The sequence below is a fragment of the Brevibacillus brevis genome (assembly GCF_900637055.1).
Lineage (GTDB): Bacteria > Bacillota > Bacilli > Brevibacillales > Brevibacillaceae > Brevibacillus > Brevibacillus brevis.
The window spans coordinates 1,063,490-1,118,521 of the sequence record NZ_LR134338.1 but is presented as its reverse complement, the minus strand read 5'-3'; the positions used below and the strand labels follow the sequence as shown (position 1 = coordinate 1,118,521).

The window sequence follows — 55,032 nt, the reverse complement described above, 5'->3', positions numbered from 1 at the left end:
GGTGATTCGCTGTGAAAAGTTTTGGGTTTACCATTTTTGAACCAGTTGGAATAAGAACTGATTATCCTTTGGTTGATTTGGAGAAAAAACAGGTGACAGCAAGAATCTTCTATAAAGATAAACTTCTGATGACGGTGCTCGTTGATTTACGATCAAATCATATTCAAAAGGAAGGAAATCTATCAGAAGTTGCTCACCTCACTACTCCAGATGGAATGAAGATCGTAGATGAAGAGAGAGAAATTAGCATCATAAAGAGCCAAGCTGAATTCTTTATTGAAAACAGAATTTCAAATCCTACAGAACACGAAGAGCAGCTCATAAAAAATCAATTAAGGAAATAAAAGAAATGGCTAAAGATCCAGACATGATCTGTGATCTCTAGCCATTTCTTTTTAATAGATCGTCAAATCCCACGCGGAGGGACGGCAGCCATAATGCCTCCTGACACGCCGCTTTTCGCTGGCACACCCACAAAAGCGGCAAAATTGCCGGAAGCTCCAAACAAATTGGAAGGGATGGCGCCTGTGAAAGGCGAATAATTCCGAATTCCATACCGAAAGGAGTCGTACCATGAATTTTAATCTGGATGAAGCGATTGAGGTTCTTGAGCGTACGCCACAAGCATTGGAATATTTGTTAACGGGCTTATCGGATGGGTGGTTGCTGCACAACGAAGACGACGGCACCTGGCATGCCACCGAAGTGATTGAACACCTGATCGAGGCTGAGAAAACGAATTGGCTCCCACGTCTGGTGATCATTCTTCAAGAGGGAGAGAGTAAACCGTTTCCTCCATTTGATCGGTACGCTCACTTACAGGAAACCTCGGTTAGATCGTTCGAGCAAAAGCTGCAGGAATTCAAAACGCTCCGTGTACAAAACATAGCCAAGCTGCGAACGCTCGTGGAACCGGAAAAGCATCTGGAATTAACCGGACTCCATCCCGCTTTTGGGGTCGTAAAAGTACGGGAGTTGCTCTCTACGTGGGTCGTTCATGATTTAACGCATACGGCGCAGATCGTACGGGTCTTGGCCAAGCGGTACACGGCGGATGTTGGACCTTGGCGGGAATATTTAGGTATCCTGAACAAATAATCGAACAGGCAGGGGTAGCTCTGGACGCAAATGTACGTCATCGCTGCCACTGCCTGTATTTTTTATGGCAAAAACAGCTGCGGAACGGTATACAGCGCTGGGGCACCACCCGTATGCAGGAACAATACGTGATCACTCTTCTTAAAATACCCTTCGCGAATTAAGCCGATCAACCCCGCCATCGCCTTTCCGGTATAGACTGGATCTAGCAAAATTCCCTCGGTTCGAGCGACCAGCTGAACAGCTTCGATCATGCCATCCGTCGGAATCGCATAGCCTGGCCCGACAAATCTGTCGTCGCAAAGCACGGCTTCTGCTTGTATGTCCCCTTGCAAACCAATCAGTGAAGCTGTACTGCGAAGCAATCCCATCACCTTGGCTTCTTGTGCAGCCCGATCTCGACTGACATTGATCCCGATTACTTTTGTGTTAGACTGACGCGCCATAAATCCCGCAAGTAAGCCTGCTTGGGTACCGCCGCTTCCCGTTGCCGTTACGACATAATCGTAAGGAGTCGTTGTTTCCCATGCCTGCTGCTCGATTTCCTCCGCGCAAGCCATGTATCCCAATGACCCGACTTCGTTAGAGCCTCCTACAGGGATCAGATATGGTTTTCTGCCTTGTTTTCGCAGACTTTCAGCGAGTTCTTCCATCGCTGCAAGCAAATCTGCCTCTGCGGGAATGACCTCGATTTTTTCTGCTCCGAGCAAGTGAAACAACAGATGATTGCCGCTCGCTTGCGGTTGGTAGCCGCCCGTCTCAGGCGCGGACAGCACGAGCTGGCAGTGCAGACCTTCGCGGACTGCCGCCGCCAGAGTCAACCGGCAGTGATTGGATTGGACAGCTCCACATGTAATCAACGTGTCTGCCCCTTGCTGGATTGCCTCCGCTACCAAATACTCCAGCTTTCGTGTCTTGTTTCCCCCTGCTGTCAAGCCAAGCATGTCGTCTCGCTTGATAGAAATGCTCGGTCCTCCCAACTCCTTGGACAGTCGCTCCAGCCTTTCGATTGGTGTAGGTCCGTGTGTATAAATTTTTCGCTGGTAACGGATATGGTTCATGCCCTTCGTTCCCTTCGGTTTGGAGTGTGATTTGGTATTCATACGCTTTGTGTTGTACGAATTCCTTCGCATTATGTGACTTTGTTACAGGCAAAAATAAGATTGCCCGGTACAATGGGTCTCGTAAACCACAAAAGTTAAATAGCTTGAGCTCAGAGCGCCTCTTTTTTGGGCGTTCTTTCCTGAAAAATTTGTCGAAAATTTAAATATTTTGCAATTGTAAATATAAGGAATAACAGGGATAATATACTCGATAGACTGTAACCCAATTTCAATCGTGGAGGGAAATCTATGAAAACACTCCTGCGAATTGCCATCGCCTTAGCCATGGTATTAACCATGTCAAGCGGTGCTTTTGCTGGTCCAAATCCTGCCGCTTACGAGGCAAAGTTTGTAGGATTAAAGGAAACTTACAATGCTGGTGAATCGATTAAGCTATCCGTAGAAACAAAAACAGCCGGGCAGATTACCGATGCCAAGTTTTTGCTGAAAACAATTGGTGGCAATGACAAGGATAAGATCACCAGTGTCCGAACTACCCATAGCAAAACCAAAGCTACCTATACGACCACAGGTTACCTGAAGCCTACCTCCCAAGGTATCTACTTGCTCGCTTACCAAGCCACTCACAAGAGCTTTGAAGGAGAAAAGAAAATAGAACTCACTGCAACTCTTTCGATCAAGGATCCAAATAAAATCACCTTGAATGTCACACCGAACACCATCCATGTCAAAAAAGGCAAAGAAGTGCCTATCCTCATCACATACAGTTCAAAAGCCACTCCTCAATTCACTTACAGTACACAGGTTACTGAGCTTTACACCAAGCGAGTCGGCAATGAAAACAAGAAAGTCGTACTCTTCAAAGCTGAAAAAGCCGGAAAATTTACAATCAATATCACTGCAAAGAACAAATACGATGAGGTCTCTGAAGCAGTCGAAATCGTTGTTTCGGATTAAAAGACAATATCGAGCACTATCATTTCTCACCATACCAAAAATCCCGTCCCCTTTTTATAGGGCAACGGGATTTTTGCTGATTGGCTCTATTTCCATCCGTGATAGTATCTACACTTTCGCCAATGCTTCTCTCAATCGTTCCCGATGCACCCATAACGGCTTACGCAGTCCAGCCTTCTTCACGATGCCTTCTACAGTTAGCTCATGGAGCGCCTCTGTTACGGTTTCACGAATACACCCCATCATTGTCGCCAGCTCCTGATGCGTAAGGTTCACTGCCAGCTCGACCCATTCTGGTGCGTCAGCCTTGCGCTCTTCTCCATATTTCTCGCACAGCCTGCCGAGCAAATATACGAGACGCTGTCGCACACTTCCATACGCCATGAGCTCCATCATTTCTTCTACCTCTTGCAAACGATTCGAGACAATCTCGATAAAATGCAAGGCAAGCCTCGGCTTCTCTAGCATCAGCTCTTCAAATTGTCCTTTATCAATCGAACAAATCAGCGAATCTTCCCACGCTTCGGCGTACATATTGGTTGAACTAATCGTAAACGAGCCGATCTCGCCAAACACATGGCCTGTGCCGAGCAAATCAATCGTTAGCTCTTTGCCGTCAGCCGAAAGCTTGTATAAGCGAACCTTCCCAGCCTTGATCAAAAACAACCTTTTCTGCTCCAGGTGAGGGGAGGAAATCATCGTTCCTTTTTTGACTACTTCCATAGGGGTCGCCGGTTCCAATTGGGCTAGCTCCGCTTCACTTAACGTCTGAAACAAATTGATGCGAGATAAAAACTTCTCCTTTTCGATCACTGTGTACTTCCTCCTGCTCACTGTAGGCTGAACTACATATTATATAGATCACTCCCATTATACTCCTCGTTAGGAATGGATTTCGAATGAACAAAGGAGTGTAAATCGTTGAACACATTCATGATAATTCTTTCACTGATTTTGGCTTTGATGTTTTCTATCTCGGTGTTAATGAAGTTTTTACGTGCAAAATCTATGCTCCAGCACTGGAAGGAATATGGGTACCCACTTTGGTTTATGGACGTGATTGCTTCACTTGAGCTGGTCGGAGTCATCGGCGTAATTAGCTCCTTTTGGATTCCTGGAGTATTAACACTCGCTTGCATCCTTTTCGCCATCCTCATGCTTGGTGCTATCCATGCCCATCTTTTTCGGGCAAAACATAAGCCCGTCATGGCGATAAATGCGGTATTTATGCTTATTTGTTCGTTGCTTCTTCTTTGGATTTAATCGTTTCCGTGTGCTTTTGAGGGAAAGCAAACAAAAAAGGCTATCTCCTGAGCTTCGGGACTGACCCCCGTTTGTAGGACAGGGATCAAAACACCTTACAAGTTTAAGCAGCCAGTCGTCGGAATTCAACCGGCGACTGGTTGTTTAGTTTCGTTTGAATACGAATTGAGTTATAGTAGGTAATATAATCTCGAATGGTTTGTACAACGATTGCCGTCGTTGTACTCGTAAGGCCTTCGAGATAGAACGTTTCAGACTTTAGTGTGGAATGAAACGATTCGATGGGGGCGTTATCAGCGGGCATTCCCTTGCGGGACATGCTCATGATAATGCCTTTTCCTTTTACTGCCTCTTGGTAAGCTTGAGACGTGTACACACTGCCTTGATCACTATGCAACATCATTCCTGGTCGATTAGGAAGTTGATTTAACGTATCTAAGACAAACGAAGTGTCTTGTTTATCTGCTATGGTGTAAGCCACAATCTCCCCATTGTACAAATCTAAAATACTTGATAAGTACAACATTTTCCCACCAAACGGCAAATACGTAATATCTGTCACTAGCTTTTGCATCGGAGCTTCAGCATGAAATTGACGTTGTAGCAGATGTTCAGCGGATTGTGAAGGTTGCCCCGTTGGTTTACGTTTCTTGATGCGGACTCGACATTGCAGTTGTTCTACTTGCATAATCCGTTGCACACGCTTGTGATTAATTTGTTGTTCAATCCGAAGGAGTGCGGTGATCTTTCGATAGCCATAACGAAATTTATGTAGGGAACATAGCTGTCGAATCTTCTCGACTATAGGGTCCTTCTGTTTCGTTTTAAACACTGACCTCCACCGATAATAGGTGGATCGCGCAATACCCAACCAAGCGCAAGCTTGGGTAATATTCACTTCTCCTTTGATGGATTCCATCCATGTGACCATGATTCTAGGTGTCACCTCCTTTCCAATTCCGTGTACTTTTTTAGCACATCCAGTTGTTGTTTCAAAAAACGATTTTCTGCTTTCACTTTCTCAAGCTCTGAAGTGAACTCAGGACCTTTGCCAAAGCTGTATTGTTTGCCAACAGGTTGTTCTAGTCGATGAAGCTCACCCTCTCGATACCACTTCATCCAGACTTTTAGCTGAGTCACATTGCGGATTCCGAGTTTCTCCATAACCTCCTTCACTGGAACACCTGCCAATCTCATTTGAATCGCCTGCATCTTGATTTCCACGGGGTAACTCACTCTAGTTAACAATGCAAAAACACCTCCAAGATTGTCCCCATATCTTACGACATGGTTTAGTTCTCTTGAAGGTGTTTTGATTTGTCTCACATTACGGGGTCAGTCCCCTTCCTTGGAGACTAGCCTTTTTCTCATGGTCATTTATGCTTGCTTAAGCAAAAACTGCTTGCCATATTCCCCATGATCCAGAATCGTCGGATGCTCGATCTGAATCGTCGAATGGTCAATTCCGTACTTCGTTTGCAGAATGTGGTTAATCGCCAGAATGACACAATACGGCTGGATGCCTTCCCGAACGAACACATGCGCTGTCAGGGAGTAATGCTCCGTGGATACCGCCCACAGGTGCAGCTCATGAACATCCTCCACGCCCTCTACTTCACTGAGGTCCTGACGGATTTGCTCGAGATCAAACTGCTCTGGAACAGATTCCATCAATACGAGCAGCGACTCACGAATGATTTTGGCGCCACCTGTAAAAATAATTCCCCCAATCACCATGCTGATCAACGGGTCGAACAAATAGTAGCCTGTCATGTAAATGAGAATCGCCGACGTAATTACACCGACTGAACTGAGCAAATCTCCAATAAAATGCCATAACGCGCTTTTTACATTGAGGTTGTCTTCTTCCTTCATGCTGCGGGAAAGTACAATAGTCAGCACGACGTTTACAACCAAACCGATGGATGCAATGGTCAGCATCAACTGCAAATCAACGTCTTGCGGATTGATCATCCGTTTGATCCCTTCAATGACAATCCCGATCGAAATCACGGCAAGAGCCAAGCCATTCAAGAACGAAGCAATAATTTCAAAACGGAGAAATCCGAATGTGTACTTCTTATTCGGCTTGCGTGTCGCCATATAAATAGCGGTCATACTCAACCCTAAAGCAAAGACGTCAGAAATCATATGGGCGGAATCGGACAGGAGCGCAAGTGAATTGGACATCAAGCCTCCCACAACCTCCACGATCGTAAAAAACAATGTCAATAGGAGCGTAATCCACAGTGTTTTCTTCGATGTTTGCTGTTCTTTCACATGATCAAGATGATGATAATCACCCTTTTTCATACGTATCACCTCTGTCTATTTAATTATAAAAATTATAATGTAAGAATTAATGTAATCATATCCTCTTTTCCAACGATATTCAAATGAACATTTTATGGATCATACAAGTGATTTTCATTACCAGTTGTGTCTTACAAGACAAAAAAAGCCTCATCCAAAAGGATTAGGCTGATCATTCCTTATGATGATTCCCTTCCAAAATCCGTCGGATTTTGCCCTTGTACTGGGTGAGCAAACGGCTGGCATCTTCTGCTGGCAACCCAGTCTTTTGCATCACGATCGCCAGTTTTGCGTCACCGTCTGCCTTGTGCAACAGTACGTCTGCCTCATCAGTAGAGACATTGGTCGCTTCTGCCACGATTTGTTTTGCACGTTCCTTCAGTTTCTCATTGGTTACCTGCACATTGACCATCAAATTTTTGTATACTTTCCCCAACCGTACCATGCATCCGGTCGTAATCATATTGAGAACCATCTTCTGCGCCGTAGCTGCTTTTAAGCGAGTCGATCCGGTCACCACCTCTGGCCCTACTACCACATTAATCGCGACATCCACACCTTGGCTGATCTGCGCCATCTGGTTGCAGGACAATGAAATGATTTTTGCCTGCTGCCTTCTTGCTTCCGCCAATGCTCCGATTACATAGGGTGTCCGACCACTCGCCGCAATGCCCACCACGGCATCCCCTGCCTTTACGCCATAGGCGATCACATCTTCCCTGCCGTTCTGCTCAACGTCTTCGGCTCCTTCGACTGCCCTGACGATTGCTTTTTCCCCGCCTGCTATGACTCCCTGCACCAATGAGGGGTCCGTCCCAAAGGTTGGGGGGCATTCAGCAGCATCGAGCAAGCCCAATCTCCCACTCGTTCCTGCTCCAAAATAAAAGAGTCTTCCGCCGTTTTCCAGACATGCTGCGATCAAATCAACGGCCGCTGCAATCGAAGCCAGCTCCTTTTCAACGGCAAACGCAACTGTTTTATCCTCTTCATTCATGATCTGGATAATTTCCATCGTAGAGAATTTATCCAGCTCTTCCGTATTCCGATTTCTTGTTTCTGTCGTTAAATCACGCAGGTGAAACTCCATCCAGTTACCTCCCACCCATCTACACTCATCTTCTCTTTCTACCCTACACCATGCTGCTTTTTCTCCGATGGAAACAGGCTGACCGGAAGATGTCCAGCTGCCTTTCGTTCCCCGAACAAAATGTCTGCCACAAGCTCTATGGCCTGGTACGTATGGTCATAAACGGCGAGATACGCATCGACCTCTGGCATTACCAAGAGATCATACGGGTTTCGCAGGGCGACAGCCACGACCTTTTTCCCCTGTTGAACGAGCCGGTTCACCAGCAATGATTGGCCTTTAAAGATATGGGCATTGTACGTAAAAACGACGATTTGCTCTGTGGCTGACATCACATGCGCCACAAGCTCCACTTCTTCCTCTGTCGGGTTGAGCGTCGACATCATCTGGTATTCAACTTCGCGATATTTTCTTATTGGTGCAACCAAATCGCCAGAAGCTGCTTGCCCATCCTCTGCCAAAGTCAGGTTGGCAATCCCCGGAAAAATCACGCCTAGCGGTTGCTTGCTTCTCTGCAAAGGAAGCAGCTGATGTTCATTTTTCACCAAGGTTATGGCTTGGGCGAGCGCACTTCTCGCCATGTCTGCATGTTGGACACGGTCAAAGGAAGGGCCTTTTGCTCGCAAGCAATGCTCCCACGAAAGAAATCGTTTCTTTAATTGAAGCACGCGATTTACTGCTTCGTTGACCCGCTCGTCTGACAGTTCCCCCGAATGAATAGCCGCAACGAGTCGTTCGTACGTTTTTTGCTGAACTTCATGCGTGTGGGAAACCAGAACAAGATCGATCCCAGCCTGCACACAACGCACCGCCGCTTCCGCAACCCCAATGGTACCCGCAATGGCAGCCATTTCCATACAATCCGTAATCGCGACCCCATCAAATCCGAGCGACTCACGCAATATTCCCGTCACGATCTCCTTGGAATACGTAGCAGGAGAACCCGACTCATCCATACTCGGCAAACTGATGTGTCCAACCATAACCATGGGGACTCCTGCCGCGATACTGCGCTTGAATGGAACCAACTCAACCTGATCCAGTCGCGTCCGATCATGCCCAAGCACAGGAACGGCCTCATGAGAATCGGTGCTCGTATCGCCATGACCGGGGAAGTGTTTAATAGAGGGAATGACACCACTCGCAAGCAAGCCTTGAATGGCGGCCTCACCAAACCGCGCCACCTGCTCTGGCGCTTCTCCAAAAGACCGCACCCCAATAACCGGATTGTCCGGATTGTTGTTCACATCGACCGTCGGCGCGAAATTGACTGAAATCCCTGCTGCACGCAGCTCCTCACCTGTTGCCTGATAAATGCGCTTGGCTTGATCGAGATTGCCTGTGGCACCCAAAGCCATCGCTCCGGGAAAGCGCGTCGCCGCTTTTTGCAGACGGGAGACCACGCCATTTTCCTGATCGGTCCCGATCAACAGCGGATAGGGATGCCAAGACTCATACGCCCAGCTCTGGAGCTTTCGCACGCGCTGATAGGTCTCCTCCGGTGTCCCGATATTGCGGCTAAAAAGAATCACGTTTCCGATCTGCTTTTGTTTGATCCACGTTTCCATTTCTTCGGGAATATCCAGCGTAGGGTAACCGATCATCAGCAGTTGCCCAACCTTCTGTTCCACTGTCATATGTTCGGCTTGCATGGAATCCTCCTTCCTACCGACTTGCTCTTGTTAAGGGAATGCTTTGCCGTACTTCGCATACTGCTTCCAGCTGCGATACCCGAGCCTCGCATAGAAGTCGACCAGCGTCGTCCAGTCGATGACAATGTTTGAAATACCGCGATTCCGCAAAGCCACAATGCCTGCCTCCACAATCGCCAGTCCCAAGCCTCGTCCTCTATACTCCGCATCCACACCCAACGGACCGATGCCGCCCAGCCCATCTGCAAACAATGGTGCCCAGTAGACGTTTTGGGCAACAAACGGAGAATCGGCATCATTGATCCGGCAAAAACCGACGATCTCATCGTGCACCTCCACAACGACGAATTCGCGTCCGGTTCCTCCCCGCTGGAAATAGTGAGTGGCTTCATACTCCCAGCGTCCGGGAAAGCATCGATGCAAAAAGGTCAAAAAGGCATCTTCGTCCTCCCTCGTCAACAGTCGAAAGCGGCCATCTGGTACCTCTGGCAATTCCAGCTCCGCTGGCTCGAGATACTGGCATAACAGATCGTTCTCCAATCGATCCTCCGAGTGATACCCTTGTCGCTCAAACCACGCTTTTACGCCCGCAGATTCATCGGGTATACCCGGGAAATAATGATACGGATCGCGTCCCAGCAAGACCTTTTCCACCCCTTGCTCTCGCAACGCATTTTCTGCCCTTGCCAGTAATTCACGCCCGACCCCTTGCCCGCGATGTGCTGTAGACACGAGCAAAACCTGAATCCAGCCAATGCCTTTTCCCAACTGAATGTCGAGCTTTTCCTGCCAGCATTTGGCCACGACAAAACCGACAGGACACTGCGTCACAGCATCTATCGCAATCCACGACCCGGCTTTGACTACATTCTGATCCTCGAAGCTGTTTTGCCGCATGAGCCCAGGCCGCATCGGAAAGCGATCACCCAACTCCTGATTCCACAGCTCGCACAGAGTGTCCGCATATAGATCGTCCCAAGGTACGTATTGCATCGGATGCTTGCCTCCCTTACGCCCTATTTCAATCCAGAAGTTTTGGAGCCTTCCACAAAATATTTCTCGGCAAACAAAAACACGATCAAAATCGGGATCAAGCTGATTAATGCCCCTGCCACCAGCAGTTGATCCTCTGTCTTGTACTGACCGCTCAAAGACAAAATCCCGATCGGCAGTGTAAAGTTCTCGTCCGAAATGAGATAAATGACTGGCGCCAAAATCTCATTCCACTTCCCCATAAACGTAAAAACCGCCAGTGTTGCCAAGGAAGGCTTGCACATCGGCAAAAACACCCGCCAGTAAATCTGGAACGGATTGCAGCCATCCAGCTTTGCCGCTTCCTCGTAATCCTTCGGGATGTTCAAGAATGCTTGCCTCATTAAAAAAATGGCAAACGGCTGTCCGAGCCACTCCAAAATCCAAAGCGGGGCCAACGTGTCGAGCAGTCCCAAATTTTTAAAGATAATAAACTGCGGGACTATCGTGACGATCCCCGGGATCATCATCGTTCCCAGCACGATCATGAACAGCGTGTCGCGGAAAGGAAAGCGCAGCCTGGCAAAGGCAAAGGCAATCATCGAGCTGGACAATAAGGCCCCGATAACCGAAAGAATCGCGACAATCAGACTGTTGATTGTATAGCTGCTAAAATTCGCCTGTTCCCACACGGTTGTATAGTTGCTCCACTGTGCTGGATTGGGCAGCCATTCTGGCGGAAATTGCATGTACTGCTTGTAAGTTTTCAGCGAGTTAAACACCGTCGTCAAAAACGGAACCAGCATAATCAACGCACTCGCTATGACAAACAGGTATCCAATGATTTTATTTAGAGGGAAACGCTTTTGCATGGCTACCTCCTTGCCTCTTAATCATAATGAACCCATTTCTTTTGCAGCTTGAATTGGATGAGCGTAATGGCAAGCAGGATGAGGAACAACACCCACGCGATGGCAGAGGCGTAGCCCATTTTGAAAAAGCTGAATGCTTGACGGAACATGAACAGCATCAGGACGAGGCTGGCGTTATTCGCACCACCTGTCGAGCCTGCCTCCGTAGAGCCCCCGGTCATGACAAAAATCTGCTCGAAGTTTTGGAAGGAGTAAATCGTATTCAAGATGACGACCAGAAACGTCGTGCCGGAAATCATCGGGACTGTCACCCGCCAAAACCTTTGCCAAGCGTTTGCTCCATCAATCGAGGCTGCCTCGTACATGTCAGAAGAAATTCCTTGCAGCCCAGCGAGAAAAATAATCATCATATAGCCGACCGATTTCCAGATAGCGATGAGAACCAAGACCGGGATGACCCAGAATTCATCAATCAGCCAGTTTTGCGGGGCTAGCCCAAGTTTAGACAAAAAAGCATTGGCAAAACCGATCCGCTGGTTAAACACCGCATCCGCTACATACGCGATTACCGTCCATGAGGAGATAACCGGCAAAAAGTGAACCATCCTGAAAAATTTCAGGCCCTTCAGCTTTTGATTCAGGGCCACTGCTAACAGCAACGCCAAAAACGTTTTGGCCGGAACGTACAGGATCGTAAAATAGACCGTATTCCATAACGCGCGATAAAACAGCGGGTCTTCAAACAGCTTTTCATAATTGTCCAAGCCAGTCCATTTGGGCGGATTTAAAATATCGTAGTCTGAAAAGCTGAAGTACAATGACGCGACCGATGTTCCCACGACGAACACGAGAAAGTGGATGAGATAAGGGGAGACCAGGAGCAGTCCCCATCTCCCCTCGCTATCCAACCATTTTCTCTTTTTCACAGCAGGCTTCGACTGTTGCTTGGTTTGCAGCTCTAGCATGGTTGGCACACATCCTCACTGATTGATGACTACTGCTTCTTGAAGAAGTCATCCAGAACTTTTTGAATGCCTTCGTCTGTTTTCGTGATGAATTCATCCGTTCCGTATTTATCCATGAACAGTTCCGCCAGATTATCCGTGAACACCTTCACCCACTCGGTAAAGACAGCGTTGGTATCAATCGTGCCCGCGAACTCCAAGGTGTCGAGGAAGACTTTTTTGTTTTCCGGCTTCGTGGCTGGGTTTAGGAACATTTCGGAATTCGCCACTGATTTTTTCACCGGAATGGCTTCCCCTACTGCTGTCCACTCTTTTTGTGCTTCATCTGATGTCGTCCAGTATGTGATCCATTCTTTTGCGGCTTTGACCTTCTCTTCCTCTGCTTTTTTGTTGATGACCCATGAGTTGGCGATTACGGGTGCGAAGCGTTTGCCGTCCGGTCCTTTTGGCATAGGAGCGACATCGTAATTCAACCCTGCACCATTCATCGAGGTTGTTGCTGCGTAAATATCGATTTGCATCGCCACAGCCCCGCTCAAAAACGCTTTGAAGTTGCTTTGGAACGCCTTTAGGTCAGCCGGGTTCGGGAAAAGCTTGCGCTGCATGCCGTCGACCATCCACTCGACCGCTTTTTTGTTCTCTGGGCTGTTGATAATCGATTTTGTCAAAGTCGGGTCCAATACTCCGCCACCATACGCTTTCAAGATGTTAAACGCACCGCGTGAGCTACCAAAAAACGCGAAGCCGTACTGCTTTACTGATTTTTTGTCAAAAGCAGGATCATCTGCATTTTTCCCGTTGGCATCGAGGGTCAGCTTGACGGAAGCTGCCTTCAAATCATCCCAGGTCCAATCTGCAGTAGGATAGGATACACCCGCTTTGTCGAACAAATCCTTGTTATAGAAAAGGGCTCCGACCTGGATGCCCTGCGGCACGCCCCAATACTTCCCATCTGAGTCCTTGTTGAACTCCAGACCGTTGAGCTCCTCTTTGCTGATTTCTTTCGTGACGTAGTCGGTGATGTCGAGAATTGCGCCGCGTTGGGCGTACCCAAATACTTTTGTCCCGTCGCTCTGCCAAAGATCAGGGGCATTCCCGGCTGCGATCTGAGTCGTCAGCTTTTGATAGAAGTCATCATATGGAGCCGTCATCGTTTTGATTTTGATGTGAGGATGTGATTGTTCGAATTTTGCAATAATTCCTTCCATCTTTTTCTTCGTGGGTGGATCAGAACTGTAGCCCATATATAATTCGACTTTGTCCCCCTGCTGTGTGGAGGACTGGCTGCTACATCCAGAAATAAGCAATGCCGCGGCTAAGCCAATCAAACCGAGTGCTGAGAGAAACCTTCTCTTTTTCATGGAAAACCTCCCCAATTGCAATAAGTAGAAAGCTTGCATAGCTAACGATATATCCAAACATCTAACGTTCTTGACTGATAAGGATAAAAGGATAAAGGCAGGAGTTTGTGTATTCTAAGGAGGATTTGCTTATTTGTATTGCTCCCGAACAGCTTTACGCGTCTGGCGCAAGTACGCAGCAGAGACATCGTAATTTTTGGCAGCAACACCTCTAAACAAGATGTCGATCACATTGAGTTGTGCGATTCGTGAGGAAGTGGCGGCACTGCGTTCATCCGCTTCTGTTGAAAACGTGGTTAAGTGAATATCCACGCATTCCGCCAAGGAGTTTGTACCGTATTTGGTAATGCCGATGGTCACAGCTCCCGATTTGCGGGCTTGTTTCATCGTCGTAATGATCTGCGAGGTTTCCCCCGAATTCGAGATGCCGACTGCCACATCACCAGCCGTCAAGGTGACTGCCGAAGTAAGCTGCAAGTGGGAATCCGAATGGGCCGTGCACATTTTATTGATGCGCAAAAATTTATGTTGGGCATCCTGGGCAACCAATTGAGAAGCACCCACTCCGTAAAAATCAATCCGGGTGGCACGATACAACTCACCAATCGCCTGCTCTGCGTATGATGGCAGCCTGGCTGGATTCGCTTCTTTCCGCGAGTTCCTTGATGGAAAGACGAATCACCTCATCCGGATTGGCTAAAATGTAATGTGCTGCGTTTTGTTCAGAACGCTTGATATTGTGCAATGATTCGCGGATGCGCAGCAACCCGCCATTTAACACGATACCACCCCTTTAGTCTCGAGAAATTGTTAAAGCGCTTACATTCAAGTGTTACTTTGGCAATTCATTACATATTTTGTATTATAGACACTTGAAATAAAATATCAATATGAATTGTCAAATTTGAAATAAAATTTCAAAACTATTTTTCGACACTTTCTTCCGTTGTTTGTCTTGTTATCATTTTTTACAATTTTTACAGTTACTTATACGGATCTCTTTCCGTATTAATCTATGTACGCCCAATTGACAATTAATGGGGATGATTGAAAATGTCCAAACGCAAAGCACTACCCTTCACCCTGATAGCGGTACTCCTTTTGTCAAGCACACCTGTTCTGTCAAACGAAGCCGCGGCAGCCTCTTCCCACAAAGCGAAAGCAACTGTAACTGCGAGCAAGTTGGAGGAATTATCTATAAAAGATCTGAATCAGAAAACAAAAGCGACGCTGAATCACGTCAAGGAAGTCATGCCTGACCTGAAAAACTATCACATCGCCTCCATCCTAAAAGAGAGTGTCGTCACCACTTCTGGTCCTATCGATCGTCTGGAAATACTCTTGTCGAGCACACGAGAGGGTACTAGCACACATTTCGGCGTTATCCATGTGAACGCAAGTACGGGAGAGCTGATCGGCGTCGACATTCAAAACAAACTCCCCTCTTCGAAAGAAGTTTTCAGTGAACAGGATGCGATCAAAAAAGGCAAGGAGCATCTCAAACGCTTATTTGGAAAGCAAGCCGAAAAATACAAGTTCTCAGAGATCCACTCCTCTACTTCCCAGGATAACAAGAAACAGATTCTTGTGATTTACACATCCACGGACCATTCGATCAACGTGACCATGGATAGTGTCGGAGAATTAAAGGCTTTCAAAAAAAACATCTACCCCGAAGCAGCATTAGAAGGCAACAACAAATAATATGGACCTTTTGTCCAATAAAAAAGAGACGGTTCTGCCGTCTCTTTTTTGATGCTACGAAACCAACCTTACAACCCTGTAATATTCTGTAAGGTAAATCAATTTCCCATTTCTCTCCTTTCGATTACGATTCTCCTGTTACATGTAAAGGAGGATCACCAAAAATGAATGGCATGGAAATCAACATTCACTATTTTCGCTTGATTAATGACTTGGGGAAAGAGTATCCGGCTCTCAATCCCGTCTCTTTTTACGTAGCGGAATACGCGGTGTTTATTCTGGCGTTGAGTGCTTTGGTCTATTGGTTTACGAGAAAACATGAGAATCGCATCATGGTCGTTTGTGCGGCGTTTACGTTTGTTCTCGCTGAGCTATTCGGGAAAGTAGCCGGAAGCTTTCATGCGAACAATCAGCCATTCGCAGAGCTTGCGAACGTCAATCAATTGGTACAAAAAGCGGTCGACAATTCGTTTCCCAGCGACCATACGATCCTGTTTTTTTCCTTTTGCATGACCTACTGGCTTTTTAGAAAGACGACAGGGCCACTCTGGATTCTGCTTGCTGCTTGTGTCGGTCTTTCTCGTATTTTGGTAGGCGTTCATTATCCGGCAGATGTCATTGTGGGTGCCCTGATCAGCATTGGGTCTGCCTTGGCGGTCTATATGATCGTGCCGAGATTGAGTTTTGTTCATACTCTACTTGCTTTCTATGAAAAAGGAGAGCAAGTAATCTTCCCTGCCAAATCGAAGACGAGAGACGTTTGATTCCCCGCTACGTCTCTGTCATCGTTCCACCATAGACATGCAATACCTGTATCGAAGGAAAATGACATGTATGTATGACATGACCTTTTCCCATTAGGAACCAACCATTTAGGAGACAATCATCTTGATGAACTGAAGAATAAGAGGAACACCTTGTACAGGAATGTCACTCAGAATCAAAACTCCCGGCTGGACAACATATAAATTGGGAGGCTGAAGCATTCCATTTATGAAAAGATTCACAACAGAAACTTCATTCGGGTCCAGAATACCGGAAGTACTGAATGTCATGACAGCATCACTGTTGGTATACATGTTTTTGACTCCATCTGAAATTGCCGTATACTGATAAGTTTCTGTTCGTATTAAACCGGGAGTACATGGACATGGGGGGCATGGCGGACACGTTGGGGAGGGTTTTACTGGGAAAATTCCGGGACAACCTAATGGCTGGACGATTTGCAGACTCTGTCTCCTCACTGGGTATGACTGTGTGACATAGCGTCTCATGAAATCACTCGTCCTTTCTCGAAGTGCTTCGACCGCTCACTCCGATTTACACATAGGAGTGAACCCCAGGCACATTCCATCCACCTGGGGCCACCATCCTATTCACCTTAGTTAACGACAAATTCTACAACTATGGGTGTACCACCGTTTTCGGCATCTCCATCTGGAATTGTAATCGCCGTCGTTGTGATTGTGGAAGTATTACCTGCCTGAATCACCCCATTGATGTAGAGATTGTAAAAAGCAAACGTCCCAGGAAATGCTGTCGCAGCAGTACCCGCGTCATTGGTAAAGGCTGTTGCCGCAATGGCAAACGTAGCACCAGTACCAGTTCCAGCGCCCATGGTGGACGTAAATCTCAATGAGGCTAGATACGGTTTAACAATCGGCATTTTGAACACCTCCTCCTCTATTTATTCCCTACTAGTTAATGACTTGTTTCGTCCGATTGAAACCGACAAATGCCAGTAGAAACCTGCACATTTTTCCTTGAAAGAATATAATTGGAAAACGAAATCACCCCCCCACTTTTACCAGTAGGAGGGCTACATGATTTTTAATCTTGAAACAGTACTCGCAACTGCTCTTTCTCTGCGTCACTCAGTACGTATTCTGCCATCGGGAACAGCACACTCTCTTCTTTAAAGAAATGTTCCATGAGTATTTCTACTGACTTCAGCAAATGAGTGTGGACAGCTGCTATTTCAACAGGTTCAGACTTTTCCATTTCCACAATTCGAATAAACGACATCAGGCTTTCCTTAATAAGATCATGCTCTTCCTCCATGGCAGCAATCGGTCCCATTTCCCGTTCGATATAGTTAGCCATCAGGGGATACAGGCCTTCCTCCTCGCGTCTGGAGTGATGCTCCAGTTCCGAAAAAAACGTGGACCCCAGCTCATGAAGCTCCGTTAAGCCTTTCTTTCTTCTAATGGGTTCTGCAGTAGATTTCAGGTTAGTTGCTAGATGTATGAGCTCATTCATCTGCTCAGCCAATGATAGGTGCTCGTCTTTCAATTTTTCCAGAGCTGGACACAGCTTCCTCTTCCCTTCAAACTCCTGCATCATCCCCATACATCCTATAGGCGGTGGTCTCATCACAATCCCTCCATCTACTAGTGGAAGTTAGTTACGAAAAGAAATGCGATACGCTAGCTGTCCCCGATTATCCCTAGCAACCATTCGAATACAGTCTTCCTCTTGCGAAAAAACAACCGGTCCATTCTGGATGGGAATCGCAACAAACTGGCAAGGATTAAAGTAGAGTCGCAGATGCTCCTCATCCTCCGTGATCTCCCATTTTGCCAGCCGCCTTTCCAAGAGAGCCGGACTATGTGGTTCGGCATCATCTGCCAAATCTTGAATGAGTATCCCCATTTTTTTATCCACCAAGGAAGGCAGCTCTTGGTGAAGCTCGGCAATCGTTCGCTTACTAGGATTCATGGCAACTGATCACACTTCCTTCCCCGGATTATTTCACTTGTTCTCTTCGATCTCGCTGGTCTTTTCTAAATACCATCCATGCCAGTGGGAACAACACCACCGCAGCACCGCTGAGCAATAGCACCTCCATATATCGCTGTGCAAAATACATATTGACTGTGTACTGGGTGCACACAATGCTGGCGAATAGGATCAAGGCCAATAGGATGACACCTCTATAGCTGCTCTTCATAACTTTTCACCCCTACAGCGTATACGGCTCCATCTTTCTCTTGAATAACTATTTCCGGCAGTGGTCTTCTCGGCGGACCAGCGAGCGGATTACCTGTAGCAATATCAAATTTTCCATGATGGCAAGGACATAGCAGCTCTTTCTCATCTCGGTCCCAAAATACCGGACAACGCAGGTGGGTACATGCATTTTGATACGCCTTGTATTCTTTTTCCTTCACATATACGAACAACGCGCTGTCATGCTCTCCTGGATAGTTAAACTCAATCGCATCTCCAGGTTTTATATCGCTGAGATTCGCGATTTTTTGTGTGGGATACGACTTGCTGGATGAACTCATCAGCTCCTTGGCAGCTAATGCCCCCCATGGCAGAGTTGATGCCGCGAAAAGACCGGCTGCTCCTACCATTGTTTTCATAAAACTCCGTCGATCCAGACTACGCTCATTGGAACGATTGATGTTATGCGTGTAATTGTCATCCTTCAACGGAATTGGGCGGGTTTTCTCGTTCTCCATAAGGTATTTCTCCCCTTTAGAATAGCTTCTGTTTGCCCTGCAGAATGCCAGGCAGGCTAATTTTCACATTGGTTTCGCCTTCCAGCACATCCGGGTCGTGGCTGGCAGTCCATTTGCCATTGGCCAAAGGAATCTGTGCCCGTTTTTCTTCCAGCTCTGCTTCCTCAATCCACTGCAAGGTGTTTGTCGGGCAAACCGAAGCGCACATCGGCGGGATTCCCTCTTTTGTACGGTCATAGCATAGATCGCACTTGTACATGAGATTCTGCTCTTCATCAAATTTGGGAATCCCATAGGGGCATGCAATCGTACAGTTTTGACAACCGATGCATTTCTCTACCAATGCTGACAAAACGGCTCCATTATCTGCGATTTGAATCGCCTGAGCAGGACAGCTGCGGGCACAAGCAGGATTGACACAGTGGAAGCACATGAGAGGAATCGTTTGTCTGTTGATAAACGGGTCCACATCCAGTACGTAGTTTCGATTTCGGTTGTCGTGACCTCCACACTGTGTACACGCCGCCAAGCAGCTTCGACACCCGATGCAATTGTCCATTTCGATGTATAAGACTTGTTTACCCATGGCGAACTCCTCCATGTTTGTGCTTGATGATTTTCGCGGCGCACGCTTTAAACTCAGGCATTTTGCTGTAAGGGTCCAATGCAGGGTTGGTCAGCAGATTGATAGACTCCGCTTTTCCCCAGTGGTACGGGACAAACACCGTATCCTCTCGAATAGCCTCGATAACTTTCACGCGGTACTGTGCCTCGCCTCTTCTTGTTTTCAGAGTGACCAGCTCATCGTGTTCAATGCCATACCGAGTCGCTGTTTTTGGGTGAACCTCTAGCAGAGGATCAGGATACATGTCCTTCAAAAACGGGATTCGTCTTGTCTGGTTCCCGGACAAATAGTGGAACACAACTCGTCCCGTCGTTAACCGCAAAGGATATTCTTCATCTGGCTCCTCCGCTGGCGGGCGGTAAGGCAGTGCACATATTTTGGCTTTGCCATCCGGGTGATAAAATTTTTTATCCAGGAATAAATGGGGCTGTCCCTCGTCACCCTCTTCGCGGCACGGCCAGAAAACACCATTGTTTTGATCAATTTTCTCGTAGGTGACCCCGTAGTAGTCAGCTACCCCGCCTTTGGAGACCTGACGTATTTCATTGAAAATATCCTGAGGAGACTTCAAGTGAGTAAAGAATTGTCCGCGCCCCATTCTTTTGGCGATTTCTATTTGAATCCACCAGTCAGGCTTGGACTCGGCAAACCATTCCTGTGCCTGACGATGACGAATGATGCGACCTTCGAGATTGGTTGTCGTTCCATCGTCCTCTGCCCAAGTCGTAACGGGAAGCACGACATCGGCGTATTCAGCTGATTCGGACAAGTAAAAGTCGCAGCAAACCATAAAATCTAGACTTTTCAAGGACTCCCTAACATGGTTTAGATTTGGCGCACTTACAACCGGATTGGAGCAGAGTAAGTATAAGCTGCGGATCGTTTTATCCTTCATCAGCTGGAACATCTCATAGGCAGAAACACCTTTCTGCGGCATCTCTTCCGCGGGAATGCCCCAGGCACATGCTATTTCACGCACATGTTCAGGATTGTCGAGCTTGCGGTAGCCAGGCAATTGATCGGCTTTTTGCCCGTGTTCCCGTCCCCCCTGACCGTTTCCTTGACCAGTAAGGGTTGCAACACCTGATTTTGGACGACCAATCTTGCCTGTGACGAGCGACATGTTCGTATAGGCCGATACGTTGTCCGTCCCTTTCGACTGCTGTTCCACCCCACGGCAAAACATCACAATCGCATCGGGTGCCCTCCCGAAAATGTCGGCAGCCCGCACAATCTTCTCCACCGAAACCCCTGTTATTTCGCTGACATACTCTGGTGTGAAGGTAGCAACCACTTCTTTTGTTTCTTCAAAACCATTCGTATGATTTCGAATAAAGTCTTCATCTATATGCCCATTCTTGATCAGGAGGTGAACGATTCCGTTTGCCAGCGCCAAATCTGTACCGGGCCGCAGATCCAGGTGGATGTCAGCTCGTCGTGCCAAAGGTGTTTCCCTTGGATCGGCTACGATTAGATAACCGCCTCGATTTTGCACTTCCCAAATACGAAACATGCTGGTTGGATGACATTCAGCCGCGTTTGAACCGGCCAAAAACAAGCAGTCTGTTTGATGAATATCCGTCCAGGGAACGGTAGAACCGCGGTCAATCCCCAAGCTTCGATTCAATCCTGCCGCAGCGGAGGACATGCAGAAGCGACCATTGTAGTCGATATAGCGGGTTTGCAAGGCGACCCGCGCAAACTTACCCGTGAGATAACATTTTTCGTTCGTCATGGAAACGCCAGAGTAAACAGATAAGGTATCCTTGCCATAGTTTTGTTGCAATTCCTTGAACTTGGAAACGATCAAGTCAAGTGCTTCCTCCCATGACGCTTCCCGAAATCCTTCTGCCGTACCTTTTAGCGATGCATCTGTTCGAATCAACGGCCGCTGTATCCGATCCGGATGATTCACCTGCTGATAAGCCGTCACCCCTTTTGGGCACATCTTCCCCAGATTGACAGGGAAATCGTACCGTGGCTCCACTCCGATAATCTTGTTCGTCGTTGTATCTACACGCAGGTTCATCCCGCATTGCATGCCGCAGTAGCAGCAGTGCGTGCTGACCAATTTCTCGTCAGGATGAATCTTGTTTTCCACTACTTTTAAAAATTTATCCTTTGGCATGTTGATTTGCCTCCCTGGCATTGATCTCGTGCGTAGGAACTCCTGTGAAGCGGAACATCCGGTATTTTCTGCGGCACGGCAAGCAAAGTTCAGCCAAGTGGAATCCTTCTTCCATTTGAAAAGCCATTTCGTTTTTACCCAGCACGTTGATTACATCTGCCGACTGTTCCGCAGAAACAAACTCATTGCTGCACACTTTGCACTTTTTCATTTCCTGCTCGCCATAGTGCTCGCGATAATTGCGTGCAAACACACTCATGGGACGGAACGGGATGTGAGCCAGTTTTCCGAATGGCAGATAAATCAATGTCACAATCACTGCAAATTGATGAGTGACTGATATGACCGGGTGCCCAAAGCCCCCTAAGAACATGTTGCTTGCGGTTAACATCAAGCCTGTCACGCTGATAAACAGTAGCAGGTATAAAGGCAAGAAGTCGTAGACAAAGGATTGTTCAGCCCGTGCCTGCATGTTCTTGTGTCTGCGATACAAAGCCATGACTGCTCCGCCGATGACCATAAAAGCCGTAATGTTCAACGCATTGTAAAAGAGAAAGGCAACCCAGCCATCCGCTTGTACTGTCAAAACATCCACACCCATGAACACGACCTGATAGTAGCCGTTGTCCGTCATCGTGAAATACATCCAGCCAAACACTAACGGAAAGGTGACAAACGCGGCCAAGATGCATCCCCAGCCCAGCAAAATGTGCTGTGTCCAGCGGTACCATCCCCGATTCCAAATAAAGCGATAGATGGCCAGATGATCCACCGTTGTATTCGCCGTGCTTTTATGAAAGAGCAGTCGTAGCCCCTTTTTCAAAATCACATTCGTTGGCGGGCGGTCTGCCCACGCAGAAAATCGGTAAAGGAAACCTCCAATAAAGACAAGGGTTCCCACCATATATCCGTAAAGCGCCAGGTCAATATGCGTGAAAAAACGTGTTCCCACGTAAGTTAGGACGAACAAGCAAGCAATGATGATAAAAGCACGCTTCGCCACCTTGGAAGCAAAAATATAGTTCATACAACACCCTCCCTGCTGCTGCTCATTTTTTCCTTTCATTCGAGACCATTGTAGCAATGGCTCGTAACCCAGGTTGTGATTTACCTCACACCACTGCCACAATCATGATGATTTTCTCCCCCCAACCATCGATTTCGGATGATATAATGAGTTACCTATTTATCCTTGTTGTAAGGGGGGACCCACATGACCGGAAATGGCACAACGTTTGTGGAGCAGATTTCTTCCGATTTTGTGAAGAGCCTTGAAACGTTTTCTGTTAGGAAAAGCTTTGTTCCCGGAGCCGTTCTGTTTTTGGATGGTGAAAGAGCCGACCAGCTATTCTTAATTTCGTCGGGCCAAATCAAGCTCACAAAAAACACGAACGATGGAAAAGAACTGACCCTGCAAGTATTTGGTGCAGGAGAGCTTGTCGGAGTCTCTGGGCTCTTCGAACAGGAATTGACGTACACCTCCACAGGCACCATGTTGATGGAGGGTGAGGTATGGATCATCCCGCGACAAGGGTTGGAAAAAATGCTCATCAAAAACGGTCAATTTTGCGTAGACTTTCTGCGTTGGATGGGATTGATGAACAGGCGGATGCAGTCCAAATTTCGTGATTTGCTACTCAATGGCAAAATCGGCGCCTTGTATTCAACGCTAATCCGCATGAGTAACACGTACGGCAAGCCACACCCCGACGGAATCCTCATCGACCTTTCCCTTACCAATCGTGATTTGGCGCAATTCATTGGCCTGACACGAGAAAGTGTCAACCGGATGCTTTCCGATCTGAAAAAACAGGACTCCATCGATCTGCTTCCCCACGGGCATATCTTGATTAAGGACCTTGCCTATTTAAAAGAAGCGATTTATTGTGATGACTGTCCTCCTGATATTTGCCAAATGTGAGCAAACTCTGCATACTTTTCTACACGAAAAAAGTCCTGGACTTGTCCGTCCAAGACTTTTTTTATAAGTGATTCAGCCTGATTTATCCATGTCTTTGCTCCACGAGCTCGCTGAACATGCCCGCATAGTACTCGACGTCTCCTGCATCGTCCAGAATCGCGCTGATCGTTAACCATTGGAGATACTGATCCCCATTCTTCCGGCGATTCCAGATCTCACCTTGCCAATAGCCGTTCTTTTTGATCGAGTCCCACATCTTTTGATAGAAGTCGGCATCCTGCCTGCCTGATTTTAAAATATTGGGGGACTTGCCAATCACCTCATTCATCTCATAACCGGTCACTTTCGTAAAAGCATGGTTCGCGCTTTTAATAACTCCTCGTGTATCGGTAATCAGTATCGCCTCTCCCGTCTTTTCCATAATGGTGGCGGCGAGCTGCAGCTTCTCTTGATAAAACATCCACATCACCAAGACCAAGCTTGCCAGCGCAAACTGAGATAACGCCATGAAACCGATCGCGTAATGTCCGGTTAGATTAAACAGCATCGTTAAGATCAACGGCGGGAAAAATCCTCCTAATCCCCCCATGGCAGATACGATCCCATTTACAATCCCCGCTTGTCGCGAGAAATACATCGGCACTAATTTGAACACGGCACCGTTACCGATTCCGGCACATATCGCTACCAACAAGCACCCTACTGTATACATCAAAATCGATGGCGAAAACGATAAGACAATACCAGACAAGGCGAGCCCGGCAAACACAATCATCAATGCCTTGAAGGGGTTCCACCTATCTCCTAACCAGCCTCCCAATGGTCTCGCAAGTGTCGCCAAAAGAATGAACCCTGCTGTTCTCATACCTGCATCTACTTTATCCAGTTGGAAATGGCTTACTAAAAAATTCGGGAGATAAACGGTGAAAGCGACGAAGCAGCCAAACGTAATAAAGTAGAACAAACTGATTAACCATAGTTTTTCGTTTTTGTAGACACTCTTTATCTGCTGACCAAGAGGAGTCACTACCTTAGGTTCATTTCTATCCCCCATCAAGAAGGTAAGCGCAGCGAATCCCGCGAGTAATAACATGAACATCTGTACAGTAGAGGCCCATCCAAACGATTTAGCCAGAACGGGCGCTGCAAAAGTGGTTACCGCTGTACCAATATTCCCCATACCGTAGATTCCGTTTACAGAACCATGCTTCTCTTTCGGATAGTATTTCGGTAGAGAAGTGACACCAACGGAAAACACCGCTCCGCCTATCCCCAAAAATAGCCCGCCGATTAACAAATCTGTATAAGTGGTCGCCTGGCTAATATAAAAAACAGGAGCCAGCAGCAAGAGAAAGCTTATGCTAAATAAAATTCTCGCGCCAAATCGGTTACTCCAATATCCAACAGGGATTCTCAGCAACGATCCAAGAAGAACAGGAATCGCTGTCACCCACGCCACTTCGCTTGCACTCATGGGCACGGTTTCTTTGATAAAAGGCATGAGCGATGACAGAATGACCCATACCATGAAACCGACCGTAAGACTCAACGTCTGTAACGGCAACTGCCATTTTCGTACCATAAACAACACCCCTCATTTGGGAAATCTTCTTCATCCACTATGATAAGAGGCAAAGTTTGGTTTCGTTGTGATTTTAATCACAGCTCCTTCTGGGCAACCCGCTTATAATCAAAGCGAAATCTTGAATCGAAGGAGTGGATTATACATGTTTTGTTATCAATGTGAACAGACTCCATCAGGTGGTTGTAAGGTCATCGGCGTTTGCGGAAAGAATGAAGATCTTGCGAGTATTCAGGATACAATAATTTTTGCTTTAAAAGGGATTGCAGCTTATGCCACACATGCTCGTCAACTGGGATATATCGATCCTGAAGTGGATGGGATTACTCAGGAAGCTCTCTATTTTACATTGACGAATGTGAATTTCAACTTGGACGAACATTTGCAAATGGCCATGAAAGTAGGCAAAGCCGCGATAAAAGTCATGGAGCTTTTGGATCGGGCCCATACGGATCATTTCGGAGTCCCGCAGCCAATCACAGTCTCGCAAAATAAAATAGAAGGAAAATGCATCATTGTTACGGGGCACAATCTGTTTGCTCTCGAAGAACTGTTAAAACAGACAGAAGGCAAAGGAATCAATGTGTATACGCATTCCGAAATGCTGCCTGCCCATGGCTATCCCGCACTGAAGAAATATCCTCATTTGAAAGGAAACATCGGGAAAGCATGGTACGATCAACGCCAGTTGTTTGAGAAATTTCCTGGCGCCATTCTGGCTACAACAAACTGTGTGATGCCTATTCGAGGCAGCTACGCCGATCGTTTCTTTTCGTATGATATAACTGGTTTGGAAAATGTAACGAAAATTGTAGATAACGATTTTGCGCCGCTCATTGAAAAAGCATTGTCACTTCCTGAGGTTTCTATCGAATCAGATCTGACATTGACGACCGGCTATCATCACAAAACGGTTCTCGGCATCGCCCCTGATATCATTCAGGCAGTCAAGGAAGGAAAGATCAAACGCTTCTTCGTCATCGCTGGTTGTGACGCTCCTGGAAAGGGAGGCGAGTATTACCGTGAATTGGCTACGTCCTTACCGCCAGAAACCGTCATTCTTACTACCTCCTGCGGAAAATTCCGTTTTAACGATGTAGATTTCGGCACCGTGCCAGGTACCAACATCCCAAGATATATCGATTTGGGACAGTGCAATAACTCCGTTTCTACCATTACGATTGCGGCAGCATTAGCCGATGCCTTCGAGTGTGAAGTGAACGAGCTGCCGGTAAGTATCGTTCTTTCCTGGTTTGAACAAAAAGCGGTTGCCATCCTGCTCGGTCTGTTTAGCCTGGGGATACAAGATATACGGATTGGCCCAAAATTGCCTGAGTTCATTCAGCCCGGGGTTCTGCAAGTACTGCAAGACTTGTTCCATATTCAGTTGATTGGTGATGCTCAAGAAGATATGAAGCAAATGCTCGGAATCACTCAATAGGCAAAATAGAAAAAACGGCTGTCAGAGAGTTAGTGGTAAGACTAACCAATGACGGCCGTTTTTTCATTCTTTACCTATTAAAGAACTGATCCATTTTCCTGTGTGTGCGTCGACAACTCCTTTGTCTCCGCTGAGGCGGTAAACAAGCCGCGGTTTTGGTTCCTCTACCTCGTTAAAGTCTATATCCGGTAGCAAGTAGTAGAGTTCGAGCGATTTTTTTACGGCTTGCTCCGTTTTTTTCGCAAAGGCCAGGTCTACTCTCTGCATGTTATTGTCGAGAATAACGGGCGAGGTAAGCTGCTTATCCCCTATAATACTGCTGCCTGAGGACGAGTTGACAGCTATTTCAAATCTTGCGTTCTTAATCAGAATACCATTTTTCAACCATCCAAAATGCACTTTATAGTCCCGCCAATTCGTCTCCTTCCCCCTCGGACCTCCATCATACGGCTGTGGATCAAGCATATAAATATCTGCCAACTGATGACGGAGCTTCGTTTGCAGGAAATGGATTGCGCTTGCCTCCGCCTGCTCACGGGTAATTGCTACGTCTTTATGACTCGCCGCCTTTGGAGCTGAAGCAGCGGGCATTTCCTTCAAAATCTTGATCGGTTTCTTTGGTTTCGCCACCGCCCCATCGCCATCGATCATCACCCCTGAGATCGCATCTACCATTTGCGGATCGGTTGGTAGGTAATCGTAGACCAACATGTATTTCTCCCCATGATCTCCACTGGAAAAACTCTTATAATACAAGGTTGGCTCCGTTTTTTGTTCCAACAGCTCGCGCGCTTCCTTTTCCGATATGATTTGGCTTGCGTCAGGCAACTCCCCTTCATACCATAATCGAAAGAATCGCAGAACCTTTCCGTCTCCTCGCGTGGTTACAGCGATATAATTGTCCTTAAAAGGAATACCATTTTCTACTCTCTGAAATTTAAAATAGTAGGTACCGTCGCTCTTGTAATCGACTTCATCTGGCTCTATTAAATTCGCTCGTTCCTCAGAAGGAATGACTTTTGTGAGAAACTGCAATACTCCCTCAAGAGCAATTTGCTTGCTATTCGTTGTAGCAGGGCTAGGGGCTTCACTGTCTTTGTCACTATATTGATAGCTTAACAGGTTCCCTGAGACAGGATGAATTTTATACATGATACTTGATTGATCTGAATGATACCAACTAAGGTTCCATCCCGCATAGGGTGTAAAGTCATCAAACGGTTCGATGTATTCTCCATAACGATACTCATAACCTTCGGGAATAGTCACCCATTTCTTGGCGTATTCAATAGCCTCTTGTTCTGAAAGAATCTTTTCTGATTTTTGCTCAGCTGCCTGTACCAGTGTACTCTCATCTGCAATATTGCCTAGTACAAGTAAAGATGAAAGAACGAGAATCGACAATCGTTTCCAAAATCCTTTTGTACTACTTTGCTTCATACACATGTTCCTCCTCTATCTATTCCCATTGATTTCATCGGATCATTACGGATTTCATCACTTTGATATTTTTCCATTCTTTGTTAACTTTATATCAATATACATATTTTGTAAAACGAAAAGAAATAGATATACATTGGCTATTGCAAATCATCTAGTATTCCTTTCATTTGAAGGGAATAACTCTTAAGTATATTGTTATAAAAGATCGAACATAAGACTACATTTCCCACAACCAACCTTGTAAGATTTATACATTAATTAAAACAGTTAGCTGTACTAATTCTTAAGGAGTTGAATCAATTGGGAAATACTAAAAAGTATCTTACGCTATTATCATTGTTTTTCATTATGATTTCTTTATTTTCAACAAGTGCTTTTGCTGCGACTCTGGGAGAACGATTAACAGCACCAGAAGCAGGATGGCAAAGAATTGATAGTAGTAATGTTCCAAATATCATATTTGAAGGTACCTTTCATGACGGGCCAACTAACGTTGGATACAAAGGTTCTGAGAAATTCACAAATACAATTGGAGATAAGATTAAATTCGAATTTTCTGGTACCAAATTACGTTTGATTTGTGGTCAATTTACTAATAGAAGTGATGAGATTGAGGTTTACGTTGATGGGGTTATGGCTACTAAAATGTCCCAACACGGTCCACATATTGGACAAGTGCTTAAGTTTGAAATATTGGATTTACCTAACACGAGACATACTGTGGAAATTATCAATAAAACTAGTACTTCCAATACCTCAATGGGTCTTGATGCTATTGATATTGATGAATCAGGTGAAATTTTGTTTCCATATGAACCCTTAAACCTCACCGCTTCACCTAATGATCCTGCTATCAGACTCACTTGGGGTTCTGTTAACGATGCAACAGGATACGTGATTAAGCGTTCTACAACACCTGGCGGACCATACGAAACTATCGAAACAAATCATATGAATACTACATACGACGATTTGAACGTTGAAAAAGGAGTAACTTATTACTATGTTGTTACTGCTATTGTTAATGGCGTAGAGAGCACAACTTCAAATGAAGATGACGCCACATTGAATGGTGATAAGCCAACTGATCCTGATCCTAAACCAACTGGTGATAATGCACTTCTTGTTATTAAAATGATCAGTGGCCTTGAAAAAGAATTTGAACTAACTGCATCTGAAGTACAAGACTTCATCGACTGGTATAATGGACGTGCAGATGGTCATGGCAAAGAAACATATATGTTCGATAAGGACTTTAACAAGGGGCCATTTACTGCTCGAAAAGATTATGTAGCATTCAGCAAAATTCAATCCTTTGAAGTAATGGAATTTACAAAATAACACGACGAAGGCACCTCCTATAGCACAGGAAGGTGCCTCGTACTTTTTATGACTCCGCTATTAGGGTATGCCTAAGCAGCATGCCCATTCCCCTTTTATCAAACCGTGTTGCTCAGCAAAATTACATAATAGGATATTTCTACCATTTCGTTTCCGTTTTGTGTTCAATTACTTGTACGACTTTTGGTTCAACTGCTTTCATCATTTGTTTCAGTAAATCATCGCTGATCGTTACTTTATTTTTTCCATCTTGAAGCTGTCCTTCAGCCTGTGTTTTTGCAATCACATCAATGACTTGTTGTTTCGAGATATTTTTCGATGCTGCAACCTCCACAACAGATTTTCCTTTGGCTAGTTCTTCTTTTAACTCTGTCGGGGTCATTTTTAGTAGAGCAAACAGTTTTTCATCGTTTATAAAATTATCAGCAGTATAATCAGGCTTACCGTCTCTGGAGAAATAACCTTCTACTTCACTGTTTGAAGGTGTAGGAGCTACCGGAGAAAGACTAATTGTATTCCCCTGAACAAACACTTGGTAACCCTCTCCCTCTGATCCCTTCTTGGTGTAATTCAAGATAAAAGTTTTCTCATTTGGATTGTCCATTTGCTCCATGGCAACCTCGTAATCTTTGATGTTGCCGTACAATTGATCAATGAGCTGATCTACCTTCCCCTTGATTTCCTGATCAGGTAAAGTAATGAGTGGTTTCTCCTTAGGCTCCCAATTCTCTTGCGTCAGGTCTTGAATCTCATCCGTAATACCGTTTGTATGGAGGGTAATCTTTTTGCCAGTTCCCCCTTTTTCCTGCAAGACGATGCTTAGTTGGACCTTTTTGGTTGAATCATTGGGGTCTCCAAGGTAGCTTGCATTAATAATCTCAAACGATTTTGTTTCGGGAATGGCACGATACAGCTTCTCAAGTGTTGCTTTCCCAGCCTCATCCAGCTTGACTTGTTCAGAAGTCATTGGTGCTCGAGTAAGCATGTCAATCACAACAGGGGCCGCAAATGCTGCGGTTGGAATCAAAATCGCAGCAGCAACAATTCCACCAATTAATCGTTTTTTCATGGTTATTCCGCTCCTTTTTCGTTGCAAATAGTTAGAATAAGATTGTTCGATTCTTTTGGAAATGGCCGGCGGGCATTCCATCGTTTCTGCCTCTTCATGCAGATGTTCACGGATTTTGCGTTCAATAGTCATTGATCTTTTCCATCCTTTCCAGGGGGAGATTCCCTAAGTATTTTCGAAGCGCCTGGAGGCCAGCATGATATCTGGACTTGACTGTACCCAGCGGAATATCAAGCAACGTCGCAATTTCCTCAAGAGTATAGTCGTGATAAAAGCGGAAGATAATCACTGTCCGCTGTTTGTCGGTCAGTTTTCGTATGGACTGGGATATCATTTGGTTTGTTCCATCCATCAACGCAGTATGTTCATCCAAATAAGACTCTTCGTGGGAGAAGGAACGAATGCGTTCAACAATGCGGAATCTCCTCCAGCTCTTGACCCGAAATCTCTGCACTTGACGGATTACCAGGCCATGCAGCCAGAACTGGAAAGGACGGTTCGTATCGTAATTAGCCAGTGAGGTCCACATTTGCATATAGATTTCATTCATGACATCTTCCCGATCCTGCTTATGATCCACCAGAAAGGAGACGGTCCGGTATACGTCCTGAAAGGTGGCATCATACATCGTATGAAATGCCTGTTCATCACCCTCTTTCATTTTTATAAGTAATTGATACATCTCTTCATTTTCCATTCAGAGGGCCCTCCTGAGTAAGCAGCTTACACCCTATATTGTCTCTCGATCGGAAAAAGGTTCGGTTTTCTTCAATTTTTTTTTGCAAACGAAAAAGAGACGGTCGATTCCCGCCCCTTCTTTCAATTAATCATGTAATCCCTTACCATCAAGAATTTGCTGCATGCATTTTTCAACCCTTGACTCTCGCGTTTTGGCTTGCTTGGGTGCTGAAAAATGAAGAAGGTAGGCTCTTTGCCGTCCTGGCGTCAATGCTTCAAAAGCAGTTTTCAAGGCAGGGATTTCATCTAATTTATTTTGAAATTCTTCAGGAATGCTGTATTCTTCATGCTTTTTAAAGTTCACTTCCAAACCCGCTTTTTCCACTTCAATCGCTTCATGAATGTAGGCCTTCAAAATGGGTTCCATTTCCATGATTTCTTCCACATTAGTGAACCGGATCTGGCGCGCAGCCTGTACATTCTCCGTTTGTTGAATGAGAATCCCATTTGGATCTTTTAACAAGGCACCTTTTTGAAACAGAAGCGCACAATATTCTTTAAATCCATGTATTAAAACGATGTTTTTTTTCTCAAACGTGTAACAAGGATGCATCCACTTAAAATCTTCGGTCAGCTCACAGTCAAGAACAATGCTTCTGAGCTTCTCAAATTCAGCCTTCCACTTTTTTGCCTTGTTTAAAAATTCATCAACCTTAGGATTCGTTTTGCTTGTTGTCACCAAGGAACACCTCTCATCTAGTTGGTGTCATGTCAATTTTTAGTTTTGACATTATCGTATTTGTATTATTCTATCATCATGTATTCAGGTTCCTTCTTTTAAAGAATACGCTCTATCAGATTGAGAAGGTGATTGATTTGGATATCAATTTCTATAAAAAATGGGCTTGCTAAAAATCGAATCCTGGTTTTGTTACTGTGAATGGAGAAAATATCGTCATTGATCCTGCCGGCGTACCAAATACAGGTGTAAGATTACCGCTCACTCCGGAGACTTTGCTTGACTTGCTCCATAACTTTCAGAGACCGGTGCAAATGGAGAAAGGCGATATGCAGTTGGGGCATATCCTTACGCATGGTCATGCTATTGTAGAAATGAAACAAGCTTATGGCCATGATGTACACGACAATCTCGATCCGGCCTTTTACGCAAGAATCAACCTCTTGGCTTATGCAAATACACTCGAGGAAAATCCGGTTGCATCGGAGTTGACGGTTACGGAAGGCGAGTTGAATCCATTAGAAGCTTCCTACTGGGAACAGGCATTAGTTGAAAGCAGGCATGGCCATTATTATAAATACGCGTACAGTTATCTGAGACTTTGCCGAATGACGGGCCGTAGTCCATCTGATTATCGATTGTTTCAGTGTATTTTGTGAACGGATTATGTTTAACCGAAATTAAGTCTCAAATAAAACGAATGAAGAGGCGGAAATGATCCGCCTCTTCATTTTTAATCAATCCCAAGCAAACCTCAGCTCTTTCCAAAGATCACCGTACATTTATTATAGTTGTTGTGGTACAGGGAGAACGAGGGTCTAAGAATGGTTTATCGACTTGTTCCAATAGCAACGGAGAAATAAACATGTTGTCACCTCGAAACAAAAAAGTCCCCAACTGCTTTTAGCAAATTGGGGTACACAGGAAGTAATACGTGAATAAAAAAGTGCTTATCAATATAGTAGGTTATCAGCTCAGTATTTACTACAAGTATATATAGGTATGCATACCTTCTCTTGCCACAAAAAAATAGCGTAGACCCATCTGCACAGATTAAGTCGTACGCCTTATCCCCAAGAGAATCTACACTAGATTTCATATTACATTACCTTTATCGGCTTGATTTGGCAGCTATTTCATGTATAAATATTGGTAAAACTTCCTTACTCGTAACTCACCTTCATAATGTCCAGAAAAGGAATCTTCCTAATTGCTCCGTTTTCTTTTACATGAACTAGCCTTGTACGCGAATCAAGAACTGTGATTCGCCCGCGTACTTTTTCAGACATTCCCCAAACAGTCAGTGACCTTTCATCCCCGTCATCCTTTGCTTCAACGAGCTGATTTCCCAATTCTTCTAATTCAAACTCTTCTCGAGTAGGTCTTTTTAGTGTAGATGCTTTTGCCATGTCATTCCCCCTAGATCCTCTTCTTTCTAAACTTATGCATCAAAATTAATACCTTGTCACCCAATCTTGTCCCCCTAACGCACGGGCGGACAACTTTTCACATAGCATTATTTTAGCGATAGAACAAGTTCTGTTTGTACACTTGTTAATCGCCAGTTATTTGTAAAGGAGGGATAGAGTATGGGAAACCAAAACAATAATGAAGCGAAACAAATTAGACAAGTGGAACGTATCCTCGAAGATGCAATTGAAGCCCTACGGGAAGCTCTACAAAGGCTTAGAGAGATTCGAAACGATCTTGACGATTAAGACTTACTAAAACGATAAAGCGGGTCCATCTGAGCATGTTGTGATGGACCCCCTACATAACGCGTTACTGGCTCTCTCCCGATTGCATGATGCCATGTTTTCGCTTGATACGTCGCGCCTGTTGGTTAATCAAAAGATAATGCCCGAATAACTAAATAACAAACGAATGTTAAAACATCTCGATTCACCTTAGACAGTGAAACGAGGTGTTTTTTGTGATAAATTCCCTGAAAGTGGAACTGAAAAATTCTAAGATTGACTTTAGAGACAGACTCGGTTCAGAAGGAAATAACAAATGTGGCACGCCCACCAAGCAGGGAGCGAGTATCTGGGGCCTAAACTCGCAAATGTGGTGATTAAACGCCGCAGAGTCCCTGTTTGCTAGGCGCTGCTACTTTCTCTTTGTCTTTTTCTCTTCGTCTTTCACAAAGGGACGCAAGCAATGTAGTTTGTTCCCTTGCACATTAGCCCATACACAACGATGGCAGTGATTTTCTCGTGCTGCTCGTTTCCTATTTGCGTATCTATTCATGCCATCACTTGCACATACAAATTTGTTGCAATGACGAACGCCCAAGCAGATTGGTCATGGCCGTTATTGCAACGAACAATACAAAAACAATGTAAAAAGCGTTCACTACGCTCTCACACGTTCCCCGTACCCTTCGCCGCAACTTCAAGGCATGCGTTGTGTTATTTCACATCATGTGCGCTAGGACTCCTGCTGCTCTGCTTGGTAAACCAACAGCTTTCATCGCCCATTCGACATGTACCGGTACGCCATTGATAAGGGATAGACGGTATCTCCCAAGAGCCGATGCTGCTTGCTCTTGACTCAAGATTACCGAATCAAACATTTCCAATCGTCCTTCCTTTTATCCCTGATTTTGTCGGGGTTTTATCCATCTTTTTGTCGGGATTTTGCTCTGTAATAAAGAAAAAACCACTAAAAAGTGGTTTTCGAATTCAGCTATCGATCCCGTTAGTTGAATGGATACTTAACCCACTCTGTAACACTAAGTTCCAGTATGCCCCCCAACCTTACTCGAAATTTTCACTATATCATTATGATCACGTCCAGAAACTGCCCAAATTTCTTCTTGCTTTAAAAAATAGAGGGTCAACAAACCATTGCACTTAACACATATTGCAGGACGGTTCTGGTACTCGGTTATTTCGAAAGAGGGAGATTCTTCACCAGTTATGATATGGGCTATCTTAGGGACATAAGGCAAAGAAAGCCAGCAAGTGATAAAATCGCCCATATTATCTATAACCCAGCGCCAGCCGTATGAATTTTCCAAGATAGTACGATTTTCTTCATCAAAACCGCAGTGAACACCTTCTAAATTCGGGCTATGGACAAGATGACGGTTAAGTCTAACCACGTTAATCTGAAATCCTTCAACAGCTGCTGAAACAATATTTTCTTTTTCTATTGAAGCAAAGCCACGAAGACCATGAAACGCAAGTAAATCAGCGAGAGTAGCTATACCCCACTTTTTCCTCTCTTCATCTGTTGTAACTGGATCAACACATGGTAAACGATAGGTTCCACCAAAAGGAATCAACTGATTACCATATTTTGCTGGCCTACCTTGCCAGACAAGCCATCTATCCAGAGCTACAGCAGCGAGCCATCTTGCTTCGAAATAACCGAGCTCACTTGCTTTCTTAGCTAATTCATGCGCTTGAAACCAATCATTTAATGAGTCACCGTGCTGGAAGATTAACGCAGCGTGAAAAAAATCAATTCCTTCGGTCACCCCTCCTTCGGAAAGAATTCCTCTTACCCGATTCCTCCTTAACACATCTCTTTCTACACGATTAACTGGGGTATTCTTTAAATCTCTTTGATCTTCTTCGAGCAAACGTTTCAACTCGATATTCATCAGAAAACTTCTCCTTATTTATTTAAACTAATGACCCCATTAGCGTAATCTTACCTTACTGCTTTAACCCGAGTTATTAACTAACAAACACTTGTGTCTTTCTTCCAATTTCGATTCGCTCAGTAAATTTGCCTCCAGTGTATTCCTCAATTGTTTTTTTCCAAAAATGTTGTGCGGGCTCGTTACTATCAATTTGGTATACTTCCCATGGTCCCTTATGCATATTAAATATATCTTTAGCAACTTGTTTACCTAACCCTGTTCTCCGGAATCTTTTCATAATAAAAAACTCAGCAATCGAAAAGTATGAGTCATCTTCATCTCTATTTATCAATTTGACCAAGACGAAACCAGCAATTTTCTGATTTAGCGATATTAAATAGGGAACCTAGAGCAATCTGTCCAGTATTCGTTTAACGGATATTCACCAAATTTCCCGTTATCTTCAATCTGCAAATCCATAAACTCAGAGAAATCGTAAATATAGAATTGCAAAAGGTTGCTGAGTGTTTCCTTTTCATCCAAGGTCGCTCTCTTAATTTCATAGTTCTTCAATAAAATACCCCTTTTAAATAGTTTCCCCAAAATGTTCGATATTCGGTAAAATATTCAATTCCCCTTTTTTTGGTTCATTGTTCTAAACTGCCTGTAAGCGGAACGAACGTTATTAAAATAGAAAGCACTCAGATCATCCCGAGTGCCGTAGCAATTTGCATAATTGCCTCTTTCTTTTTTGTGTAGAATTGGTCCTTTGTCAGACCTAAGTCTCTTCAATGATCTGACGCTCTACTTCATCCAACGAGTACTGCAATGCCCTTTCAATCTGTCTTGCTTTCAACTCATTCGTGGACTCAGACTTTTTAAGCTGTGGAAACAGTTGATCAATGCCCTTTTCCTGTCGCTCCTGTTTATTTTGGACAGCAACACGGAGGGCTTTATATTCTTTTAATGCTTTAACAACAGCCTTTCTGACTTCTTTTTCATCTACTGGTTCCAGAAATGACAGTTGTACCTGTGCGCTCATCTTTCCAATTCCCCCTCGCGGTAAGCCCATGATATAATTAGTTTAGACGAACATATATACGGGCTCCCATTTGGGAGGTTCTTTTTTTGTTCTTTTGTTTGACTCCCGAAATAATGATGTTTAATCAATTTTTTTCTTGTTTCCGGTGAGCGCTAAAAACTTCACGAATCCATTTTTCAAACGTTTTTTTACCTTCCTCTACATCATGGATATTAAAGAGAAAAGCACCAAAATGGTCATCATCATACGTGGGATTATCTTTAAATATTGATTGGAACTCCGATTCACTTAACTCATCGAAAAAAACATCCCACGATAGATCCCTTCTCTGTAAGAGAGTTGCCTCTACCCATTTTTTGCTATCATTTCATACGCTTGAATATGAACGTGCTTTTCGGTGTACTGATTGTGATAGAAATATGAATGTCCTTGCATATTTCTTATCCCCTTTCCACAATTCTAAAATGTTTTGCACTCGCATTCTTTCTACACTTTGATCTGCAATATTTTTCGATCATCGCTTTCGTCTGGATATCCGAGTGCAGCATTTACAAACCTACATCCATACGCTTCGTAATCATAGCGTTGATGAGTGTGCCCAAAGCACCAAATCTTGCCTTCAAGCTTCGAAAAATAAGGGCTTCCGTCAAAGAAATAGAATGAATTAACCAAGTCACGGTCTACCTTACTCCAATCGCCACCAACATGTGTGATGATTACATTTGAGGACTCAATGATAGCATCAAGTTTCTTCTTCTCTTCATCTGCAAATGTAAATGACTTGTCCAACAAACCCTTGATCAGTCTGGAGTCATTCATAATATCCCACCATTTGGAATACAGGGCCTCTTCTAAATATCCAAGCACTTTCATCCCATAAGAGAAGTCATACCACATGCCAACTCCACCATAGGTAATGCCATCGATCTCTACCATGTCGCCATCAAGATAGTGCACGTTGGTAAGCAAGCTGCAAGTTTCTTTCATCTCGATAACTCGATTAAGAGATTTTCCTCGGTATTGCTTTTCTTGATTTGCACTAACCAAATAATAATCATGGTTTCCTGGAACTATCAGAATGTGCTCATATATCTGTTTCAACTCTTCAATCAGTATTTTGTTTTGCCAATTATAATGGCCCAGATCACCAGCAATGACAAGCGTTTTATGGTGAACATCAGGTAAGATTCCTTTAATAAAATTCTTAATTTGAGGCACCATTTTGTGTAGAGGATTTTCAACTTTCACCCAAAAATCAAGATGTACGTCTGATATAAGATCAAATCCTGTGTTCAAGCCGCTCACCTGCTTTTCACTCGAAATATTAAGTTGAATCATTTGTTTCTTGTAAAAAATATGACTAATCACATTTTTTTGTTTATCATCTAAATCAAAAACTCGGAGTGATTTTTTGAATGTTTGATGCTTTCATGACATTTATGGGTGATAGTGTTATAAAATGGGTTATATTTCTCGTTGTATTTGTTGGAGGAGGAATTTCAACCATAGTCTTAACCACTTTAGTGATCAGGTATTTTATCACTTATAATAGAACCCCTCTCGAGACTGTTCCTGCTAAACTAATTGGAAAACGTACATACATCTCAGGTGGCGGGAATAATACAAGTATATCAACAAACTATTACATGACTTTTCAACTAAGTGACGGAACAAGAACGGAATTCGAAGTAGGCTCTCGTGACTATGCCTTGTATGTCGAAGGAGATGCAGGTATGTTGACATATCACCCCTTAGGTGGATATAGGAGTTTTACCTGACGACCTTTGTAAAACAGGGTCGTCTTTTTACATTTTCTCTTGTGTTAAAATAGCCGGCAGTAGCTCTGGGTTCAAATTATTCAGTCTGAGCTTTAATTATTGAATTCCCCCATTTTTTTAACTCATGTAAATTAGTCCAAGCATTATCTCTTTTTCTTCATATGTTGATCCTACGAAACTTAAATAAGCGTAGAAGGTGAAAACATGAAAAAGAAAAAAAGATCATCATCCAAGATTGTGAAAAAAAGAGGTGTAAAACGGATAAAAATCATCACTCTAAGTCGCAAAAATGTACGTATAACAGAAAGTCTCGGAAATGGCTTTTGGCGCCACAGGTTTCAGCCCATCGAAATTAGACCATATTCATATGAATATATTAACTTGATACCAGCACCAGAAGGTACTAGGAGGGTTATCAGCGCTGGATGGATCATTGAACAACTTGAACCTGTATATGTGCTTGCAAATTACCCACTTGGACTAGATAGATGGTTTATGCAGATCTATAACCCCACTGGCGCTTTTAGAAGAGTATTAACTTGGGTAATAACTAAATCGCCATAAAAGGAAAGATGATGGACCCGCAGTTGTACAATTGCTTCGGTCGCGTCAGAAGTCTCGATATATCGAGCAAACATTTCGACTCCTGTCTCCTTGCAGGAGTTTTATCTTTTCGCTTGCAAATTGACTGGGAAAATATGTCTGCTACGCTTCATTCCAACTTTCCTCTTCTCACAAGTAATGTTTTGTTAAGCTAATGATTTTTCACTGACGTTTTTGTAAAATAATCCCAACACCATCAGCGAAGAGGAATGATTATGTGATTACATCCGCCGAAGAATTTGTAAGACTTAGAACAAGTGAGAATCCTGATGAATATCTTCGTGCAGCTTGGGAGGAAGCCCCATTGGATGTTTGGCATGAGGTAATTCAACATTATCCAGACATGTCTTTTTGGGTTGCTCAAAACAAAACAGTTCCTATTGAGATCCTCAAGCTCCTTGCAAAACATCCAGAGTGGAGAGTTCGAAGCATGGTCGCTTCAAAAAATAAGCTCCCTGAAGAATTGCAAGTAAAACTTGCTCATGATCCTGACTTTTCCGTTAGAAGGAGCATTGCCGCTAATAAAAAGGCAACTCTCAAGGCCCTTCAAATTCTTGTTGATGAACAAGATGATGACCTTAGAAAACTTGTTCTTGCAAGAATTGCTGAAGGTCGACACAAATAACTTAATTTGAAATGTAGCTACCTAGAAGGAACACCTAGTCTTTTATCCGTAACGACGCTTAAATATCCAAAAAACCATTGCCGGTTTATTCCCATCCGCAGAAACATTATCTTACATACTACTTGTATCCCGTTCCCCTCCCCAATTCCAGAGTCCTTGCTGCCCTTTTGCTGGCACCGGATCGATTCGTTTTACGTTCGTCTTTCCCAGGCGTACCGACCTGGTTCAAACCATCCGAAGAGCCTTTCATGTCCGTCGATCCTTATCGACTTGTGTCCGGTTTCACCGCCATACGCAATGATTCCGTCATCCGATAAAGAAATTGGGAGACAATCATTAAGACTACATGTTGCCACAATCGCCCCGGTTGGCAAATTGTCTGCTGTATACCCGTGCAAATCCAAAACACTTCGGAAAGGCTCTTGTAGGCAAATCTCCTTGTCCACTTTCTTAGCGGCATGAATCCCAATGGGTCCGCGGTACCTAGTTGGCCAGCCTCTAGTTTCGAATCGTTTTTCCCCGAGGGCGATCAGTGTCGCCCATGGCTGGTGAATGGTTATGGCTTTCACTTGGTTCCCTCCATTCAAGCTGCTTCTATAAGCCTGCTTCGCAGTTTCTTTATGTCATCAATAAGCGCTGCCTTGTCTTCGGGAAAAAACAGCATCATATCCAGCTTGATATCTATCAAATCTTTGATTTCCTTCACCGACATATCCTGTTCCAAGAATTGCTCGGTTGGAGAACCTAAGCCACTAAATTGGAATCTTGATGAACAATTGAAGAGAGTTCTGGATGTTAAAAATATTGGCAACCAATAATTATTTCCCTACACAATTTGTAAAGCAACTTCCTAATGTCCTCCATATGGGATACAATTGGTATTTGTTGGATTTCCTAAGGAGGATTTGTAATGTATGAACCATTGATTTTTAAAATGCTGTTACTTCTTGTCTTATCTCTTGGAATACTACTGATTGCAATATTTCCATTGATCGGAAAAGTACATAAAGGGTTTGCTACGGTAAGTTTAGTTGGTGGATTATCAGTAATTTTGCTCCTGCTATTCATCATTTTCGGACACCCTGTCCTTAGAGAGGCGATTTTTACATACGGTTTATCTTTCTGAGCAGTTTGTAAATGAACAAGTGAAACAATTTTGTTTCGTTGGCGTATTCCTCTAAGAGGTGATTACATTGCCATTATTCGCTATTATTTGGTTCCTATCAGTTGCTGCATGTATCTATATGGGCTTTATGGATGATTCCCCTAGTCATGCTGATAAGTGGATTGGATTGTTTGCGATCGCGACAACAAAAATGATGTGGTCGGATCTTAAAAGATGGCTTGCGTTAAGAAGTAATCGCATAACAGATTTGCCGAAAGGTCCTAATTAACATATTTACCGTTGTGTTAACTTCAAATTGTCGTAAAATGGTAGTTATCATTTGTTGCTATAACGACTGATTAGCACTCGGTCATGATTTAGATGTTGATTGAAGTGACAAGTCACTTTACTGATGATATTATCCTTCATGGAAAGAAACACAAACTGCATGAATTGAAGAATATGTTCCGCTTTTGCGTAGAGCAGAGTGAACAAACAAGTGATTTCCCTCATGTGTTTTGTAAGCTCTTTGACTTCGAACTCCTCCCATACTCACCTGACATTAAAGTTGATGTAGTTTTCGACACAGATACTCATCGAATTTATCGGCCCTTTTATTATGATATTATCCCCTTTGAGTAGACAGTGTAAAAAGCCCGCTCACCTAACGGTGGGTGGTACACTCTACTTGGAGGGGATTTTCTCATGGCTAAAAAAGGTCAAACATTCAAGCGTTATTCCGAGGAGTTTAAGCTGAGGGCAGTAAACATGTATCAACAGGGAGAGATGGGTTCTAAAGCAATAGCTAAGGAATTAGGGATACCTAGTAAAACACAAGTTCTACAATGGGTCCGAAAGAAGAATAAAGGCGAAGGTTTTGTGGATCAAAGAGGAAAGAATGGTTCTAGTGACACCCCATTTGTTGGTCGTCCAAGAACCAAGTTTGCTACTGTGGAAGAAGAAAGGGACTATCTAAAGGCGCAGGTAGAATACCTAAAAAAGCGCAATCCCAATCTGCATCTGGGGGGAAGGTATGGAAAATAACTCGCTTTACGATCATAGACGAGCTGCGTAAAAAATATCCACTAACGTGGTTGGTAGAAATTGCGCAAGTGTCACGGTCGGGTTTTTACAAATGGCTTAGCACCAAAGGAAAGCCGTCAGCAAGAAATGAGTTAGATCAGATTCTGAAAAAGCATATGATGGCGATTCATTTGGAGCATCCATACTATGGTTATCCACGAATGCAGGTAGCATTAAAGAAGAAGGGATTGAATGCGAATCATAAGCGAATATACCGCCTGATGAAAGAATTAAACCTCCAATCCATCATCAGGAGGAAGCGCCGCTATTTTGGTAAAGCACCTTCGATTGTATATCCCAACTTACTTAACCGTAAGTTTAGAGCGGACAAGCCCAATGAGGTATTTGTAACAGATATTACGTATGTTGCACTTCATAACCGTTACTATTACCTTTCGGTCATTCAGGACCTTTTTAACAACGAAGTTGTTGCCTGGAAAGTTTCCAAGCGAAATGATTTACAACTTGTGTTAGACACTGTGGGGCAGCTAAACGAAGAAAGAGACGTGCTGAAAGCAACCCTACATTCAGATCAGGGCTTCCAATACACGTCTCGACAGTACAATAAGCGAATAAAGGAACTTGGCATAAGTGGCAGCCACTCTCGCAAAGGAAACTGCCTTGATAACGCCTGCATCGAATCCTTTTTCTCGCACCTCAAAACTGAGACATTGTACTTTACTGAGTGTAAGACAGAAGAAGATCTCTTTCAAGCCATTGAAAAATACATTTGGTTTTATAACCATGAACGGTTCCAGAAAAAATTAAACCAGTGTGCCCCGGTTGAATACCGAAACACACTGGCTGCTTAGGCTTTTTTTATTGTGTCTACTTGACAGGGGTAAGACCAATTAAAGGGCTTTTTTCAATAACTATTTTGTTAAATAACGGATAGTATTACTGGAGAACCTATCCCCTAAAACTGAGGTGGGACTATTCATGAAAAAAATAATTATCTTCGTACTAACAACCCTGCTTTTTTCGCAACCTGTCCATGCTACTGAAAGTAAAACTGAATGCTACTTAATGAAACGTGCTTTTATAGAAGCAATGTTAGATAAGATAGGGAACGCAGTACGTATAAATGGTACGAATCGTTTGTGGTATAGAGGCGTGGAAGAAATTCTAGATGTAAGTAGACCAGACCCAAGAAAACTCACCCACTTTAACGTGACCATCCGAGTTAAAACATTTGCCGGACCACACAACCCACCTTATGCACTTGAAACGATGACGATCAAGCTGCCCGAGGGAGAAGTAATTAACTACAATATCAAGTGGCTTAAACCATGAGTATTCTCATCAATTGACAAACTACACATTTTGTATCCATCCGTTATATCCCCGGCAGCGAAAAGATTGTCTGCTGTCCATGTTCGGCAGCTACCGGGTTAATCCACAGAACTTCGGTTCTTGATCTGCCCGCCTCTGCCTGTACTTTGCGTTCGTCACGCTGCCACTTCCGCAGTCGGTCGTTGTACATAGGGTGGTCGTAACCGGATAGCAGAACGGAACCAGGATGCGCCAGCAACGTTTCCAAAAGCTCTTCATGCTCTACGTCCTTCATTTCGTTCTTATACATTCGTTTACTACGAGTAGAGAGAATGTACGGTGGATCAGCGTAGATCAACACTTCTGGTCGTTTTTGTATCGCTCCATCAGCTTTACCGCAGGCTGGCATTCAATCTGCACACCCCTCAGCCTGTCTGTAACTGTCATGATCTTATCCGGAAGTAGTTGCCAGTCCTTTGCTGGGTGGGGAGCGTTGAGGTCGATGATATGCCGCCATCCGGTGCGGTCGCTGGTCTTTCCGCCGCGTGCCATCCAACAACGGACGAGGAAACGTCTTGCTCGCTCCAAATCGTCTCCTTCTGACTCATAGCCCCGGTAGTATTCGGCGCGGGCATATGGTGTCCAACTGATTGCTCTGGCCAGAGCTTCCGGATTATCGCGGATGACCGAAAACAAATTTGAAACTTCCCCGTCCAGGTCATTCACAGTTTCAAGTATCGATCGCTCCTTGTTGAACAAAACTGCACCGCTACCGAAAAAGGGTGCCAGATAAGTTGTATGTTCCGGCATGTGACTGATAATCCAGTCAGCCATGCTCCACTTGCTCCTGGGGTAGTGCAAAATTCGCGGTATTTTACTCACCTGTCGCGCCTCCTTCCGCTTCGTTTATCTCCGTGAGCATTGTGCTAATATAAATATCATGTCGTAATTTTTCATGAGGGGTAATCATGAAGAAATTTAGAGTACATACCAACGGCATTAAGATAATGGTTCACCAATTTAGTGATTCAGGTACACCAGTAATCTTTCTCCACTTTATTCGCGGCAATGCTGTTGTTTGGAATGGGGTAATACCCTATTTTGTGGATCATTACACTGCAATTGCCATCGATTTGCGTGGTCACGGAGAATCTGATCAACCTGAAACTGATTACGAAATTTCAACCCTTGCGATTGACTTAATAGGCGTTCTAGATTCTCTTAATTTTGATGCCGTCCATATTGTAGGAAGTTCCCTCGGTTGTTACGTTGGTACATACTTAGCATCAAAATTTCCTTCCCGAGTTTTATCCATCGTTAATTCTGATGGAGCAATGCAAAATCATTCAGGGCCAAACGGTAAATTTGCTGACAAAAAGGAAGCCTTTCTTGAGAAACTCCGGGAACCAGATTTAGTTTTCTCTTCGATCGAAGACTACGTTAATTACGAGAAAGCACGCAGAACCGACTGGAATCATGTTCTTGAGAAGGCAGTCACCGATGGTTGGGCAATCTCGATGCGTAAACAAAAAGCTGGGCACTTTTCCCTCTACACCACTAATCAAACATTTATTCAAATCATGGGATCTTTGTACGATCTTAAACTTGAGAGCTTATATAAAAACCTCTCATGTCCAATACTTTTTCTCCCTGCAGCCATTCACCGGAACTTTGATAAAAAAAACCAATTCATACATGAAGTATTGAAGTATGCACACCCCCTAAGCAAATGTGTAAGCATACCTGAGACAAAGCATATTATGTTGTTTGACCACTATAAAGAAGTAAGTCAAGAAATCTTATCGTTTTTCAAAAATCTAGATAAACAGTCAGGCTTAACATAATTGAGCTTGTGTAACCTATAAACTGAAGTCTTCACCGCCTTGTCGATCAGATCTTGTGTAATCCCGATGTATTTCAGTGTGATTGCCGGATGTGAGTGATTGAAGATCATCTGTAGTGTCGCAATGTCCTTTGTTCGTTGGTAAAAGTAGTTTACTTAATGTGACCCCATCGTTTCCGAAAATCCGGTTTATATGGGAAAAATGAGATGGATGTATAGGCAAGGCGGGGGTAAGAAAACAAACCAAGAAATCATGATAGATGGTGATCATGAAGCACTTGTTTCCGAGGAAGATTTCGAGGCTGTTTCTATTCTTACTAAAAAGCGCTTAATATACCGCGAGAAGACCAATGTCTGCTTTCCGTTTACCGGGATTTTAAAAAGTGTCCGCTGCGGCAGTCCCCTCCAAGGCGGAGAAAAAAAAGCAAAAGCTTAGAAATTACCGATTTTACAGATGCAGCGGCCGATTTGCACAGGGAATATGCGATATCCCCGTAATAGCAGAAGACACGATTGAAAAGCTTATGCTTGAACAAATGGATTTCATTATAGACGAATCATGGTAAAAAGAAATTGAAGTAGTCAATGATAATCATGTTACCTTTACTGTCCCTGATTACGTTCAATTAGAGCGTGAATTAAGTGAAATACAAAAGCGGAAAAAGAAATGGCAGATGGCCTTTGCTAATGATGTAATTAGCCTAGATGACCTCAAACTCCGCATGCATGAAGAAAATGAACATGAAGAGACTATCAGGGCACAACTCATGTCAGAATCATCTATGGAAAAAGCGATACATAAGCTTTCAAAACAAGATGTCATGACATTTGCACAGAGCATAAAGGAAAACTGGCCACATCTTGAGCTTGACCACAAGAAAGGATTCTAAGAGGCGGGTTGTTTTCTGCAATAATCCCTCTGTCCATACTATGCACGCCCGTGCGCTAGCTGCTTGGCGTCGTACAGATAATTGTTAAGCCATACCTGGCATTCAGCTTTTAAATGTTCCACATTATAAATGCATTCTTCCTGTCGGCCACGGACAGTCACAAGGACACGATATAAAAAGCCATCGGTTGTTTTCTGCACATGAATTTTTCCACCGAGCTGCCCAAACTGGCTCCGATATTCTTGGTGTTTTCGCTCTGCCCACATCGATACGGTATCGAGCATGGGGCGGTATGACATTTTGAGCTGATCCTGATTAAGGCTTTCTGCATCAAGCGCGATTGCCTTAAAAAGCATGACGTATAGGATCGTTTCGTGTAGTATCTCTCGCCATTGGTCAGGTTGAATCATGGTCAACTACACCCGCTCTACCTGCAGCATTTTTTCCAAGGGCACCCACCATACACTATCGACTCGAACAAGCTTGATCTTGTTCTCGATTCGGTCGATATCCTTGACCACTCCCCATTCTCGACGGATACAGTCCTCAAGCCAGCTGACATTGATCGCAAAGTCTTTTCGAACAAAGTCGTAAATAATGACATTCATTTCAGCCAAGACGTCTGAATCAACCGGTGGTAACGGGGTCATGACTTCCTCGTAGTGATGTTCATACAATAAGGGAACAGATTGAAGTTGGCTATCAATACCGGTGTTTATTCTTTCCATCGCACAACCACCCCAAACAGGAACATTTGTTTGTATTATATACGAACAGATTGCGAACATGCAAACAAAAAAACCCCACAATACTGGGGCTTTGAGCTAAGAGGAATTATTCGCCTTAAATGATCTAATTAAAATGGAGGGTCTATATCTTTTTCTGTTTTGTTACCTTTAATGTTAACGATACGATCCAAAATAGAAGGAACATTCAGGTTTGCAAGTTTTGCGTTTTCCACGATCCCGCGCAATTCAGTCCACACTAATACAACTAGAATAAATGCTGGGAACGTGCCGTTAGGCAACCCATTTATGGACACAAATCCTCCTAGTGTATTCCCTATCGCAAGAAGTGTATAAGACCAAAGGAACATCCCGATATTTCTTTGAAGTCGAATATAATCATCTTGCTTTCTAAATTTATTTGCAACCATTCTCATTATAAAATTAATAATCGTTAATACAATAAATGCCCAAGTAACACTGGTTAAAGGACCAATGAGGACTGAGAGTATAGTGCCTATAAGTGTAAAAAAGGCTTTTGCGTTGCTGTACTCCACGAGATTACTCCATGCATGTTTCAACTCATCGAGTGGAACAATTGATACTCCAGCAACCCTTTTTGTCATAGTACTATCACCTTCACAACTAGGTTGTGACATTATATGTGATAAGTGATCAGATTCAGTACCTAGATTTTCGAGCTCATTTCGAGATAATTCCGTATACTTTAGAGCAACTTCAATAACTCCTATGTAAGCATTATCAAATGTCTCAGTAATGTCGCCTTTTTGTTTTGCTTTTAACACAGACCAATAAAGATCTCGTGTCGACTTCATAATGGTTTCGATATTTGCTTGAATTTCATTCGTTTCTTCTGACTTATGAACTAGACCTTCAATATAATTCTCAAGATCAAACCCTTTGTTTTCTAACATAATTAAGTCCTCTTCAACTGATTTCTAGTCTTTGGCCATGCCATAAAGAAGTCCAAATTAGTTTTTGTTGCAATATCTCTGTATTCGTCTATGATATCTGAAAGTTTCTCTTCATCGGTAATTTGTACATTTTTTTCAACGGAAACAATAGATAGGTTTTTATTATCTGAAAAACGCGCGATAAATAGTACATTGGTGTCATTTATAATGTATTCGGTTTTAATTTCAGTTGACACAGGTGTTTTCAAATAGTCTATATAACTTTCTTCAAATAATTCGGGCAACGGATCTTTTACATTGAGCGTGTTAATTATCTCTAATTTGTTTAAAATTAACTTACATTCATCAGTAAATAGGTTCATAGCCTTTAATAAGTTTACTAAGTTAGTATTAATACTTCCATACACTAAATAAATCACGACAGTGTTTTTAGTAAATGTCGCAGAGACAAATGGGAATCCTTTTTCAAATTGGATACCGTCCCTAAGTAATTTTACTTCTTCAAAGTCAAAATCGCTTTTTATTTTTTCGGCTTCTGATTCTGTAATTGAATCTAAATGCGGAGCAGATATTTGAAAATTCAATCCCAATAACACTGATGATCCAATCATTTCCATACTAATACTCTCCTAGCCTGTAATTATCTTCTAGTTTTTAATTTATTATTGCATTCAATTGATTTCTTGTCCACTTTCGAATATAGATCATTTGGACTACTTGTCCTTGTTTTTATATTTACATAGCATAGACCGTTCATGATTGTTTCTAACAATTTTTATTGAAATACAAAAGCCCTCCCCGGATTGCTCCGAAGGAAGTATATTGAATCAACACTAGAACTGGGTCTTTTGGTCATTATTTAATACACCTGATATGAATATAAAAAAAGAGTGAAGTAACCCTAAGGGCAACCTCACTCTTTTGGATTGTTATTCAATTTCTCGAAAGTAGTCGTAAATTCCAGCTACAATCGCATATGCTGCACGCTCAACTTGATCAGGATCATCATACCAATCTTGATTAATCTTACCAATTTCAAGGAGTGCTTTTGCTTCAGCTACTGTCGTATCTCTCAATACTGCTAAGTCGTCCGACCAAGCTATTGCTTGTGTCTGGAAGGTCGTATACTTTGTTGCAATATTCTCAGCCAAAATCTTGGATGCTTTTCCACCCTCTTGATAGGCTGCACCAACACGATTAAAACGATTGTCAGTATTCACATGAATACTGAGCAAAATATCAAGATCGTCATTGGCGTAATACTTATTGATTTTTTTACTCGCTCATTGACATCCTTAGCGTCGGTCGAACCACCAAAATCCTTATCAGTAATACGCGTCATATAAACTTTTGCACCTTCTGTTTCAAGCATGGTTCTAAGAACTTTACTAAACATCAGAGTAACATCTTTTTCTTGCCGACCCTTATATACTTTGCCTGGATGATCGCCGCCATGTCCTGGGTCAAGAGCAATCCTTTTACCTGTCAAATCCATTGTGATTCCACCTTTTAAATTTGGGTAAGGTATTCTGGCCAGAATCTCCTTTCAATATATAAAGTGAAAAACCTGATTGAAAATACAACCTTAGGAAAAGAAAATATAAAAAAACATCCCATTTCACAAAATTGTGATTTAGGATGTACATTTAATAAGAGTATGAATATCAAAAACTAGTATTAGCAAATAAAAGAATTACGTTTATAGTTTTTGGTTAATTTGATTATAATACTCAGTAATTTTCTTTTGAAATGCTTCTACCTTACTGAAGTCTTTTATGTTCAATTCAGCTGATCCGCCTTCTTCATCATTAACATAATAGGTTTGATATATAATATCAATAAATTCTTTCATCATTCTATTTATTTCAACTAACTCTTTAGTTTGATCCTTACTAAGTTCCATGGATTTCTGGCTCTTTTCAAGGTGGGCAAAGATATCTTGGAATCTGCTTGTAATTGTTTGTAGATATTCGTTCCCCACAATACTATCAGCAACTATTGAATATGCCTTTACTTCTACAAGTTTATCTTCAATATTACTTACACTTTCCCTATTAAATGTTTCCTCGTGAAACTTACTTTCAATGTCTTGGTAAGTAGTCACAAGGAGAAACAAATTATGTCCTGCTAGAGATTTTACCCTTAACTCTATCCCCTCCTTTTGTATCTGAGTAATAAATGCGTACCCAGCCAAGAATAAAATAATTACTCCTATCGCAATTTTTTTTATCATTGGACACTCCTTATAGTTTTTATACAGTGTGTGTACATTTTCTGCATTATACCAAAATTTGTATAAAAATTGAAAGGACTTTAGCCCTCTCCTTCCCATAGCCAAATTTTCGTATTTTATATAATCATAAGGGGTTCAGCATTATCAATAAATCAGTTACTTTTCTTCGGAAGTTTATACGATTTGACAGCTTTAATCATTCGAAATATTATCTCTTGATGTATGTCTTCACGTACACCTATATCCGTAAATTTTAACGACTTCCGAATCTTTGGCTCAAATCTTTCTATGATCTCTACCATTGCACTCTCATCATTATTTTGTGCTCGCTTTACCAGTGTTAACAGGCTCATGTATTCCGCCTCCCTCTAGCTGTTTTCTGATCTTCAGTAACGCTCGTTTCTTTGTTTTAGAAACGGCTTGTTGGCTAATGCCTGACAGACTCGCAGCCTCTGCCTCTTTGAGATTCCTCAAATATAGAAGTTTAAGTATCTCCTGTTCCTTTTCAGTGAGGGTTTGAACAGCATCCAAAACTCGTTTGTCAGCTAATACATCTTCCCACTCAGATGTGTCCTCCCGTTCACTTTTGTTAGTGTCGCTAACAAGGTTGTCTACAACCATTTCAATCTCGTCTGTAGGCTGGCATACCTTGCCTATCTTTTGATTTCGAACAGCCAACTCGATAGCTGTAAAACGAATGAGTGACGAAATAAATTTGGTCAATTGGACCTCAGCGTAAAACTCCTGAAGTCTACTATCCAATTCATCACTCCTCTGAGTGTCGCCCGGTGAAGTAAGCACTCGTTGGTATAGTAGTTGATTGTCTGCTTGAGCTAGAAATGCATCCAGCAACTTCTGATTAGCTTCGTCTGTAAGTTTAATCACGAAATGCCTCCTTTCAAAAAGAGATCGTACGTTCGCGTTTCTGATAAAAAAAATAGATGTGCCATAATCACACTGACACGTCCCGAACCACTCTATCCATTTTACTAAACTATCCAGTTTGTTTGCTTAATAATCCTGTAGTGTAAACTTTTGTAAGTATATGTAATTTCAGATACTCATGCCTTACACTCGAAAAAATTAATCCAAAAAAATAACCCCCCACCCTATTAAGGGCGAGGGGATGACAACAGATGATCAAAGATACTAACGATTTGGAGTTGCAAGTCTTCGCTTAATCCAATGGCAGCTCCTATAATGCCAAGGACGCCAGTCAGAATAAACAGCATGCTTTTTTTGTTGTTTTTCAGCCAGTCTATCATTCTGTAACACAACCTCTCAGTTTCACGGTTTGGGTTTTCCCATCCCACTCAGCTTGAAGACAAAGCGCGGCAGCCATCTCACGAGCAGGAGCATATGCCGATCCCTCTATAATCTTCTCGTTTAAATCTTTGCCGTTTACACGCACATCTTGGGTAGCCGCGATCCACTCCACTTTTCCACCAGTAGCATTGGCTACCGCTCTTACAGGAAGCATGAACACACCACCCTGTAGGAAACCAGTGACTGATAACAGTGAACCATTCAGGCTAATAGCAACCGGTACTTGCTGTGGTTTGTCCGGTTTGTCCACAGGCTTCTGTAAATACTGTGAATAATCCGACCGAAACTTACCCATCGGGAATGCAGGGCAGTTTTTCCACGCATAGCCGGGGTACTCCTGGTGACCAAGCACCTGCTTCATAGTTGGAATCTGTACCTGCAGGTGCTGTATCAGGCGATTCGCCGCATCGAGCTGTGCAGCGGTTGGTTGTTGTGTCCGGAAGTCTCCGACAATGCAAATGCCTAGCGCATGACGGTTGCTATTGTCTACGTGGTAGGAAATTGTTTCTGGATCGTTACACCAGTAAATCACCCCATCCTTTTGGATCACAAAATGATAGGCAATGCCCGGCCAGCCGTTCGTGGTGACATGATAACCTGCGAATGCCTCCGGTGTTCCGCTTTTTGTAGCTGAATGATGCATGGCTGCCGATCGGATATCTGATGGCTTACGCCGTCCATACCTTAATGTTTTGTGGCGTGGTAAAGAGGTGCGAACGTCCATAACGCGCGCGTCTGGTATTGTCATATTCATTTTTATTTTTGCTCCTTTCTTGCGGCTCTCTCAGCCTTTGCTTTGATTTCTGATCCGACCAAGTTAACAATCGATTTCGGAACAGGCCAACCAGCTCGGTGAGCATTTGCTGTGAGGCTGTTCCATGTGTGATAGAGTAGACCGAATGTAACTCCATAAAACAGAAAACCGGGTGTACCCATCACCCGATCTAGCGTGTTAGCAACGGCTGGCAATGCTAAAAGAAACAGCGAACGCGGGATTCGGGATAGGCCGTATTCTGACGTGTAGGACTTATCCTTTTTCGCTGCGGATATGCCCGTGACCCAATCAAGTGTGATCATGAAAAATAGCACAAACAAGATATCCATCCTGCCAGTTCCATAGAGGTATTGAAATATCGGAGTAAGAAACACTCCCGTAGTTACTGCCATTCCGTTTGCCGGGGTCACTACGTTATCTAAACTCTGTAAAAACTTCATCAACTCATCTTCCTCCTCACCCCCTCGGGGCAATAAAAATAGCCCCGAGGGGTTCGAGGCAGGTTCACAGTCTTGATGATAAAAAACTCCCCCGGGTTATCCCGAGGGCAGTTGATGGTTAAACGCTATAAGGTAACAGAAGTGACATTCGATTCCCCAGCTCTACTACCACCTGTAACAATCAGTTTAAAATGGTATGTCGTACCTTGTGATAAACCAAAAACCATCGCAATTGTTGAGTTTTTTTCTAAATATAAATTTGTTGGTGACCAGTTATTTCCACCGTCAATTGACTGCATCAAAACGACGCTAGTCGCACCTTCAGCTTTACTGAATCCAAGGACAACAGCTGATGGGGATGCTCCATTCACCTTCAAATCTGAAATTGGTACAACGCTATTCTCGACTTATACCCTTCTCTTTCTGAGGATTTTCGTTCGAGCCTACACCGTGCGGACGACTTTCATCGCACACGGCGTTCCATCAACGAATAAGAAGTTTTTTACAATGGGCAACTTTATCGTAAGCCAACTGTTTCTCTACGTCTGCTATCCAAAGTTAACCCAGATCATCGGAAAAAGGAGCCAGCCCAGCAGCTCCCCCATGAAAACATCTATGGAAAAAACGATACATAAGCTTTCAAAACAAGATGTCATGACATTTGCACAGAGCATAAAGGAAAACTGGCCACATCTTGAGCTTGACCACAAGAAAGTAATTATGCAAACTGTATTCTCCAGAATTGAAGTAGATACATATGGTGAAGCTGTTGGTGGTCCTGGTCGAAGAGTAGCATGCAAAATTATTTCATTTGAAACGAAAAAAGAGGCGGTTTCCCGCCTCTTTTTTCTCCCAATCAATCCCAAGCAAACCTCTGCTCTTTCCAAGGATCACCGTACATATTGTACCCGTTCTTCTCCCAAAACCCTTGTTTGTCTTTCTCCATAAACTCAATCCCACGTACCCACTTGGCGCTTTTCCAGAAGTAGAGATGCGGGATGACAAAGCGCAGCGGCCAGCCGTGCTCAGGGGTCAAATCCTCGCCGTTATGTTTCGTAGCGAACAGATTGCCGTTTTTCATGAAGTCGACAAGCGGAATGTTCACCGTCCATCCGTGCTCAGCGTGCAGCATGACGTACTTCGCTTCCGGCTTCACCTTTACCAGCTTCAGAACTTCCTCCACCGGAATGCCTTCCCATTCATTGTCCAGCTTGCTCCACCCTGTAACGCAGTGAATATCATTGGTCGTGCCGCCTTTTGGCAGAGCCATCATTTGCTCATAGGTCAATGCAACTTCCTCTTCGACGAGACCGAAAAGACGAAAGCTCCACTCGGTGGACAGGTCTGTATATTCAGGAACCTCCCCGTAGTGCAGGACAGGAAAACCTGTCGTCTGCTTCTGATTAGGGGGAATACGGTCGCGTTTGGTGTCTGTTGATGGATTGATAAACATGTTGGTTCCACTCCCCTCGCTGATCAGTGTTCTCGATTATTTTCCAACCCGCAAAAGGGCGTGATCTACCTTGATGCACATGTCCTGCACAACCTCGATGCCTTGATCTGCAACCAGTTTAGCCGCTTCTTCATTGGCAATGCCTTGTTGCATCCAGAACACTTTTGGCTTGTTCTGCATTTTCAATGCATCCTCTGCAACAGGCATCATGTCTTCGCTTCGGCGGAACACATCGACGATGTCGACTGGTTGATCGATCTCAGACAGACTGGCAAGCACTTTTTCACCCAAAACCGTTTCACCCGCGATGACAGGATTGACCGGGATGATCTTGTAGCCCACGTTCTGCATAGCTTGCGATACCATATAGCTGGTGCGGTCCGGCTTGTTGGACAGACCCACTACTGCGATCGTTTTTGCATCCTCCAGCAGTTGACGACGTGCTTCGTTGCTTGGATTTTGTGCCATGTGAAAACACTCCTCTTTTATATTGAAATGAGATATGGAACTACCTCTTATTCACTACGGCTGGAAACAAACTCAACAATCGTGCGCGTCATTGCTCCGGTACCGCCCGCTGGTTGCATGTCGCCAGCACTTGCTGTGTATGCCGTACCCGCGATGTCCAGATGTACCCAAGGTGTGTCGCCAACGAATTCTTGCAGGAAAACACCGCCGATGATGCCGTGGCCATAACGTCCACCCGAGTTTTTCAAATCGGCAAAGCGGCTCTTGTTCAGGCTGCGATACTCCTCAAAGGTAGGGAGCTGCCACAAGCGCTCGCCTGCGACATCTGCTGCATTCATTAGCTCATCCATCAGTGCTTTGTCGTTGGTCATCGCACCGGAGCAGAAATGACCGAGCGCGACCACGATACCACCTGTCAAGGTAGCGGCATCCACCAGGCAAGACACACCTTGCTCTTTTGCATAGGTGATGCAATCAGCCAGGACGAGGCGACCTTCTGCGTCTGTCGTAATAATCTCCACCGTTTTGCCGCTCATGGTCGTGATGACATCGCCTGGACGGAATGCTGTTCCGGATGGCATGTTTTCCACGGTACCGACGACAGCGAGTACGTTTACTTTCGGTTTGATTTGCCCCAGTGCCTCCAATGCGCCGATCATCGCAGCCGCTCCACCCATGTCCGACTTCATGTCTTCCATGCCAGCTACTGGCTTGATGGAAATTCCACCTGTATCAAACGTCACGCCTTTCCCGATCAAGCCGATGACATCGTCCCACGTGTCTCTTCCTTGATATTTGACTACCACGACATAAGGCTCAAGCTCGCTGCCTTTCGCTACAGAGAGTACTCCGCCCATCCCCAGCTCTTCCAGCTTCGCTTTTTCCATTACTTCCACAGTCATGCCATAGCGCTCTGCTACCTCGACCATCGCATCCTTCAATGCGCGTGGAGTCAAGTAGTTAGCTGGTTCATTGACGAGCGTGCGTGCCAGATTCGTCCCGGATACGAGCGCCGAACCACGTGCAACACCTGCCTGTACCAACGAAGCATCGGCATCTGCTGACAAAATTTGCACCGTCGCAATTGGGTCAAACTCACGCT

General features: G+C 44.0%; 69 protein-coding genes and 4 pseudogenes (1 of these 73 running past the window's edge). 22 read left to right on the top strand and 51 right to left on the bottom strand.

Annotated elements, in window-relative coordinates; translation table 11 throughout:
* Positions 1-11: 11 nt before the first annotated feature.
* Complete coding sequence (locus EL268_RS05970) at positions 12-344, top strand: hypothetical protein (protein WP_106653818.1); 333 nt, start codon at positions 12-14, stop codon at positions 342-344.
* 74 nt (positions 345-418) lie between these two features.
* Here EL268_RS05970 and EL268_RS05965 read toward each other — a convergent pair.
* Positions 419-508: pseudogene (locus EL268_RS05965) on the bottom strand (glutaminase); the annotation flags it as partial.
* A gap of 65 nt (positions 509-573) precedes the next feature.
* On the opposite strand from EL268_RS05965, the gene EL268_RS05960 reads away from it, so the two are divergent.
* The gene (locus EL268_RS05960; RefSeq protein ID WP_106653817.1) at positions 574-1,098 is read left to right on the top strand and encodes a DinB family protein; all 525 of its coding nucleotides are present in this window, start codon (positions 574-576) and stop codon (positions 1,096-1,098) included.
* A gap of 62 nt (positions 1,099-1,160) precedes the next feature.
* On the opposite strand, the gene cuyA is transcribed toward EL268_RS05960, so the two are convergent.
* On the bottom strand, positions 1,161-2,159 hold the full coding sequence (cuyA, locus tag EL268_RS05955; protein ID WP_106653816.1) for a D-cysteate sulfo-lyase: 999 nt from the start codon (positions 2,157-2,159) through the stop codon (positions 1,161-1,163).
* Between the two features lie 291 nt (positions 2,160-2,450).
* On the opposite strand from cuyA, the gene EL268_RS05950 reads away from it, so the two are divergent.
* Positions 2,451-3,119, top strand: a complete 669-nt coding sequence (locus EL268_RS05950) for a hypothetical protein (RefSeq protein WP_106653815.1) — start codon at positions 2,451-2,453, stop codon at positions 3,117-3,119.
* Positions 3,120-3,227: 108 nt separating this feature from the next.
* Here the strand turns inward: EL268_RS05950 and EL268_RS05945 are convergent, their stop codons facing one another.
* Entirely contained in the window at positions 3,228-3,932 is a 705-nt protein-coding gene (locus tag EL268_RS05945; RefSeq protein WP_106653814.1) for a Crp/Fnr family transcriptional regulator, read from the bottom strand.
* A 108-nt stretch (positions 3,933-4,040) separates the two neighbouring features.
* On the opposite strand from EL268_RS05945, the gene EL268_RS05940 reads away from it, so the two are divergent.
* Positions 4,041-4,382, top strand: a complete 342-nt coding sequence (locus EL268_RS05940) for a DoxX family protein (RefSeq protein ID WP_106653813.1) — start codon at positions 4,041-4,043, stop codon at positions 4,380-4,382.
* Positions 4,383-4,485: 103 nt separating this feature from the next.
* Here EL268_RS05940 and EL268_RS05935 read toward each other — a convergent pair.
* The 10 genes from EL268_RS05935 to EL268_RS33825 form a co-directional block, all read right to left on the bottom strand.
* A protein-coding gene (locus EL268_RS05935; protein ID WP_106653812.1) for an IS3 family transposase occupies positions 4,486-5,630 on the bottom strand; the annotation gives its coding sequence in 2 pieces (ribosomal slippage) (positions 4,486-5,357 and positions 5,357-5,630; 1,146 coding nt in all).
* Positions 5,631-5,759: 129 nt separating this feature from the next.
* Positions 5,760-6,695, bottom strand: a complete 936-nt coding sequence (locus EL268_RS05930) for a cation diffusion facilitator family transporter (RefSeq protein ID WP_106653811.1) — start codon at positions 6,693-6,695, stop codon at positions 5,760-5,762.
* Positions 6,696-6,867: 172 nt separating this feature from the next.
* Positions 6,868-7,782: an N-acetylmuramic acid 6-phosphate etherase gene (gene murQ, locus EL268_RS05925; RefSeq protein WP_106653810.1), complete on the bottom strand. Its 915-nt coding sequence runs from the start codon at positions 7,780-7,782 to the stop codon at positions 6,868-6,870.
* Positions 7,783-7,820: 38 nt separating this feature from the next.
* The gene (locus tag EL268_RS05920) at positions 7,821-9,434 is read right to left on the bottom strand and encodes a glycoside hydrolase family 3 protein (protein WP_106653809.1); all 1,614 of its coding nucleotides are present in this window, start codon (positions 9,432-9,434) and stop codon (positions 7,821-7,823) included.
* 30 nt (positions 9,435-9,464) lie between these two features.
* The gene (locus EL268_RS05915) at positions 9,465-10,427 is read right to left on the bottom strand and encodes a GNAT family N-acetyltransferase (RefSeq protein WP_106653808.1); all 963 of its coding nucleotides are present in this window, start codon (positions 10,425-10,427) and stop codon (positions 9,465-9,467) included.
* A gap of 23 nt (positions 10,428-10,450) precedes the next feature.
* Positions 10,451-11,278: a carbohydrate ABC transporter permease gene (locus tag EL268_RS05910; protein WP_106653807.1), complete on the bottom strand. Its 828-nt coding sequence runs from the start codon at positions 11,276-11,278 to the stop codon at positions 10,451-10,453.
* A 17-nt stretch (positions 11,279-11,295) separates the two neighbouring features.
* Positions 11,296-12,243 carry a carbohydrate ABC transporter permease gene (locus tag EL268_RS05905; protein WP_106653806.1) on the bottom strand — a complete coding sequence of 316 codons (948 nt, stop codon included), beginning with the start codon at positions 12,241-12,243 and terminating at the stop codon, positions 11,296-11,298.
* A 29-nt stretch (positions 12,244-12,272) separates the two neighbouring features.
* Positions 12,273-13,604 (bottom strand): ABC transporter substrate-binding protein, encoded by a 1,332-nt coding sequence (locus tag EL268_RS05900; RefSeq protein ID WP_106653805.1) that lies wholly within the window; start codon positions 13,602-13,604, stop codon positions 12,273-12,275.
* A gap of 129 nt (positions 13,605-13,733) precedes the next feature.
* A complete protein-coding gene (locus tag EL268_RS05895) occupies positions 13,734-14,201 on the bottom strand; it encodes a MurR/RpiR family transcriptional regulator (protein ID WP_307724133.1) in 468 nt (155 codons plus the stop codon).
* A gap of 1 nt (position 14,202) precedes the next feature.
* Positions 14,203-14,385, bottom strand: a complete 183-nt coding sequence (locus tag EL268_RS33825; protein ID WP_307724134.1) for a hypothetical protein — start codon at positions 14,383-14,385, stop codon at positions 14,203-14,205.
* Between the two features lie 272 nt (positions 14,386-14,657).
* On the opposite strand from EL268_RS33825, the gene EL268_RS05890 reads away from it, so the two are divergent.
* A complete protein-coding gene (locus EL268_RS05890; protein ID WP_106653804.1) occupies positions 14,658-15,308 on the top strand; it encodes a hypothetical protein in 651 nt (216 codons plus the stop codon).
* A 164-nt stretch (positions 15,309-15,472) separates the two neighbouring features.
* Positions 15,473-16,072, top strand: a complete 600-nt coding sequence (locus EL268_RS05885) for an undecaprenyl-diphosphatase (RefSeq protein WP_106653803.1) — start codon at positions 15,473-15,475, stop codon at positions 16,070-16,072.
* Between the two features lie 108 nt (positions 16,073-16,180).
* Here the strand turns inward: EL268_RS05885 and EL268_RS33655 are convergent, their stop codons facing one another.
* The 9 genes from EL268_RS33655 to EL268_RS05840 all read right to left on the bottom strand — a co-directional run bounded on the left by EL268_RS33655 (position 16,181) and on the right by EL268_RS05840 (position 22,555).
* Entirely contained in the window at positions 16,181-16,582 is a 402-nt protein-coding gene (locus EL268_RS33655; protein ID WP_106653802.1) for a DUF4183 domain-containing protein, read from the bottom strand.
* Positions 16,583-16,689: 107 nt separating this feature from the next.
* A complete protein-coding gene (locus EL268_RS05875) occupies positions 16,690-16,974 on the bottom strand; it encodes a DUF4183 domain-containing protein (protein WP_106653801.1) in 285 nt (94 codons plus the stop codon).
* A gap of 164 nt (positions 16,975-17,138) precedes the next feature.
* Positions 17,139-17,651, bottom strand: a complete 513-nt coding sequence (locus tag EL268_RS05870) for a hemerythrin domain-containing protein (RefSeq protein WP_232030280.1) — start codon at positions 17,649-17,651, stop codon at positions 17,139-17,141.
* A 57-nt stretch (positions 17,652-17,708) separates the two neighbouring features.
* Positions 17,709-18,026 carry a hypothetical protein gene (locus tag EL268_RS05865; protein WP_106653799.1) on the bottom strand — a complete coding sequence of 106 codons (318 nt, stop codon included), beginning with the start codon at positions 18,024-18,026 and terminating at the stop codon, positions 17,709-17,711.
* A 28-nt stretch (positions 18,027-18,054) separates the two neighbouring features.
* Positions 18,055-18,258, bottom strand: a complete 204-nt coding sequence (locus tag EL268_RS05860) for a hypothetical protein (protein ID WP_106653798.1) — start codon at positions 18,256-18,258, stop codon at positions 18,055-18,057.
* Complete coding sequence (locus EL268_RS05855; RefSeq protein WP_106653797.1) at positions 18,242-18,775, bottom strand: Rieske (2Fe-2S) protein; 534 nt, start codon at positions 18,773-18,775, stop codon at positions 18,242-18,244. The genes EL268_RS05860 and EL268_RS05855 overlap by 17 nt, the downstream gene beginning before the upstream one ends.
* Positions 18,776-18,791: 16 nt before the next feature.
* Complete coding sequence (locus EL268_RS05850) at positions 18,792-19,361, bottom strand: 4Fe-4S dicluster domain-containing protein (protein WP_017251305.1); 570 nt, start codon at positions 19,359-19,361, stop codon at positions 18,792-18,794.
* Positions 19,354-21,528 carry a molybdopterin oxidoreductase family protein gene (locus EL268_RS05845; protein WP_106653796.1) on the bottom strand — a complete coding sequence of 725 codons (2,175 nt, stop codon included), beginning with the start codon at positions 21,526-21,528 and terminating at the stop codon, positions 19,354-19,356. Before EL268_RS05845 ends, EL268_RS05850 begins: the two co-directional genes overlap by 8 nt.
* The gene (locus EL268_RS05840) at positions 21,515-22,555 is read right to left on the bottom strand and encodes a hypothetical protein (protein ID WP_106653795.1); all 1,041 of its coding nucleotides are present in this window, start codon (positions 22,553-22,555) and stop codon (positions 21,515-21,517) included. Before EL268_RS05840 ends, EL268_RS05845 begins: the two co-directional genes overlap by 14 nt.
* 186 nt (positions 22,556-22,741) lie before the next feature.
* On the opposite strand from EL268_RS05840, the gene EL268_RS05835 reads away from it, so the two are divergent.
* Complete coding sequence (locus EL268_RS05835; RefSeq protein ID WP_106653794.1) at positions 22,742-23,449, top strand: Crp/Fnr family transcriptional regulator; 708 nt, start codon at positions 22,742-22,744, stop codon at positions 23,447-23,449.
* A gap of 82 nt (positions 23,450-23,531) precedes the next feature.
* Here the strand turns inward: EL268_RS05835 and EL268_RS05830 are convergent, their stop codons facing one another.
* Positions 23,532-25,031, bottom strand: coding sequence for a nitrate/nitrite transporter (locus EL268_RS05830; protein WP_106653793.1), 1,500 nt, complete (start codon positions 25,029-25,031; stop codon positions 23,532-23,534).
* Between the two features lie 145 nt (positions 25,032-25,176).
* On the opposite strand from EL268_RS05830, the gene hcp reads away from it, so the two are divergent.
* Positions 25,177-26,472: a hydroxylamine reductase gene (gene hcp / locus EL268_RS05825; protein ID WP_106653792.1), complete on the top strand. Its 1,296-nt coding sequence runs from the start codon at positions 25,177-25,179 to the stop codon at positions 26,470-26,472.
* A gap of 63 nt (positions 26,473-26,535) precedes the next feature.
* On the opposite strand, the gene EL268_RS05820 is transcribed toward hcp, so the two are convergent.
* On the bottom strand, positions 26,536-27,912 hold the full coding sequence (locus EL268_RS05820) for a YcdB/YcdC domain-containing protein (RefSeq protein ID WP_106653791.1): 1,377 nt from the start codon (positions 27,910-27,912) through the stop codon (positions 26,536-26,538).
* A gap of 303 nt (positions 27,913-28,215) precedes the next feature.
* On the opposite strand from EL268_RS05820, the gene EL268_RS32675 reads away from it, so the two are divergent.
* A complete protein-coding gene (locus EL268_RS32675; RefSeq protein ID WP_164724439.1) occupies positions 28,216-29,256 on the top strand; it encodes a fibronectin type III domain-containing protein in 1,041 nt (346 codons plus the stop codon).
* Positions 29,257-29,395: 139 nt separating this feature from the next.
* Here the strand turns inward: EL268_RS32675 and EL268_RS05810 are convergent, their stop codons facing one another.
* The 3 genes from EL268_RS05810 to EL268_RS05800 all read right to left on the bottom strand — a co-directional run bounded on the left by EL268_RS05810 (position 29,396) and on the right by EL268_RS05800 (position 31,742).
* Positions 29,396-30,457 carry a hypothetical protein gene (locus EL268_RS05810; RefSeq protein WP_174769425.1) on the bottom strand — a complete coding sequence of 354 codons (1,062 nt, stop codon included), beginning with the start codon at positions 30,455-30,457 and terminating at the stop codon, positions 29,396-29,398.
* Positions 30,447-31,022, bottom strand: a complete 576-nt coding sequence (locus EL268_RS05805; RefSeq protein WP_106653790.1) for a sigma-70 family RNA polymerase sigma factor — start codon at positions 31,020-31,022, stop codon at positions 30,447-30,449. Before EL268_RS05805 ends, EL268_RS05810 begins: the two co-directional genes overlap by 11 nt.
* A 126-nt stretch (positions 31,023-31,148) precedes the next feature.
* A complete protein-coding gene (locus EL268_RS05800; RefSeq protein WP_106653789.1) occupies positions 31,149-31,742 on the bottom strand; it encodes a YdeI/OmpD-associated family protein in 594 nt (197 codons plus the stop codon).
* Positions 31,743-31,939: 197 nt separating this feature from the next.
* On the opposite strand from EL268_RS05800, the gene EL268_RS05795 reads away from it, so the two are divergent.
* Positions 31,940-32,401, top strand: coding sequence for a hypothetical protein (locus tag EL268_RS05795; RefSeq protein WP_232030276.1), 462 nt, complete (start codon positions 31,940-31,942; stop codon positions 32,399-32,401).
* Between the two features lie 504 nt (positions 32,402-32,905).
* Here EL268_RS05795 and EL268_RS05790 read toward each other — a convergent pair.
* Positions 32,906-33,151, bottom strand: coding sequence for a YolD-like family protein (locus EL268_RS05790; protein WP_106653788.1), 246 nt, complete (start codon positions 33,149-33,151; stop codon positions 32,906-32,908).
* A gap of 180 nt (positions 33,152-33,331) precedes the next feature.
* On the opposite strand from EL268_RS05790, the gene EL268_RS33650 reads away from it, so the two are divergent.
* On the top strand, positions 33,332-33,460 hold the full coding sequence (locus EL268_RS33650; RefSeq protein WP_255438744.1) for a hypothetical protein: 129 nt from the start codon (positions 33,332-33,334) through the stop codon (positions 33,458-33,460).
* A gap of 698 nt (positions 33,461-34,158) precedes the next feature.
* Here the strand turns inward: EL268_RS33650 and EL268_RS32670 are convergent.
* The 5 genes and pseudogenes from EL268_RS32670 to EL268_RS05765 form a co-directional block, all read right to left on the bottom strand.
* Positions 34,159-34,317 carry a hypothetical protein gene (locus EL268_RS32670; protein WP_164724438.1) on the bottom strand — a complete coding sequence of 53 codons (159 nt, stop codon included), beginning with the start codon at positions 34,315-34,317 and terminating at the stop codon, positions 34,159-34,161.
* Positions 34,318-34,476: 159 nt separating this feature from the next.
* Positions 34,477-35,352, bottom strand: coding sequence for a hypothetical protein (locus tag EL268_RS05785; protein WP_106653787.1), 876 nt, complete (start codon positions 35,350-35,352; stop codon positions 34,477-34,479).
* 76 nt (positions 35,353-35,428) lie between these two features.
* Positions 35,429-35,686, bottom strand: a complete 258-nt coding sequence (locus EL268_RS05780) for a hypothetical protein (protein WP_232030521.1) — start codon at positions 35,684-35,686, stop codon at positions 35,429-35,431.
* 349 nt (positions 35,687-36,035) lie between these two features.
* A pseudogene (locus EL268_RS05775) lies at positions 36,036-36,376 on the bottom strand (ArpU family transcriptional regulator).
* 486 nt (positions 36,377-36,862) lie between these two features.
* Positions 36,863-37,681 carry a metallophosphoesterase family protein gene (locus tag EL268_RS05765; protein ID WP_407921050.1) on the bottom strand — a complete coding sequence of 273 codons (819 nt, stop codon included), beginning with the start codon at positions 37,679-37,681 and terminating at the stop codon, positions 36,863-36,865.
* A 110-nt stretch (positions 37,682-37,791) separates the two neighbouring features.
* On the opposite strand from EL268_RS05765, the gene EL268_RS33920 reads away from it, so the two are divergent.
* From EL268_RS33920 to EL268_RS05750, 3 genes are all read left to right on the top strand, one after another.
* Complete coding sequence (locus tag EL268_RS33920; RefSeq protein ID WP_106653786.1) at positions 37,792-38,154, top strand: DUF2500 domain-containing protein; 363 nt, start codon at positions 37,792-37,794, stop codon at positions 38,152-38,154.
* A gap of 204 nt (positions 38,155-38,358) precedes the next feature.
* Positions 38,359-38,718: a hypothetical protein gene (locus tag EL268_RS05755; RefSeq protein ID WP_106653785.1), complete on the top strand. Its 360-nt coding sequence runs from the start codon at positions 38,359-38,361 to the stop codon at positions 38,716-38,718.
* Positions 38,719-38,974: 256 nt separating this feature from the next.
* Positions 38,975-39,382, top strand: coding sequence for a hypothetical protein (locus tag EL268_RS05750; protein ID WP_106653784.1), 408 nt, complete (start codon positions 38,975-38,977; stop codon positions 39,380-39,382).
* Positions 39,383-39,493: 111 nt separating this feature from the next.
* Here EL268_RS05750 and EL268_RS05745 read toward each other — a convergent pair.
* Together EL268_RS05745 and EL268_RS33645 are read right to left on the bottom strand one after the other, a co-directional pair.
* Positions 39,494-39,951, bottom strand: a pseudogene (locus EL268_RS05745) (ASCH domain-containing protein).
* Positions 39,952-39,965: 14 nt separating this feature from the next.
* On the bottom strand, positions 39,966-40,088 hold the full coding sequence (locus tag EL268_RS33645) for a hypothetical protein (protein WP_255438255.1): 123 nt from the start codon (positions 40,086-40,088) through the stop codon (positions 39,966-39,968).
* Between the two features lie 204 nt (positions 40,089-40,292).
* Between EL268_RS33645 and EL268_RS05740 the strand changes: the two genes are divergently transcribed.
* From EL268_RS05740 to EL268_RS05730, 3 genes are all read left to right on the top strand, one after another.
* Entirely contained in the window at positions 40,293-40,508 is a 216-nt protein-coding gene (locus EL268_RS05740; protein WP_106653783.1) for a hypothetical protein, read from the top strand.
* Positions 40,509-41,192: 684 nt separating this feature from the next.
* Positions 41,193-42,382 (top strand): IS3 family transposase gene (locus tag EL268_RS05735; RefSeq protein WP_126435372.1). Its coding sequence is split into 2 segments (ribosomal slippage): positions 41,193-41,481 and positions 41,481-42,382, totalling 1,191 coding nucleotides; the frame shifts between segments, so codons are not numbered across the junction.
* Between the two features lie 127 nt (positions 42,383-42,509).
* Positions 42,510-42,863 (top strand): DUF3888 domain-containing protein, encoded by a 354-nt coding sequence (locus EL268_RS05730; RefSeq protein WP_106653629.1) that lies wholly within the window; start codon positions 42,510-42,512, stop codon positions 42,861-42,863.
* Positions 42,864-42,906: 43 nt separating this feature from the next.
* Here the strand turns inward: EL268_RS05730 and EL268_RS05725 are convergent.
* Positions 42,907-43,676 (bottom strand): annotated as a pseudogene (locus tag EL268_RS05725) (DNA adenine methylase).
* A 134-nt stretch (positions 43,677-43,810) separates the two neighbouring features.
* Here EL268_RS05725 and EL268_RS05720 point away from each other — a divergent pair.
* The 4 genes from EL268_RS05720 (at position 43,811) to EL268_RS05705 (ending at position 45,575) form a co-directional block, all read left to right on the top strand.
* Positions 43,811-44,686, top strand: a complete 876-nt coding sequence (locus tag EL268_RS05720) for an alpha/beta fold hydrolase (RefSeq protein ID WP_106653628.1) — start codon at positions 43,811-43,813, stop codon at positions 44,684-44,686.
* A 168-nt stretch (positions 44,687-44,854) separates the two neighbouring features.
* Positions 44,855-45,121 (top strand): recombinase family protein, encoded by a 267-nt coding sequence (locus EL268_RS33915; protein ID WP_276330440.1) that lies wholly within the window; start codon positions 44,855-44,857, stop codon positions 45,119-45,121.
* Entirely contained in the window at positions 45,069-45,251 is a 183-nt protein-coding gene (locus EL268_RS33910) for a recombinase zinc ribbon domain-containing protein (protein WP_373863437.1), read from the top strand. The genes EL268_RS33915 and EL268_RS33910 overlap by 53 nt, the downstream gene beginning before the upstream one ends.
* A 108-nt stretch (positions 45,252-45,359) precedes the next feature.
* A complete protein-coding gene (locus EL268_RS05705; protein ID WP_106653626.1) occupies positions 45,360-45,575 on the top strand; it encodes a hypothetical protein in 216 nt (71 codons plus the stop codon).
* A 38-nt stretch (positions 45,576-45,613) separates the two neighbouring features.
* Here the strand turns inward: EL268_RS05705 and EL268_RS05700 are convergent, their stop codons facing one another.
* From EL268_RS05700 to EL268_RS05650, 12 genes are all read right to left on the bottom strand, one after another.
* Positions 45,614-45,985: a YhjD family protein gene (locus tag EL268_RS05700; RefSeq protein WP_106653625.1), complete on the bottom strand. Its 372-nt coding sequence runs from the start codon at positions 45,983-45,985 to the stop codon at positions 45,614-45,616.
* 6 nt (positions 45,986-45,991) lie between these two features.
* Positions 45,992-46,303, bottom strand: coding sequence for a hypothetical protein (locus EL268_RS05695; protein WP_106653624.1), 312 nt, complete (start codon positions 46,301-46,303; stop codon positions 45,992-45,994).
* Between the two features lie 128 nt (positions 46,304-46,431).
* Complete coding sequence (locus EL268_RS05690) at positions 46,432-47,235, bottom strand: phage holin family protein (protein WP_106653623.1); 804 nt, start codon at positions 47,233-47,235, stop codon at positions 46,432-46,434.
* Positions 47,236-47,237: 2 nt separating this feature from the next.
* Positions 47,238-47,852, bottom strand: coding sequence for a hypothetical protein (locus tag EL268_RS05685; protein ID WP_106653622.1), 615 nt, complete (start codon positions 47,850-47,852; stop codon positions 47,238-47,240).
* Between the two features lie 312 nt (positions 47,853-48,164).
* Positions 48,165-48,470 carry an N-acetylmuramoyl-L-alanine amidase gene (locus EL268_RS33640; protein ID WP_106653621.1) on the bottom strand — a complete coding sequence of 102 codons (306 nt, stop codon included), beginning with the start codon at positions 48,468-48,470 and terminating at the stop codon, positions 48,165-48,167.
* Positions 48,452-48,730 (bottom strand): N-acetylmuramoyl-L-alanine amidase family protein, encoded by a 279-nt coding sequence (locus EL268_RS33635; protein WP_106653620.1) that lies wholly within the window; start codon positions 48,728-48,730, stop codon positions 48,452-48,454. The genes EL268_RS33640 and EL268_RS33635 overlap by 19 nt, the downstream gene beginning before the upstream one ends.
* 204 nt (positions 48,731-48,934) lie before the next feature.
* Positions 48,935-49,468 carry a hypothetical protein gene (locus EL268_RS05670; RefSeq protein WP_106653619.1) on the bottom strand — a complete coding sequence of 178 codons (534 nt, stop codon included), beginning with the start codon at positions 49,466-49,468 and terminating at the stop codon, positions 48,935-48,937.
* A 152-nt stretch (positions 49,469-49,620) separates the two neighbouring features.
* Complete coding sequence (locus tag EL268_RS05665) at positions 49,621-49,770, bottom strand: helix-turn-helix domain-containing protein (protein WP_232030511.1); 150 nt, start codon at positions 49,768-49,770, stop codon at positions 49,621-49,623.
* Positions 49,771-49,783: 13 nt separating this feature from the next.
* A complete protein-coding gene (locus EL268_RS05660; RefSeq protein WP_164724437.1) occupies positions 49,784-50,353 on the bottom strand; it encodes a sigma-70 family RNA polymerase sigma factor in 570 nt (189 codons plus the stop codon).
* Between the two features lie 227 nt (positions 50,354-50,580).
* Complete coding sequence (locus EL268_RS32665; protein ID WP_164724436.1) at positions 50,581-50,733, bottom strand: hypothetical protein; 153 nt, start codon at positions 50,731-50,733, stop codon at positions 50,581-50,583.
* Positions 50,730-51,548 carry an N-acetylmuramoyl-L-alanine amidase gene (locus tag EL268_RS05655; RefSeq protein ID WP_106653616.1) on the bottom strand — a complete coding sequence of 273 codons (819 nt, stop codon included), beginning with the start codon at positions 51,546-51,548 and terminating at the stop codon, positions 50,730-50,732. Before EL268_RS05655 ends, EL268_RS32665 begins: the two co-directional genes overlap by 4 nt.
* Positions 51,549-51,550: 2 nt before the next feature.
* Positions 51,551-52,009, bottom strand: a complete 459-nt coding sequence (locus EL268_RS05650) for a phage holin family protein (protein WP_106653615.1) — start codon at positions 52,007-52,009, stop codon at positions 51,551-51,553.
* 114 nt (positions 52,010-52,123) lie between these two features.
* Between EL268_RS05650 and EL268_RS05645 the strand changes: the two genes are divergently transcribed.
* Entirely contained in the window at positions 52,124-52,957 is an 834-nt protein-coding gene (locus EL268_RS05645; protein WP_126435370.1) for a hypothetical protein, read from the top strand.
* On the opposite strand, the gene EL268_RS05640 is transcribed toward EL268_RS05645, so the two are convergent.
* The 3 genes in view from EL268_RS05640 to EL268_RS05630 are tightly spaced (at most 47 nt apart) and all read right to left on the bottom strand, a layout consistent with a single transcriptional unit that may run on beyond the window.
* Positions 52,866-53,462, bottom strand: coding sequence for a sulfite oxidase-like oxidoreductase (locus tag EL268_RS05640; RefSeq protein ID WP_106653614.1), 597 nt, complete (start codon positions 53,460-53,462; stop codon positions 52,866-52,868). The genes EL268_RS05645 and EL268_RS05640 overlap by 92 nt on opposite strands.
* Positions 53,463-53,498: 36 nt before the next feature.
* Positions 53,499-53,930 carry a CoA-binding protein gene (locus tag EL268_RS05635; RefSeq protein WP_106653613.1) on the bottom strand — a complete coding sequence of 144 codons (432 nt, stop codon included), beginning with the start codon at positions 53,928-53,930 and terminating at the stop codon, positions 53,499-53,501.
* A gap of 47 nt (positions 53,931-53,977) precedes the next feature.
* On the bottom strand, positions 53,978-55,032 hold the 3' portion of the coding sequence (locus EL268_RS05630; RefSeq protein WP_106653612.1) for a leucyl aminopeptidase. It continues 442 nt past the right edge of the window; only the last 1,055 of its 1,497 coding nucleotides appear in the window; its start codon lies beyond the right edge, outside the window — the gene reads right to left on this strand; the stop codon is at positions 53,978-53,980.

Excerpts from the sequence above, each read along its gene's own strand:
- EL268_RS33635 (WP_106653620.1), bottom strand. The coding sequence starts at position 48,730 with ATGGATTTGACAGGTAAAAGGATTGCTCTTGACCCAGGACATGGCGGC.
- EL268_RS05810 (WP_174769425.1), bottom strand. The coding sequence starts at position 30,457 with ATGACTATTGAACGCAAAATCCGTGAACATCTGCATGAAGAGGCAGAA.
- EL268_RS05635 (WP_106653613.1), bottom strand. The coding sequence starts at position 53,930 with ATGGCACAAAATCCAAGCAACGAAGCACGTCGTCAACTGCTGGAGGAT.
- EL268_RS05920 (WP_106653809.1), bottom strand. The coding sequence starts at position 9,434 with ATGCAAGCCGAACATATGACAGTGGAACAGAAGGTTGGGCAACTGCTG.
- EL268_RS05720 (WP_106653628.1), top strand. The coding sequence starts at position 43,811 with ATGAAGAAATTTAGAGTACATACCAACGGCATTAAGATAATGGTTCAC.
- EL268_RS33920 (WP_106653786.1), top strand. The coding sequence starts at position 37,792 with ATGTTTGATGCTTTCATGACATTTATGGGTGATAGTGTTATAAAATGG.
- EL268_RS05840 (WP_106653795.1), bottom strand. The coding sequence starts at position 22,555 with ATGAACTATATTTTTGCTTCCAAGGTGGCGAAGCGTGCTTTTATCATC.
- EL268_RS33650 (WP_255438744.1), top strand. The coding sequence starts at position 33,332 with ATGGGAAACCAAAACAATAATGAAGCGAAACAAATTAGACAAGTGGAA.
- EL268_RS05905 (WP_106653806.1), bottom strand. The coding sequence starts at position 12,243 with ATGCTAGAGCTGCAAACCAAGCAACAGTCGAAGCCTGCTGTGAAAAAG.
- EL268_RS05695 (WP_106653624.1), bottom strand. The coding sequence starts at position 46,303 with ATGGAAAGAATAAACACCGGTATTGATAGCCAACTTCAATCTGTTCCC.
- EL268_RS05805 (WP_106653790.1), bottom strand. The coding sequence starts at position 31,022 with ATGGAAAATGAAGAGATGTATCAATTACTTATAAAAATGAAAGAGGGT.
- EL268_RS05875 (WP_106653801.1), bottom strand. The coding sequence starts at position 16,974 with ATGCCGATTGTTAAACCGTATCTAGCCTCATTGAGATTTACGTCCACC.
- EL268_RS05705 (WP_106653626.1), top strand. The coding sequence starts at position 45,360 with ATGGCCTTTGCTAATGATGTAATTAGCCTAGATGACCTCAAACTCCGC.
- EL268_RS05900 (WP_106653805.1), bottom strand. The coding sequence starts at position 13,604 with ATGAAAAAGAGAAGGTTTCTCTCAGCACTCGGTTTGATTGGCTTAGCC.
- EL268_RS05855 (WP_106653797.1), bottom strand. The coding sequence starts at position 18,775 with ATGGAGAACGAGAAAACCCGCCCAATTCCGTTGAAGGATGACAATTAC.
- EL268_RS05885 (WP_106653803.1), top strand. The coding sequence starts at position 15,473 with ATGAATGGCATGGAAATCAACATTCACTATTTTCGCTTGATTAATGAC.
- EL268_RS05835 (WP_106653794.1), top strand. The coding sequence starts at position 22,742 with ATGACCGGAAATGGCACAACGTTTGTGGAGCAGATTTCTTCCGATTTT.
- EL268_RS05640 (WP_106653614.1), bottom strand. The coding sequence starts at position 53,462 with ATGTTTATCAATCCATCAACAGACACCAAACGCGACCGTATTCCCCCT.
- EL268_RS05910 (WP_106653807.1), bottom strand. The coding sequence starts at position 11,278 with ATGCAAAAGCGTTTCCCTCTAAATAAAATCATTGGATACCTGTTTGTC.
- EL268_RS05950 (WP_106653815.1), top strand. The coding sequence starts at position 2,451 with ATGAAAACACTCCTGCGAATTGCCATCGCCTTAGCCATGGTATTAACC.
- EL268_RS32670 (WP_164724438.1), bottom strand. The coding sequence starts at position 34,317 with ATGTTTGATTCGGTAATCTTGAGTCAAGAGCAAGCAGCATCGGCTCTT.
- hcp (WP_106653792.1), top strand. The coding sequence starts at position 25,177 with ATGTTTTGTTATCAATGTGAACAGACTCCATCAGGTGGTTGTAAGGTC.
- EL268_RS05960 (WP_106653817.1), top strand. The coding sequence starts at position 574 with ATGAATTTTAATCTGGATGAAGCGATTGAGGTTCTTGAGCGTACGCCA.
- EL268_RS05870 (WP_232030280.1), bottom strand. The coding sequence starts at position 17,651 with ATGATGCAGGAGTTTGAAGGGAAGAGGAAGCTGTGTCCAGCTCTGGAA.
- cuyA (WP_106653816.1), bottom strand. The coding sequence starts at position 2,159 with ATGAACCATATCCGTTACCAGCGAAAAATTTATACACACGGACCTACA.
- EL268_RS05930 (WP_106653811.1), bottom strand. The coding sequence starts at position 6,695 with ATGAAAAAGGGTGATTATCATCATCTTGATCATGTGAAAGAACAGCAA.
- EL268_RS05655 (WP_106653616.1), bottom strand. The coding sequence starts at position 51,548 with ATGAATATGACAATACCAGACGCGCGCGTTATGGACGTTCGCACCTCT.
- EL268_RS05790 (WP_106653788.1), bottom strand. The coding sequence starts at position 33,151 with ATGGCAAAAGCATCTACACTAAAAAGACCTACTCGAGAAGAGTTTGAA.
- EL268_RS05890 (WP_106653804.1), top strand. The coding sequence starts at position 14,658 with ATGTCCAAACGCAAAGCACTACCCTTCACCCTGATAGCGGTACTCCTT.
- EL268_RS05670 (WP_106653619.1), bottom strand. The coding sequence starts at position 49,468 with ATGATAAAAAAAATTGCGATAGGAGTAATTATTTTATTCTTGGCTGGG.
- EL268_RS05690 (WP_106653623.1), bottom strand. The coding sequence starts at position 47,235 with ATGTTAGAAAACAAAGGGTTTGATCTTGAGAATTATATTGAAGGTCTA.
- EL268_RS05845 (WP_106653796.1), bottom strand. The coding sequence starts at position 21,528 with ATGCCAAAGGATAAATTTTTAAAAGTAGTGGAAAACAAGATTCATCCT.
- EL268_RS05860 (WP_106653798.1), bottom strand. The coding sequence starts at position 18,258 with ATGAAGAGCAGCTATAGAGGTGTCATCCTATTGGCCTTGATCCTATTC.
- murQ (WP_106653810.1), bottom strand. The coding sequence starts at position 7,782 with ATGGAGTTTCACCTGCGTGATTTAACGACAGAAACAAGAAATCGGAAT.
- EL268_RS05850 (WP_017251305.1), bottom strand. The coding sequence starts at position 19,361 with ATGGGTAAACAAGTCTTATACATCGAAATGGACAATTGCATCGGGTGT.
- EL268_RS05665 (WP_232030511.1), bottom strand. The coding sequence starts at position 49,770 with ATGGTAGAGATCATAGAAAGATTTGAGCCAAAGATTCGGAAGTCGTTA.
- EL268_RS05650 (WP_106653615.1), bottom strand. The coding sequence starts at position 52,009 with ATGAAGTTTTTACAGAGTTTAGATAACGTAGTGACCCCGGCAAACGGA.
- EL268_RS05830 (WP_106653793.1), bottom strand. The coding sequence starts at position 25,031 with ATGGTACGAAAATGGCAGTTGCCGTTACAGACGTTGAGTCTTACGGTC.
- EL268_RS05730 (WP_106653629.1), top strand. The coding sequence starts at position 42,510 with ATGAAAAAAATAATTATCTTCGTACTAACAACCCTGCTTTTTTCGCAA.
- EL268_RS05645 (WP_126435370.1), top strand. The coding sequence starts at position 52,124 with ATGGTTAAACGCTATAAGGTAACAGAAGTGACATTCGATTCCCCAGCT.
- EL268_RS05785 (WP_106653787.1), bottom strand. The coding sequence starts at position 35,352 with ATGAATATCGAGTTGAAACGTTTGCTCGAAGAAGATCAAAGAGATTTA.
- EL268_RS05865 (WP_106653799.1), bottom strand. The coding sequence starts at position 18,026 with ATGAATCCTAGTAAGCGAACGATTGCCGAGCTTCACCAAGAGCTGCCT.
- EL268_RS32665 (WP_164724436.1), bottom strand. The coding sequence starts at position 50,733 with ATGATAGACTGGCTGAAAAACAACAAAAAAAGCATGCTGTTTATTCTG.
- EL268_RS05700 (WP_106653625.1), bottom strand. The coding sequence starts at position 45,985 with ATGATTCAACCTGACCAATGGCGAGAGATACTACACGAAACGATCCTA.
- EL268_RS05740 (WP_106653783.1), top strand. The coding sequence starts at position 40,293 with ATGTATGAACCATTGATTTTTAAAATGCTGTTACTTCTTGTCTTATCT.
- EL268_RS33655 (WP_106653802.1), bottom strand. The coding sequence starts at position 16,582 with ATGAGACGCTATGTCACACAGTCATACCCAGTGAGGAGACAGAGTCTG.
- EL268_RS05685 (WP_106653622.1), bottom strand. The coding sequence starts at position 47,852 with ATGGAAATGATTGGATCATCAGTGTTATTGGGATTGAATTTTCAAATA.
- EL268_RS05755 (WP_106653785.1), top strand. The coding sequence starts at position 38,359 with ATGAAAAAGAAAAAAAGATCATCATCCAAGATTGTGAAAAAAAGAGGT.
- EL268_RS05820 (WP_106653791.1), bottom strand. The coding sequence starts at position 27,912 with ATGAAGCAAAGTAGTACAAAAGGATTTTGGAAACGATTGTCGATTCTC.
- EL268_RS05915 (WP_106653808.1), bottom strand. The coding sequence starts at position 10,427 with ATGCAATACGTACCTTGGGACGATCTATATGCGGACACTCTGTGCGAG.